Annotated in this window: 42 protein-coding genes, 1 tRNA gene and 2 pseudogenes (2 of these 45 only partly in view); 12 read left to right on the top strand and 33 right to left on the bottom strand. The window is 70.9% G+C overall.

The features are described from left to right. The 4 genes in view from tsaB to mrcB are tightly spaced (at most 36 nt apart) and all read right to left on the bottom strand, a layout consistent with a single transcriptional unit that may run on beyond the window. Positions 1-663, bottom strand: partial view of a tRNA (adenosine(37)-N6)-threonylcarbamoyltransferase complex dimerization subunit type 1 TsaB gene (tsaB, locus tag F0P95_RS08770; RefSeq protein WP_182333709.1) — the 5' portion only. The gene continues 42 nt to the left of window position 1, outside the view; only the first 663 of its 705 coding nucleotides appear in the window; its start codon is at positions 661-663; its stop codon lies beyond the left edge, outside the window. Then, complete coding sequence (gene yoaA / locus F0P95_RS08765; RefSeq protein ID WP_182333707.1) at positions 660-2693, bottom strand: DNA repair helicase YoaA; 2034 nt, start codon at positions 2691-2693, stop codon at positions 660-662. The genes tsaB and yoaA overlap by 4 nt, the downstream gene beginning before the upstream one ends. A 36-nt stretch (positions 2694-2729) precedes the next feature. Continuing rightward, positions 2730-3260, bottom strand: a complete 531-nt coding sequence (locus F0P95_RS08760; RefSeq protein ID WP_182333705.1) for a hypothetical protein — start codon at positions 3258-3260, stop codon at positions 2730-2732. A 7-nt stretch (positions 3261-3267) separates the two neighbouring features. Next, the gene (mrcB, locus tag F0P95_RS08755; RefSeq protein WP_182333704.1) at positions 3268-5673 is read right to left on the bottom strand and encodes a penicillin-binding protein 1B; all 2406 of its coding nucleotides are present in this window, start codon (positions 5671-5673) and stop codon (positions 3268-3270) included. A 96-nt stretch (positions 5674-5769) separates the two neighbouring features. On the opposite strand from mrcB, the gene F0P95_RS08750 reads away from it, so the two are divergent. Then, on the top strand, positions 5770-7869 hold the full coding sequence (locus F0P95_RS08750) for a glycosyltransferase (protein WP_182333702.1): 2100 nt from the start codon (positions 5770-5772) through the stop codon (positions 7867-7869). Here the strand turns inward: F0P95_RS08750 and F0P95_RS08745 are convergent. Continuing rightward, positions 7866-9296 carry a hypothetical protein gene (locus F0P95_RS08745; RefSeq protein ID WP_182336886.1) on the bottom strand — a complete coding sequence of 477 codons (1431 nt, stop codon included), beginning with the start codon at positions 9294-9296 and terminating at the stop codon, positions 7866-7868. The two genes, F0P95_RS08750 and F0P95_RS08745, sit on opposite strands and share 4 nt — an antisense overlap. Positions 9297-9459: 163 nt before the next feature. Further along, entirely contained in the window at positions 9460-11622 is a 2163-nt protein-coding gene (locus tag F0P95_RS08740; RefSeq protein ID WP_182333700.1) for a RelA/SpoT family protein, read from the bottom strand. Between the two features lie 63 nt (positions 11623-11685). On the opposite strand from F0P95_RS08740, the gene F0P95_RS08735 reads away from it, so the two are divergent. Continuing rightward, positions 11686-12198 (top strand): hypothetical protein, encoded by a 513-nt coding sequence (locus F0P95_RS08735; protein WP_182333698.1) that lies wholly within the window; start codon positions 11686-11688, stop codon positions 12196-12198. Positions 12199-12289: 91 nt separating this feature from the next. Then, positions 12290-12814 (top strand): DUF4124 domain-containing protein, encoded by a 525-nt coding sequence (locus F0P95_RS08730; RefSeq protein ID WP_182333696.1) that lies wholly within the window; start codon positions 12290-12292, stop codon positions 12812-12814. 42 nt (positions 12815-12856) lie between these two features. Here the strand turns inward: F0P95_RS08730 and hrpA are convergent, their stop codons facing one another. Beyond that, positions 12857-17020: an ATP-dependent RNA helicase HrpA gene (gene hrpA, locus F0P95_RS08725; RefSeq protein WP_182333694.1), complete on the bottom strand. Its 4164-nt coding sequence runs from the start codon at positions 17018-17020 to the stop codon at positions 12857-12859. 88 nt (positions 17021-17108) lie between these two features. Here hrpA and F0P95_RS08720 point away from each other — a divergent pair, with 88 nt between their 5' ends. Together F0P95_RS08720 and recQ are read left to right on the top strand one after the other, a co-directional pair. After that, on the top strand, positions 17109-17657 hold the full coding sequence (locus F0P95_RS08720; protein WP_182333692.1) for a Dps family protein: 549 nt from the start codon (positions 17109-17111) through the stop codon (positions 17655-17657). Between the two features lie 755 nt (positions 17658-18412). Beyond that, the gene (gene recQ / locus F0P95_RS08715) at positions 18413-20218 is read left to right on the top strand and encodes a DNA helicase RecQ (RefSeq protein WP_182333690.1); all 1806 of its coding nucleotides are present in this window, start codon (positions 18413-18415) and stop codon (positions 20216-20218) included. 7 nt (positions 20219-20225) lie between these two features. Here recQ and F0P95_RS08710 read toward each other — a convergent pair whose 3' ends face one another. From F0P95_RS08710 to F0P95_RS08620, 19 genes are all read right to left on the bottom strand, one after another. Then, a complete protein-coding gene (locus tag F0P95_RS08710) occupies positions 20226-22985 on the bottom strand; it encodes a protein kinase domain-containing protein (RefSeq protein ID WP_182336623.1) in 2760 nt (919 codons plus the stop codon). Beyond that, entirely contained in the window at positions 22985-23536 is a 552-nt protein-coding gene (locus tag F0P95_RS08705) for an ECF-type sigma factor (RefSeq protein ID WP_182336621.1), read from the bottom strand. Before F0P95_RS08705 ends, F0P95_RS08710 begins: the two co-directional genes overlap by 1 nt. Positions 23537-23682: 146 nt before the next feature. Next, positions 23683-23758: transfer RNA gene (locus F0P95_RS08700), tRNA-Lys, on the bottom strand. A gap of 153 nt (positions 23759-23911) precedes the next feature. Next, positions 23912-24577: a 7-cyano-7-deazaguanine synthase QueC gene (gene queC / locus F0P95_RS08695; RefSeq protein ID WP_182336619.1), complete on the bottom strand. Its 666-nt coding sequence runs from the start codon at positions 24575-24577 to the stop codon at positions 23912-23914. A gap of 79 nt (positions 24578-24656) precedes the next feature. Continuing rightward, the gene (queE, locus tag F0P95_RS08690; protein WP_182336617.1) at positions 24657-25358 is read right to left on the bottom strand and encodes a 7-carboxy-7-deazaguanine synthase QueE; all 702 of its coding nucleotides are present in this window, start codon (positions 25356-25358) and stop codon (positions 24657-24659) included. A 95-nt stretch (positions 25359-25453) separates the two neighbouring features. Beyond that, a complete protein-coding gene (gene ybgF, locus F0P95_RS08685; protein ID WP_182336615.1) occupies positions 25454-26248 on the bottom strand; it encodes a tol-pal system protein YbgF in 795 nt (264 codons plus the stop codon). A gap of 3 nt (positions 26249-26251) precedes the next feature. Next, positions 26252-26770 (bottom strand): peptidoglycan-associated lipoprotein Pal, encoded by a 519-nt coding sequence (gene pal / locus F0P95_RS08680; protein ID WP_182336613.1) that lies wholly within the window; start codon positions 26768-26770, stop codon positions 26252-26254. 64 nt (positions 26771-26834) lie between these two features. Then, on the bottom strand, positions 26835-28154 hold the full coding sequence (gene tolB, locus F0P95_RS08675) for a Tol-Pal system beta propeller repeat protein TolB (RefSeq protein WP_182336611.1): 1320 nt from the start codon (positions 28152-28154) through the stop codon (positions 26835-26837). A 175-nt stretch (positions 28155-28329) separates the two neighbouring features. After that, on the bottom strand, positions 28330-29406 hold the full coding sequence (tolA, locus tag F0P95_RS08670; protein WP_182336609.1) for a cell envelope integrity protein TolA: 1077 nt from the start codon (positions 29404-29406) through the stop codon (positions 28330-28332). Next, positions 29396-29824: a protein TolR gene (gene tolR / locus F0P95_RS08665; RefSeq protein WP_054663929.1), complete on the bottom strand. Its 429-nt coding sequence runs from the start codon at positions 29822-29824 to the stop codon at positions 29396-29398. The genes tolA and tolR overlap by 11 nt, the downstream gene beginning before the upstream one ends. Positions 29825-29861: 37 nt before the next feature. After that, positions 29862-30638, bottom strand: a complete 777-nt coding sequence (tolQ, locus tag F0P95_RS08660) for a protein TolQ (protein ID WP_054663926.1) — start codon at positions 30636-30638, stop codon at positions 29862-29864. Between the two features lie 10 nt (positions 30639-30648). Further along, positions 30649-31077 (bottom strand): tol-pal system-associated acyl-CoA thioesterase, encoded by a 429-nt coding sequence (ybgC, locus tag F0P95_RS08655; RefSeq protein ID WP_182336607.1) that lies wholly within the window; start codon positions 31075-31077, stop codon positions 30649-30651. Continuing rightward, entirely contained in the window at positions 31070-32110 is a 1041-nt protein-coding gene (ruvB, locus tag F0P95_RS08650) for a Holliday junction branch migration DNA helicase RuvB (protein WP_182336605.1), read from the bottom strand. The genes ybgC and ruvB overlap by 8 nt, the downstream gene beginning before the upstream one ends. Before the next feature lie 135 nt (positions 32111-32245). Then, positions 32246-34162: a potassium transporter Kup gene (locus F0P95_RS08645; RefSeq protein ID WP_182336603.1), complete on the bottom strand. Its 1917-nt coding sequence runs from the start codon at positions 34160-34162 to the stop codon at positions 32246-32248. Between the two features lie 36 nt (positions 34163-34198). Beyond that, complete coding sequence (ruvA, locus tag F0P95_RS08640) at positions 34199-34786, bottom strand: Holliday junction branch migration protein RuvA (RefSeq protein ID WP_182336601.1); 588 nt, start codon at positions 34784-34786, stop codon at positions 34199-34201. Between the two features lie 73 nt (positions 34787-34859). After that, complete coding sequence (ruvC, locus tag F0P95_RS08635; RefSeq protein WP_182336599.1) at positions 34860-35381, bottom strand: crossover junction endodeoxyribonuclease RuvC; 522 nt, start codon at positions 35379-35381, stop codon at positions 34860-34862. Between the two features lie 75 nt (positions 35382-35456). Beyond that, positions 35457-36203, bottom strand: a complete 747-nt coding sequence (locus tag F0P95_RS08630; RefSeq protein ID WP_056931830.1) for a YebC/PmpR family DNA-binding transcriptional regulator — start codon at positions 36201-36203, stop codon at positions 35457-35459. A 65-nt stretch (positions 36204-36268) separates the two neighbouring features. Continuing rightward, complete coding sequence (locus F0P95_RS08625; RefSeq protein ID WP_056931831.1) at positions 36269-36919, bottom strand: alpha/beta hydrolase family protein; 651 nt, start codon at positions 36917-36919, stop codon at positions 36269-36271. A 102-nt stretch (positions 36920-37021) separates the two neighbouring features. After that, on the bottom strand, positions 37022-40099 hold the full coding sequence (locus F0P95_RS08620; RefSeq protein ID WP_182336597.1) for a TonB-dependent receptor: 3078 nt from the start codon (positions 40097-40099) through the stop codon (positions 37022-37024). 157 nt (positions 40100-40256) lie between these two features. On the opposite strand from F0P95_RS08620, the gene F0P95_RS08615 reads away from it, so the two are divergent. Further along, positions 40257-40781 carry an RNA polymerase sigma factor gene (locus F0P95_RS08615; protein ID WP_182336595.1) on the top strand — a complete coding sequence of 175 codons (525 nt, stop codon included), beginning with the start codon at positions 40257-40259 and terminating at the stop codon, positions 40779-40781. Next, positions 40778-41782, top strand: a complete 1005-nt coding sequence (locus tag F0P95_RS08610) for a FecR family protein (protein ID WP_182336593.1) — start codon at positions 40778-40780, stop codon at positions 41780-41782. Before F0P95_RS08615 ends, F0P95_RS08610 begins: the two co-directional genes overlap by 4 nt. 43 nt (positions 41783-41825) lie before the next feature. Here the strand turns inward: F0P95_RS08610 and F0P95_RS08605 are convergent, their stop codons facing one another. Both F0P95_RS08605 and aspS read right to left on the bottom strand, forming a co-directional pair. Continuing rightward, complete coding sequence (locus F0P95_RS08605; RefSeq protein WP_182336591.1) at positions 41826-42350, bottom strand: GNAT family N-acetyltransferase; 525 nt, start codon at positions 42348-42350, stop codon at positions 41826-41828. A gap of 7 nt (positions 42351-42357) precedes the next feature. Continuing rightward, positions 42358-44115: an aspartate--tRNA ligase gene (aspS, locus tag F0P95_RS08600; protein ID WP_182336589.1), complete on the bottom strand. Its 1758-nt coding sequence runs from the start codon at positions 44113-44115 to the stop codon at positions 42358-42360. 158 nt (positions 44116-44273) lie between these two features. Between aspS and F0P95_RS17815 the strand changes: the two are divergent. Then, a pseudogene (locus F0P95_RS17815) lies at positions 44274-44552 on the top strand (DUF3011 domain-containing protein); the annotation flags it as partial. Positions 44553-44615: 63 nt separating this feature from the next. Continuing rightward, positions 44616-45242: pseudogene (locus tag F0P95_RS17810) on the top strand (DUF3011 domain-containing protein); the annotation flags it as partial. 34 nt (positions 45243-45276) lie between these two features. Here F0P95_RS17810 and F0P95_RS08590 read toward each other — a convergent pair. The 4 genes from F0P95_RS08590 to F0P95_RS08575 all read right to left on the bottom strand — a co-directional run bounded on the left by F0P95_RS08590 (position 45277) and on the right by F0P95_RS08575 (position 50874). Beyond that, the gene (locus F0P95_RS08590) at positions 45277-45918 is read right to left on the bottom strand and encodes a hypothetical protein (RefSeq protein ID WP_182336585.1); all 642 of its coding nucleotides are present in this window, start codon (positions 45916-45918) and stop codon (positions 45277-45279) included. A 49-nt stretch (positions 45919-45967) separates the two neighbouring features. Further along, positions 45968-48667: a serine/threonine-protein kinase gene (locus F0P95_RS08585; protein ID WP_182336583.1), complete on the bottom strand. Its 2700-nt coding sequence runs from the start codon at positions 48665-48667 to the stop codon at positions 45968-45970. 97 nt (positions 48668-48764) lie between these two features. Further along, positions 48765-50000, bottom strand: coding sequence for a cation:proton antiporter (locus F0P95_RS08580; RefSeq protein WP_182336581.1), 1236 nt, complete (start codon positions 49998-50000; stop codon positions 48765-48767). A 70-nt stretch (positions 50001-50070) separates the two neighbouring features. Next, positions 50071-50874, bottom strand: a complete 804-nt coding sequence (locus F0P95_RS08575) for a serine hydrolase (protein ID WP_182336579.1) — start codon at positions 50872-50874, stop codon at positions 50071-50073. Between the two features lie 171 nt (positions 50875-51045). Here F0P95_RS08575 and F0P95_RS08570 point away from each other — a divergent pair, with 171 nt between their 5' ends. Beyond that, complete coding sequence (locus F0P95_RS08570; protein ID WP_182336576.1) at positions 51046-51915, top strand: LysR substrate-binding domain-containing protein; 870 nt, start codon at positions 51046-51048, stop codon at positions 51913-51915. Between the two features lie 28 nt (positions 51916-51943). Here F0P95_RS08570 and F0P95_RS08565 read toward each other — a convergent pair whose 3' ends face one another. Then, complete coding sequence (locus tag F0P95_RS08565; protein WP_182336574.1) at positions 51944-53821, bottom strand: ABC-F family ATP-binding cassette domain-containing protein; 1878 nt, start codon at positions 53819-53821, stop codon at positions 51944-51946. A gap of 310 nt (positions 53822-54131) precedes the next feature. Between F0P95_RS08565 and F0P95_RS08560 the strand changes: the two genes are divergently transcribed. Together F0P95_RS08560 and ybaL are read left to right on the top strand one after the other, a co-directional pair. Then, positions 54132-56522, top strand: a complete 2391-nt coding sequence (locus F0P95_RS08560) for a TonB-dependent receptor plug domain-containing protein (RefSeq protein WP_182336572.1) — start codon at positions 54132-54134, stop codon at positions 56520-56522. A gap of 153 nt (positions 56523-56675) precedes the next feature. Further along, positions 56676-57671: the 5' portion of a YbaL family putative K(+) efflux transporter gene (gene ybaL, locus F0P95_RS08555; RefSeq protein ID WP_182336570.1), read on the top strand. Its footprint extends 702 nt past the window's final position; the window shows 996 of its 1698 coding nt (coding positions 1-996); the start codon lies at positions 56676-56678; its stop codon lies off the right edge, out of view.

Raw genomic sequence — 57671 nt, 5'->3', positions numbered from 1 at the left:
CGCGACGTTGTCGCGCAGGTAGGCGGGCTGCACACGCTCCGGGGCGATGCCCTCGCCGCGGGCGAAGGCCGGCACGGCGATCTTCAGCACGTCCGATGCGCGCGGCAGCGCCTGCGCATCTACCGACGCCAGGCGGGCCTGCAGGCGCGTGGCCAGCAGCCCCTCGGCGGCGGCGAAACCGGTGCCGACACCGGCCCAGCGGCTGCCATCGTCGGGCAGCTGCAGCGCATCCGGGGCAATCACCACTTCCGCGCCCTGTTCATCCCACAGGCCATCGTCGCGGCGCACGCAGCGCGCGGCGTAGACCTCGCCCATGCGCGCATCGATGCTGGCCAGCACGTGGCTGGCGTCGCCGGGCGCCTGCATCGCCAGCACCTGCAACGTGGACACCGGCAGCAGTGGCCGGTCCAGCGCCAGGGCGATGCCCTGGGCGATGGCGATGGCCAGGCGCACGCCGGTGAACGCGCCCGGGCCGCGGCCCAGGGCGATGGCGTCCAGCTGCGCACGGGCGATGCCGGCTTCGGCCAGCAGCTGTTCCGCCCACGGCAGGGTCAGTTCCGCATGCCGGCGCGGCGCGATCTCGAAGCGTTCCAGCACCTGCCCGTCCACATGCAGGGCGACGGAACAGGCTTCGGTGGCGGTTTCCAGGGCGAGCAGCTTCATGGGGTCACATCGGGATCGGGAGGGGACGGCATGGCGGTTTCCATGCCCGGCGCGTCGGCATCGGGCTGCCATTGTCGCGCAAAGAACGCCTGCACATCGGCCAGTTCGCGGGTGCGGCGGAACGGCGGCAGCGAATCCAGGAACACGCGCCCGTAGCCACGGCTGAGCAGGCGCGGGTCGCACAGCACCAGCACGCCGCGGTCGCTCTCGCTGCGGATCAAGCGGCCCACGCCCTGCTTGAGCGCGATCACCGCCTGCGGCAGCTGTTCGTCGCGGAACGGGTTGCCGCCGGCGCGGCGGATCGCGTCCAGCCGCGCCTCGTACACCGGGTCGTCCGGCGCGGCGAACGGCAGCTTGTCGATCACCACCACGCTCAGCGCGTCGCCGGCCACGTCCACGCCTTCGCGGAAACTGGCCGAGCCCAGCAGCACACCGTTGCCCGACTCGCGGAAGCGCTGCAGCAGGCTGGCGCGCGGCGCCTCGCCCTGCACGAACAGCGGCCACGGCCCGCCGCGCAGCGTATCGGCGGCCTCGCGCAGCGCGCGGTGCGAGGCGAACAGCAGGAACGCACGGCCCTGCGAGGCATCCAGCACCGGGCGCAGGGTGGCGATCAACGCGGCGCCGAAGCCGCGCGCGGCCGGGTCTGGCAGCTGCTGCGGCAGGTAGCACAGCGCCTGCACCGGCCAGTCGAACGGGCTGGGCTGGACCAGGGTGTGCGGATCGTCCAGCCCCAGGCGCGCGGCCAGGTGGTCGAAGTCGCCATCGACGGTCAGCGTGGCCGAGGTGAACACCCAGGCCGCGTGCGAGCGCTGGCGGTGTTCGCGCAGCGGCCCGGACACGTCCAGCGGCGTGCGCTGGCAGCGGAAACCGCGCGGCGTCAGCTCGTACCAGAGCACGTCGTTGCCGGCGGCGGCCACGTCGGCGTCATCGCTTTCGAAATCGGGCAGCGGCGCATCCTCGCCCAGCCAGCGCGCCAGCCGCGCCGCGCCTTCGAGCGCGCGTGCGTGGCACGCGTCCAGACCCGGCGACGCCTCGCGCAGCACGGCCAGCGCGTCGCGCAGCTGGGCCAGCGCCGCGGCCAGCACGTCGAAGCCTTCCGCCACGTCGGGCACCGCCAGCGCGCGCCACCGGGTACCGCGCGGCGGCAACGGTTCCATCGCCGCGCGCAGTTGCCGCAATGCCATTTCCAGCGTCGCCACCGGCTGCTGCAGCACCGGCTGCGCACCGGCCACGCCGCGGCACTCGGCCAGGCAGTCGCGTGCCAGTTCCTGCCACGGGCGCATGCCGAATCCCTCGCCGAAGAAGCCGGCCGCCAGTTCCGGCAACTGGTGCGCCTCGTCGATCACGAATGCCTGTGCGCCCGGCAGGATTTCGCCGAAGCCTTCCTGCTTGAGCGCCAGGTCGGCCAGCAGCAGGTGGTGGTTGACCACCACCAGGTCGGCTTCCTGCGCGCGTTGCCGCGCCTGCACCACGAAGCACTCGCTCCAGAACGGGCAGTCGCTGCCCAGGCAGTTGTCGACGGTGGAGGTGACCATCGGCAGCAGCGGCGAGTCGTCGGCCAGCCCGTCGAGCTCGGCGACATCGCCAAAGTGGGTGCGCCCGGCCCAGGCGACGATGCGCTGGAACTGCGCGGCCTGCTCGGGCGAGGCGAAGCGCGGTTCGCCGCGCGCCTGGTCCAGCCGGTAGCGGCACAGGTAGTTGGCGCGGCCCTTGAGCAGTGCGCTGCGGAGGCCGATCCCGAGCGCGGCGCGCACCCGCGGCAGGTCGCGGTGGTAGAGCTGGTCCTGCAGCGCGCGGGTACCGGTGCTGACGATGGTCTTCAGCCCGGACAGCAGCGCCGGCACCAGGTAGGCGAAGGTCTTGCCGGTACCGGTGCCGGCCTCGGCCAGCAGCACGTCGCGCTGCTGGAAGGCGTCGGCGATGGCCTCGGCCAGCCGCAGCTGCGCCGCACGCGGGGTGAAGGCGTCCAGTTGCCGGGCGAGCGCGCCGTCGGCGCTGAGGGCTTCACGGCTGGCGGTGGCTAGCGACATCGGCGTGCGCGCATCGGGGCCGGGGCGGCCCCGCCGTCAATAACGCTTGATTCCCGGCACCGTGCAGCCTTCGATCTGCGCATGCGCCGAGGTGGCGTTTTCCTTCTCGACCCGCGCCAGATGGGTCTGCTCGATGGTGGCCCAGTGGCGCCGGCACAGCGGCCCGGTCCGCGAGCCGAGCGCCACCGCCTTGCGCGCCAGCGTCTCGGCGCGGCCCCAGTCGCCCTGCAGCAGCGCGATCTCGGCGCGTTCCTGCAGGATCGCCGGGTCGTCCTCGACCAGCAGCAACGCCTGCTCCAGCGCGTCGGCGGCGCCGGCCAGGTCGCCGGCCTCGCGGCGTTCGCCGGCGATCTGGCGCAGGTCGTCCACCTGCGGGTCGCGCAGCGGCTGCACCGTCACTTCCTTGTCGTCGGCACCGGCAGCGGCCTGCACCGCGGCCATGCGCTGGGCGGGCGTGGTCGTATCGACCGGCGGTGGCGGCGGCGGCGGCGTGCTGGTGCAGGCGGCCAGGGCCAGGGAAACGGCCAGGACGGCCAGTGCGCGATGGATCGGGAGCGTGTGGTTCATGCCGCCATTATCGCGCAGGTGCGTCTGAAGGCGTGCTTGACGCCGCCGCCGGCTCCTTGCGGTCCAGCCCGAACCAGCTGCGCCAGCCGCCGCTTTCCTGGGTCTCCTCTTCCGGCACCGCCTGCGGCGTACAGGGCGCGTAGGCCGGGGCGAAGCCGGCCACGAACGGCAGCCGGCGTGCGCCCGGGCAGCCTTCGTCGGTGCTGTTGTTGCCCTCGGCGGCCACGTACTGCCAGTCCAGGCCCTTGCTGTTCACCCGCAGCGGCCGGCTCGGCAGGTTGCGGAAGATGCCCGACCACACCCGCATCGCGCCGGTGGCGCCGAACAGGCCGGCCTGCTCGTTCTGGTCGTTGCCCATCCACACCACCGCCAGGTGGTCGCCGGTGTAGCCGGCATACCAGCTGTCGCGGCCGTCGTTGGTGGTACCGGTCTTGCCGGCCGGCTGCAGCCGGCCCAGGCCGTCGGCATTGAGCCCCGACGCGGTACCGCTGGACACCACCTGCTGCAGCGCCACGCTGATCAGGTTGGCGGCGATGGAGTCGCCTTCCTGCGCCGGCGCCGGGGTCTTGTCGTAGCGCTTGAGCAGCGTGCCCTGGGCATCGACCACCCCGCGCACGGCATGCAGCGGCTGGATCTCGCCGCCCGACGCCAGGAACTGGTACAGCTGCGCCATGCCGTAGGGGCTCTGGTCGGTGGAGCCCAGGATCACCGCCGGGTTGGCCTCGGCCTTGAGCCCGGCCAGCACATGGATCAGCTGGGTGATGCGCTCGGGCCCGACCTGCATGCCGACCCGCACCGTGGCCTGGTTGTAGGAGCGGGCCAGCGCGTCGATCAGGCGCACCGTGCCGTGGCTGCGGTTGTCTGCGTTGCCCGGGGTCCAGTTGCGCCCGCGGCTGAGCTGTACGGTGACCGGGGTGTCCTCGACCCAGGTCGCCAGCGACCAGCGGTCCGGCTGTGCCAGCGCCAGCAGGTACACGAACGGCTTGAGCAGCGAACCGACCGGCCGCTGCGCGTCGATGGCGCGGTTGAAGCCCGGTTCGGCGACGTCGCGGCTGCCGACCACCGCCAGCACGTCGCCGTTGTGCACGTCGGTCAGCACCAGCCCGGCCTGCAGCTCGGGGCGGCGCTTGCTCTCCAGCGACTTGACGGTATGCGCCACCGCGCCTTCGGCATAGGCCTGGGCCGAGGGCGACATGCCGGTGAGGACGTTGAGGCCCGCCCCCTGCAGGGTGCTTTCCGGGTAGTCATGGCCGAGCTGGCGGCGGACCAGGTCGATGTAGGCCGGGAAGCGGTTGGCCGCCACCAGCCCCGGCACCTTCGGCACGCCCAGCGGTGCCTTCAGCGCGCGCTGGTATTCGGCCGTGTCGATCAACCCGCTTTCGTGCAGCTTGCCGAGCACGAAGTTGCGCCGGTCCAGCGCGCGCTCGGGGTTGCGCCGCGGGTCGTAATAGGACGGCCCCTTCACCAGCCCGATCAGCAGCGCCACCTGCTCGGTGGTCAGCGCATTGAGGTCGCGCCCGAACCAGAATTCGGCACCCGACGCCACGCCATGGATCGCCTGGCTGCCGCGCTGCCCCAGGTAGACCTGGTTGAGATAGGCCTCCAGGATCACCGGCTTGTCGTAGCGCGCCTCCATGATCAGCGCGTACAGCACCTCGTTGAACTTGCGGGTGAGGGTCTGTTCCTTGCCGATCCCGAGCAGGCCGCTGCGCGCCAGCTGCTGGGTCAGCGTACTGGCGCCCTGGCGCACCTTGCCGCCGGAGCGCACCGTCACCCAGACCGCGCGCACGATGCCGCTCAGGTCGATGCCGTGGTGGCTTTTGAAATCCCTGTCCTCCACCGCCTGCAGGCCGGTGACCAGCAGCTCCGGCGCATCGGCGATGCGCACCAGCCGCCGCTCCTCCTGCTTCTGCCCGTACAGGGTGGCGATGCGCGCCGGGTCCAGGCGCGCGGCCTTGAGCGCCTTGCGCCCGGTGGCGTCGCGCAGCGAGGCGACCTGGCCGCCGGAAACCACCACCTCGATCCGGCGCGGCGCCACGCGCCCGTCCACGTCGACGTAGCCGCGGCTGGAAATGGTGAAGCGGCCATCCTGCAGCCGGTAGGTCCCCGGGCTCTGGCCGATGCCGTCGTCGCGATAGGCCGACGCCGCCAGCTCGGTCTTGAGCGTACCGGCATTCATCGCCCCACCCGGCGCCAGCACCAGCGGCCGGGCATAGACGCGGGTCGGGATCTGCCAGCGCAGCTCGCCGAAGCGCTGGGTCACCTGCGAGTTCAGGTACAGCGTGTACGGGATCAGGAACCCCAGGCCGAGGGCGACGCCCGCCAGGCCCCAGGTGATCAGCCGGTTGCGCCAGGGCGTGCCCGGCGCGTCGGTATCTTCGTCCAGTTCGTCGGTATCGTAGCGTCGCGGCACGGGGATGCGAGAATGTAGGTTCAGGCGAGTCTAACGCAGCCTCGCGCCACCGCACCGCTGCCGGCCCCCACCTGCTTAAGCTGGAGTTGCAACCGAATGTCGATGTCCCCGGCCGATGCGCGCTACCACCTCGCCCGCATCGTCGGCCTGATCCGCCGCGGCCTGGCCAGCCTGCGTACCCGCGGCTGGCGCGCCACCCTGCAGCGCGTCGGCGTGCGCCTGTGGCGGCCGCCGCCGCCACGGCGCGAGCCGCTGTACGCACCTGCCGCTGCCGCCTTCGCGCCGTTCGCCGTGCCCGCCAGCGCGCAACCGGTCGCCAGCATCGTGATCCCGGTCTACAACCATGCGGCGCATACCCTGGCATGCCTGCGCGCCCTGGCCGCGCACCCACCCGCCGCGGCCTGCGAGATCCTGGTGATCGACGATGGCAGCAGCGACGATACCGCGGCCTGGATGGCGGCGATCGACGGCCTGCGCCATCACCGCCGCGCGCACAACGGCGGCTTCATCGCCGCCTGCAACGATGGCCTGCGGCTGGCCCGCGGGCAGTACGTGGTGCTGCTGAACAACGACACCGTGCCACAGCCGGGCTGGCTGGACGCCCTGCTCGACACCTTCGCCCAGGTCCCGGAGGCCGGGCTGGTCGGCGCGCAGCTGCTGTACCCGGACGGCCGCCTGCAGGAGTCGGGCGGTATCGTGTTCGACGACGGCAGCTGCTGGAGTTACGGCCGTTTCGAATCGGCCGAGGACCCGCGCTACGCCAGCCTGCGCGACGCCGACTACTGCTCCGGCGCGGCCCTGACCATTCCGCGCGCGCTGTTCGAGCAGCTCGGCGGGTTGGACGCGCGCTATGCGCCGGCCTACTACGAGGACACCGACCTGGCGTTCAAGGTGCGCGCCGCCGGTCGCCGCGTGCTGGTGCAGCCGGCCAGCCGCGTCGTGCACGACGAAGGCACCAGCAACGGCACCGACACCGGCAGCGGGATCAAGGCCTGGCAGGTCCGCAACCAGCAGGTGTTCGCCGACGCATGGCGCGCTGCGCTGGCGCGGCAGCTGCCGGCCGGCAGCGTGCCCGGCCCCGCGCTCGTGCACCGCGGCCAGCGCCAGGTGCTGATCATCGACGAGTCGGTGCCGCGCCCGGACCGCGATTCGGCCTCGCTGCGCCAGTTCAACCTGATCCGCATGCTGCTGGCCGGCGGCGCGCACGTGGTGTTCCTGCCCACCCGCGGCGAACACGGCGGCGCCGCCACCCAGGCCCTGCAGGTACTGGGCGTGGAGGTGTGGCACGCGCCGTGGCTGCAGGGCGTGGGCTCCTGGCTGCGCACGCATGGCCCGCGCTTCCAGGTGGCGATGCTGGTGCGCCACCACGTCGCCACCGAGTGCCTGCCGCTGCTGCGGCGCCACGCGCCGCAGGCGCGCACCGTGTTCGACACGGTGGACCTGCACTACCTGCGCGAACGCCGCGGTGCCGAGCTCAGCGGCGACCCGCGCCTGGCGCGCGGCGCCGAGCGCACCCGTGCCAGCGAGCTGGCGGTGATGGCCGCGACCGATGTCACCCTGCTGGTCAGCGCCGCCGAGAAACAGCAGTTGGCCGTCGACGCGCCTTCGGTGCGGGTGGAACTGCTGTCCAACCTGCATGAAGTCGCCGGCCGGGGGCTGGACTGGGCACAGCGGCAGGGGCTGGTGTTCGTCGGCGGCTTCAACCACCCGCCGAACCTGGATGCGATGCAGTGGTTCATCGGCGAGGTATTCCCGTTGATCCGGCAACGCCTGCCGGGGATCCGCTTCCACTGCATCGGCGCCGACGTGCCCGACAGCCTGCGGGCGCTGGCGGCCACGCAGCCGGGCGTGCAGGTGCATGGCTACGTGCCCGACGTGGTGCCGTGGATGGCGGGCGGCCGCGTCGCGGTGGCACCGCTGCGCTTCGGCGCCGGGGTGAAGGGCAAGATCAACCTGAGCATGGCCCATGGCCAGCCGGTGGTGGCCACGCACTGCGCCGCCGAGGGCATGCACCTGCACGACGGCGAGGATGTGCTGGTCGCCGACGACGCCAGGGCGTTCGCCGACGCGGTGGTACGGCTGCATGACGATGAAGCCCTGTGGCGGCGACTGTCGGGCAACGGCCTGGACAACATCGCCCGCCACTTCTCGATGGATGCCGCACGCGAGGTGGTGGCGCGGGTGTTCCTGTCCTAGCGCCTGGCGTTACCCAGGCGTTCGGCGAAAGCCGGCAGTTCCGGGGTCGCCGGATCCAGCGCGCGTGCCTGTTCCAGCGCGCGGCTGGCGAACGCCACATCGCCGGCGCCGAGCCGTTCGCTGCCGACCGCCAGCCAGCGCTGCGCCAGCCGCCGCCGCGCCGCCGGCAACAGCGGATCGCCCGGCGCCAGCGCCTGCCACGCATCCAGGCAGGTGCGCGCCGCCTGCAGGCGGTTGCCCTGCAGATGCCGGTCCAGGCAGTCGCGCGCGGCGGGCAGGATGCGGGCGCCAGCCTGCTTCACCCGCGCATCGCCGGGCGCCAGCGCCTGTGCGGCCTTGAAACGGTCATAGGCGCTGGCACCGGGCGGCAACAGCCATTGCCCCTGTGACGCCGCGCTCTCCATCTGCGCCAGCAGCACCCGTACCTGGCGCTCGCGCTCGGCAGCCGGCAGCCGCGTTTCCAGTGCCCGGCGTGCGCCCTGCGCACGTTGCAGCGCCTGTTCGGCGGCGGCCACCTCGGGGCTGCCCGGCGCCAGCGCGCGGGCCTGCTCCAGCGCCTGCCGCGCCTGTTCGAAATGAAAGTCGCCGGCCAGGCGTGCGGCTTCACCGGCCCAGGCCCGCGCCACCTGCCGCAGCCCCTGGCGTGCCACCGGGTCGTCGCCCGCCGCGAGCACCTGCGCATAGCCGTCCGCGGCCTGGCGCAGGCGCCCGCGCGCCAGGTCACGCGCGGCCTGTGCCCGGCGCCGGTCCAGCGCGGCATTCAGCGCGGCGCGGGCCGCGGGCAATTCTGCGTGCCCGGGGTCGTAGCCTTGCACCCGGTGCAACAGGGCGGCCGCCACCTGGGTCTGGTCGCGCTGCGCCGCGGCCACCGCCGCGGCCAGCAGGTCGGACAGGGCATCGTCGCGCCCCTGCAGTGCCTGCAGGTGGTCCGGCCGCACCGCCAGCACCCGCTGGTACAACGGCAGCGCGCTGTCGGCGCCCGCGTCCAGCCGCCCCTGCGCCTGCGCCGCCTCGGCGCGCCGCAGCAGGTCCTCGACGCGCTCCGGCTCCCGCGCCTGGCGGTGCAGGCCCGAGGCGATGGCGTCGAGCTCCGCCTGGGGCACCTGCAGCTGCCGCGCCAGTTCCAGCGCCGCGCGCGTGGCCGGCACGTCGCCGGCGGCCAGCTGCCGCCGCGCCTGCTCCAGCGCCGCGCGGCCGGTGTCGGCCAATGCGTCGCGCGCGTCGCCGCGATCCGGATCCAGTGCCGCCGCCGCCTCGAACAGCTCGCGCGCGCCACTGCCATCGGCCGCGGACAGGTGGCCCTGGCGCAGCGCGCGATGGCCATCGTCGAGCAGGCGCTGGATCTTGGTTTCCGGCCACAGCAGGTTCGCCAGCGGCTGCCGGAACGCGGTCAGCAACAGCGCCAGCAGCACCAGTCCGATGACGATCGAACGCCAGGCGCGCGGGCTGTCCCAGCCACGCGCCACCCACCAGCGCGCGTACAGGTGCACGCGGCCGACGGGCAACGACAGCCATCTGGGCAGGCGGGAATGGGCCTTGTGCATGCGGCCAGCCTAGCAGCCCGCCATGATCTCGCCGGCGACGCCGGCCTCACCCCATGCGCCGCGCTTCGTCCACCCCGGGCAAGGCGTCGAGCTTGCCCAGCAGCGTGGACAACTGGCCGTAGTCGCTCACCTTCAGCCGCAACCGCAGCTGCATGCGGCCGCTGTCGCGCAGCGGGTCGCTGTTGATGTTGAGCACGTAGGCGTCCTCCTGCGCGATCAGGTTGGTGATGTCCTTCAGCAACCAGCGCCGGTCCATGGCGCGGACCATCACGTCCACCTCGTAGCCCGCGCCGGCGCGGCCCCACTCCACCGGCAGCACGCGCTCGGGGTGCGCGGCCGACAGCCGCGCCAGCGCCGGGCAATCGGCGCGGTGCACGGTGACGCCGCGGGTACGGGTGAGGTAGCCGGTGATCGGCTCGCCGGCCACCGGCTGGCAGCAGCGCGCCAGCTGCACCAGCAGGTTGCCCACGCCCTGCACGGTGAAATCGGAACGGCCGATGCCCTCGCGGCGCGCGGTCGGCCGCGGCAGCGGCGGCGCGGCCGCGGCCGGCTGGTGCTTCTCCTTCTCCGCTTCCAGCAACGCGCGGCTGACCTGGCTGGGCCCGGTGTCGCCAAGCGCGACCTGGATGTACAGGTCATCGACGCTGTCGGCATGGAAGCGCCTGGCCGCCAGCATCAGGTCGGCCTGCTGCAGGCCCAGCCGCTTGAGCTCGCGGTCCAGCAGTTCGCGCCCGGCCTGCACGTTGCGCGCGCGGTCGAGCTTGTGGAACCAGGTACGGACCTTCTCGCGCGAACGGCTGCTGGCGAGGAAGCCGTTGGCCGGCAGCAGCCAGTCACGGCGCGGGTCGGCGTCGCGGGCGGTCATGATCTCGACCCGGTCGCCGCTGCGCAGGCGGTAGGTCAGCGGCACGATGCGGCCGTTGACCTTGGCGCCGCGGCAACGGTGCCCGACCATGGTATGGACGTGGTAAGCGAAATCCAGCGGCGTGGCGCCGGCCGGCAGGTCCATCACCTCGCCCTTGGGACTGAGCGCGTAGACCCGGTCCTCGATCAGCTCGGCATCCAGCGCACCGGCCAGGTCCTCGGGATTGGCCGCGTCCTGCGCCTGCTCCAGCAACTGCCGCATCCAGGTGATCTTGCGGTCGAAGGCCTTCTCCGCGCCCTTGCCGCCCTCCTTGTACTTCCAGTGCGCGGCCACGCCCAGTTCGGCCTGCGCGTGCATCTCGTGGGTGCGGATCTGCACCTCCACGGTGCGCCCTTCCGGGCCGATCACCGCGGTATGCAGCGAGCGGTAGTCGTTGGCCTTGGGCCGGGCGATGTAGTCGTCGAATTCGCTGGGGATCGGCGTCCACAGCGCGTGCACCACGCCCAGCGCGGCATAGCAGGCGGCCACGTCGTCCACCATCACCCGCACCGCGCGCAGGTCGTAGAGCTGCTCGAAGGCCAGCTTCTTCTTCTGCATCTTCCGCCAGATGCTGTAGATGTGCTTGGGCCGGCCGCTGACCTCGGCGCGGATGCCGTGCTCGCCCAGTGCCGCCGACAGGCGCCGCTTGACCGCTTCGACGTAGCGCTCGCGCGCCAGCCGGGTTTCGTCCACTTCGCGTGCGATGTGGCGGTAGGTATCCGGTTCCAGGAAGCGGAACGCCAGGTCCTCCAGCTCCCACTTCAACTGCCAGATGCCCAGCCGGTTGGCCAGCGGCGCGTGGATGTCGCGGGTCAGCTGCGCCAGCGCGCGGCGCTGTTCCTCGGGGCTGCGGTCGGCCGCGCGCATGCAGGCCAGTTGCCGCGCCAGCAGCACCGGCACCACGCGCAGGTCGTGGACGATGGACAGCAGCAGCCGGCGCAGGCCTTCGCTGTTGCGCCCGGCCTCGCGCCCGGCGTGCAGCGCCCACACCTGGTCGGCGGCGTCCTGCCCGTCGAGCAACCCGCGCACCGCGGCCGCGGCGTTGCCCAGCGGCAGTTCCACCAGGCGTGCGCGCAGGCCGGGCAGATCGAACAGCAGCGCGGCGGCGATCACCGCCTCGTCGGCGGACAGCAGGGCCAGCGCATCGAGCGTGTCGGCCAGTACCGGCCACGGCAGCCGCGGCTGGGTGTCGGTCCCGGGTTGCCGCCAGGCAGCCAGCAGCGCCTCCCGCAGCGGATCGGAAAGGGCGCCACAGGACGGGCGTTGCAGCAGGGCATCCAGGCCGGAGAGGGAAGAACGGTTCACAGCGGTTGATGGCGGGCGGATGCCCCTACACTAGCGCCCAACCATCCACGGGAACAATCGCCCATGCAGCCGTCGCGCCTTTCCCTCCTGCTCACCGCCACCCTGCTGCTCGCGCCGGCCTTCGCCGCCCAGGCGCAACGCGTCGTCGAAGGCGACCTGCAGCAGCAGATGTCCACCGCCGAGTTCAAGGCCGCCGGCCTGGACAAGCTCTCGCCCGACGAGCTGGCCACGCTCAACGCCTGGCTGCAGGGCAAGGTGCGCAATGCCACCGCCACCGCGCTGGAACAGGCGCGCGAGGAAGGCCGACAGGAAGTGATCGTGAAGAACCGCGGCTTCTTCGATTTCGGCTCCAGCGAGCCGATCAAGGCCACGCTGGTCGGCGAATTCAACGGTTTCGGCAAGGGCCGGCAGTACACCCTGGACAACGGCCAGGTATGGGAACAGACCGACGACGCCCGCGCCTCCGGCATCCGCAAGCAGGCGCCGGGGGTACAGATCAGCCCCGGGCTGATGGGGGTGTGGTACCTGCAGGTCGACGGGCTCAATACCCGCGCCAAGGTACGCCGCACCAAGTAACCTGCGTCCATCCATGCGCCCGCCCTGGCGGGCGCCCCCTGGCGCCGCGAACCGCGGCGCCCGCACCCTGCCCCGGTCCGCCATGCCTGCCATGCCTGCCCTGCTGTTGCTCATGCTGCTGTTCCTGCTGCCGGCAGGAGCATCGGCCCAGGTCTACAAATGCAAGGGAAAGTCCGGGGAAACCGCCTATTCCGAGCACCCCTGCGACGCCAACGCGCAGCCCATGAAGCTGCGCAGCGAGCGCCTGCCGGCAGCGCCACCGCCGGCGCCGCCCATGGAAGCCGGCGAGCCGGAACCGTCGCCGCTGCGCGAGAGCGGCAGCCCGCCGCCGCCGGCACCGGCGGAACTGGATCGCAGCGCCGAGCGCGCGTGCATCGCCAACGCGACCGCATCGATCTATGGGCCCTCCAACGACCGCGTGGCGACCTACCAGCAGCAGATGGCGATGCTCGGCGAGCAGCTCGACAACGCGTCCGACGCCAAGCGCACCCAGGCGCTGGAGGCGCGCATGGACAACCTGCGCCGCGCCATCGGCCGCGAGCATGCCTATGCCCACGACCAGGTCAACGCCGCACGCAGGCGCTGCGTCGAGCAGCACCGCGCGGCGACACCGTAGAGGCCGATGCGGCCCGCCGCCGGGCGGGCCCGGCCGAGGGGGTCAACCACGCAGTGAAGCGACCCGCTGCGCCAGCTTCTTCGGCGAGATGCCGGAGCGGAAGCCCAGTTCCTGCGCGAACAGCGATACCCGCAGTTCCTCGATGTCCCAGCGCAGCGCCGACCATTGCGGGTGCGCGGCCTGACCCTGCAGCCGCGCCTCCTCCAGCGCATCGACGAAGGGCTTGAGCTCAAGCATGCGCGCCTGGTCGCGCGGCGGGTCGCGCTTGGCGCGTTCGCTGCGCAGGATCATCGCCTTCAGGTAGCGCGGGAACTGCGCCAGCGCGTCGGCGGGGGTCTGTCGCAGGAAGCCGGCGTGGACCAGCGACGCCAGCTGCCGTTCCATGTCGTCGAGGTTGCCGCGCGCCCAGCCCATCAACGGCGCTTCCAGCAGCGGCTTGAGCTCGCCCACCAGGCCGAGGATGGTCTCGGCCAGGCGCAGCCGCTCCATCGCTTCGCCGAACAGGCGCTTGCCGGCATCGGCACGGCGCAGCTCGAAAGCCTCCGCCGAGCGGATCTCGCCCAGGCCATCGGCCAGCACCGCGTTCATGGCCGCATCGACCAGGTCGCCGCGCAGCCTTTCCTGCGATTCGATGGCCGCATACAGCAACCCGGTCTTGGGCGATACCGGCAACTGCTTGCGGGCCTGCTTGACCTTGTCGGCCAGGGCGATTTCCAGCAGGCGCCGCACCCCGCCCGGATGCGCCAGCAGCGCCGCGTTGCGGTCGGCGAAGATGCGCAGCGCCGCCGTCTCGCCGGTATCGACCAGCGCCGGATACGCCGGCACGCCGGCTTCGCCGGGCACCTGCCCGGGAATGGCGCCGGCCGGGAATTCGCGCAGCCCCTCGGCAGCCAGCGCCTTGCCGGCACGCGCCGCGAACGCCTGCCCGGCGCGCTCGCCGAAGCGTGCGCGCAGCGCATCGAGATCGCGCGACATCGCCAGCAGCCGGCCCTCGGCATCGGCCAGGCGCAGGTTCATGCGCAGGTGCGGCTCCAGCGCCGCCTCGTCGAAATCGGTGGCGGCCACCGCCGCGCCGGTGGCTTTCGACAGGAACCGCGCAAGTTCACCGCGGATGTCGTCGGCCGAGGGCTGCGGCCATGCCTCGAAGAAGGCGTGGGCGAAGTCCGGCGCCGGCACGTAGTTGCGGCGCATCGCCTTGGGCAGGCTGCGGATCATTGCCGCGGCCTTGTCGGCGACGAAGCCCGGCGCCAGCCATGACAGCCGCGCCGGGTCCAGCGCATTGAGCAGGTGCAGCGGCACGTCGAGGGTGACGCCGTCGTCCGCCGCGCCGGGCTCGAAGCGGTAATGCATCGCCAGCCGCGCATCGCCCAGCGCGAAATATTTCGGATACCGCTCCTGCTCGCTGCCTTCGCCCGGCAGCAGGTCGGTCAGCGACCAGCGCAGCGTGCGCTGCTGCCCGGGCGGCAACGCCTTCCACCAGGCATCCAGCCCACTGGCCGAATGGATATCGGCCGGAATGCGGTCCAGGTACCAGCGCGCCTGCCAGTCCTCGTCGGCGACGATGCCGGCGCGGCGCAGCTTGGCTTCCTCCTCGCGCGCCTGCTCCAGCACCTTGAGGTTGTCGGCGACGAAGCCGGCACGGGTGTTGATCTCACCGGTGACCAGCGCCTGCCGCACGAAGATGTCGTGCGCTTCGCACGGGTTGATGCGGCCGTAATGCACCGGCTTGCGCGGCGCCAGCACCAGCCCGAACAGGCTGATCTGCTCGGCCGCCAGCACCTGGCCCTGGGCATGCGACCAGTGCGGGTCGAAATGCTTGCGCGCCAGCAGGTGCGGCAGCTCGGCGATCGCCCAGTCCGGCTCGATGGCGGCGTTGGTCAGGCCCCATACGCGCTGGGTATCGAGCAGGGTCGCGCTCAGCACCCACGGCGGCGGCCGCCTGGCCAGCGCCGAGCCCGGGAACAGGTGGAAGCGGCGCTGGCGCGGCGCCTGGAAGTCGCCCTTCTCGGTACGGTGGCCGATCTGCGTCGGCAGCCCGGCGAGGATCGCCCGGTGCAGCGCCTGGTAGGCCGCCACCCGCACCTTCTCCGGTACCGCGGCGGAACCGGGGGCGGAGTCGGTCTTTGCCTTGCCTGGCCGGGCGGCTGCGCCGGACCCCGGGACATCCGGCCCGGCCACCGATTGCGCCGGTTTCGCGCCTTCGCGTGCGAGCCGCGCCGCCTTGTGCAGTTCGCCGCGCGTGGCCTTGCGCCTGGCTTCGCCATCGCCGCCTGCCGGCAGCGCGGCCGGCGCGGCAAGCAGCGCCGTGCCGAAGGCGCCATCGCTGCTGCTGTCCCAGCCCAGCTCCTCGCACAGCAGGCGCAGCTGGCGGTGCAGTTCGCGCCATTCGCGCATGCGCAGGAAGCCGAGGAAATGCCGGCCGCACCAGTCGCGCAGTTTGGATTGGGTCAGGTCTTCGTGCGCGGCCCGGTAGCCCTCCCACAGGCGCAGGATGCCGAGGAATTCCGAACGCGGGTCGGCGAAGGCCGCATGCGCGTTGTCGGCGGCCTCGCGCGCCTCGGGCGGCCGTTCGCGCGGGTCCTGGATGCCCAGGAAGGAAGCGATCACCAGCATCTCGTGCAGGCAGCCGGCCTTCTGCGCGGCCACCAGCATGCGCGCCAGCTTCACGTCCACCGGCAACCGCGCCATCTGCCGGCCGATGGCGGTGAGCTTGCGCTCGCCGTCGATCGCGCCCAGCTCGGCCAGCTGCTGCCAGCCGTCGGCGACCGCGCGTTCGTCCGGCGGCTCCAGGAACGGGAAATCCTCGATCCGCCCCAGGCCCAGCTGCAGCATGCGCAGGATCACCCCGGCCAGCGAGGAACGGCGGATCTCCGGATCGGTGAATTCCGGGCGCGCCTGGAAATCAGCCTCGGCGTACAGGCGGTAGCACACGCCCTCGGCGATGCGCCCGCAGCGGCCCTTGCGCTGGTTGGCGCTGGCCTGCGACACCGGTTCGATGTGCAGCCGGTCCAGCTTCTGCCGCGGGCTGTAGCGCTTGACCCGGGCGTAGCCCGGATCGACCACGTACCGGATGCGCGGCACCGTCAGCGAGGTCTCGGCGACGTTGGTGGTCAGCACCAGGCGCCGCTTCGGCCCCGGGTTGAACACCCGGTCCTGGTCCTTGGCCGAGAGCCGCGCGTACAGCGGCAGCACCTCGGTCTCGCGGTACTTGCGCCGTTCCAGCGCCTGGTGCGCGTCGCGGATCTCGCGCTCGCCGGGCAGGAACACCAGCACGTCGCCGCGCGGATCCAGGCGGGTGATCTCGTCGACCGCGGCGACGATGGCGTCATTGACCGACACCGGGTCCGAGTCGGCATCGTCGCCGCGCCCGCGTCCACCGCCCCTGCCCTCTGCCACCGGCGCCGGCCGCGCCTCGTCCAGCGGCCGGTAGCGCACTTCCACCGGGTAGGTGCGGCCCTCGACGCTGACCACCGGCGCATCGTCGAAATGACGCGAGAAACGCTCGGTGTCGATGGTCGCCGAGGTCACCACCAGCTTCAGGTCCGGGCGCCGGCGCAGCAGCTGCTTGAGATAGCCGAGCAGGAAATCGATGTTGAGGCTGCGTTCGTGCGCCTCGTCGATGATCAGCGTGTCGTAACGCGACAGCCAGCGGTCGGACGCGATCTCGGCCAGCAGGATGCCGTCGGTCATGAACTTGATGCGGCTGTCCTCGCCGACCTTGTCGGTGAAGCGCACCTGGTAGCCGACCACCGTGCCCAGTTCGCTGCCCAGTTCCTCGGCCACGCGGGTGGCCACCGCGCGCGCGGCGATGCGCCGCGGCTGGGTGCAGCCGATCATGCCGGCCTCGCCGCGCCCGGCGGCCAGGCACAGCTTGGGCAGCTGGGTGGTCTTGCCCGAACCGGTCTCGCCGGCGATCACCACCACCTGGTGGTCGCGGATCAGCGCGGTGATCCGCTCGGCTTCACGCGCGATCGGCAGCGCGTCGTCCATGCTGATCGCGACCGGCTGCGCCGCACGCCGCCGGCGCTGGCCCCGGGACTGTTCCAGCAGGCCGCGGAACGCCGCTTCGGCGGCGGCATCGGCCGGCAGGCCCTGCCAGCGCGACCACAGCCCGAGCAGTCGCCCGCGGTCGCGGCTCATCGCCCCGTCGATGGCCGTGCGGGCTTCGCGCAGGCGCGCGGCAGTGTCCTTTTCGATAGCGCTCATCAATCGTTCAACGAGAAAACTTGAAATACCGGTATGGTCCCGATGGCGCTATTGTGAAGCCATTCAACCCGACAAGGAGTAAAGCGTCATGGCCAAGGCCAAGAACAGCAGCAAACCCGAAGCCGGCAAGAAGAAGCTGGCCGCCTCCGCGCCGTCGGCGCCGGGCATCGATATCGGGATCAAGGACGCCGATCGCAAGAAGGTCGCCGACGGTCTGTCGCACTTCCTCGCCGACGCCTACACGCTGTATCTGAAGACCCACAACTTCCACTGGAACGTCACCGGGTCGATGTTCAATTCCCTGCACACCATGTTCGAGGCGCAGTACACCGAACAATGGACCGCGCTGGACGAGATCGCCGAACGCATCCGCGCACTGGGCTTCAACGCCCCCGGCTCGTACCGCGAGTTCGTCGCGCTGACCTCCATCGCCGAGGAACCGGGGCTGACCGACAGCGCCGACTGGCGCGAGATGGTGCGGCAGCTGGTACAGGGCAATGAAGCGGTGTGCCGGACCGCGCGCAGGGTCCTGGAACAGGCCGGGAAGGCGGGCGACGCTCCCAGCGAGGACCTGCTGACCCAGCGCCTGCAGACCCACGAAAAGTACGCCTGGATGCTGCGCTCGCTGCTGCAGTAAACCTTCGGGCGTTCGCCCTGCGGTTTTCCAGGGTTGCGCACGGCGCACCCCTGGACCCTGCTTCATCCGCCTGCCAGATCCCCCCGCCTCCGGCGCGCCCCCTTTACTCAAGGGGGCTGTTCTCCAGCGGGATCATGTGCGTGGTCGCAGTAGACCTTCGGGCGTTCGCCCTGCGGTTTTCCAGGGTTGCGCGCGGCGCACCCTTGGACCCTGCTTCATCCGCCTGCCAGATCCCCCCGCCTCCGGCGCGCCCCCTTTACTCAAGGGGGCTGTTCTCCAGAGGGATCATGTGCGTGGTCGCAGTAAACCTTCGGGCGTTCGCCCTGCGGTTTTCCAGGGTTGCGCGCGGCGCCCCCCTGGACCCTGCTTCATCCGCCTGCCAGATCCCCCCGCCTCCGGCGCGCCCCCTTTACTCAAGGGGGCTGTTCTCCAGCGGGATCATGGGCGTGATCGCAGTAAACCTTCGGGCGTTCGCCCTGCGGTTTTGCAGGGTTGCGCACGGCGCACCCCCGGACCCTGCTTCATCCGCCTGCCAGATCCCCCCGCCGTCGGCGCGCCCCCTGTACTGAAGCGGGCGCTTGTCCGGATGGGCCGGCGGGTGCGCAGGATGGCCGATGTTCCGGTCCGGTGCGGTAACGCGTGCAGGCGCGCCGCCTCGTGCCCTGCGCCGAACATGAACATGCCCCGGTTTTCCCGACGCGGACACGGGGTGCGAGCGGGCGGCCGGGCTTGACCGGGCAGTTATCCTAGGCGGCATGTCTTCCCCCGCCCACGAACTGCTGAAGCGCGTCTTCGGCTACGACGCCTTCCGCGGCAACCAGCAGGCCATCGTCGAACACGTCACCGCCGGCAACGACGCGCTGGTACTGATGCCCACCGGCGGCGGCAAGTCGCTGTGCTACCAGGTGCCGGCCCTGCTGCGCGAGGGCTGCGGCATTGTCGTCTCACCGCTGATCGCGCTGATGCAGGACCAGGTCGAGGCATTGCGCCAGGTCGGCGTACGTGCCGAGTTCCTCAATTCCACGCTGGACGCCGAGACCGCCGGCCGGGTCGAGCGCGAGCTGCTGGACGGCAGCCTGGACCTGCTCTACGTCGCGCCCGAGCGCCTGCTGACCGGGCGCTTCCTGTCGCTGCTCGAGCGCAGCCGCATCGCCCTGTTCGCGATCGACGAGGCCCACTGCGTATCGCAGTGGGGCCACGATTTCCGCCCCGAATACCGGCAGCTGACGGTGCTGCACGAGCGCTGGCCGCAGGTGCCGCGCATCGCCCTGACCGCCACCGCCGATCCGCCCACCCAGCGCGAGATCGCCGAGCGCCTGGACCTGGCGCAGGCCGAGCACTTCATCAGTTCCTTCGACCGGCCCAACATCCGCTACATGGTGGTGCAGAAGGACAACGCCCGGCGCCAGCTGCTGGATTTCCTGCGCGGCCACCGCGGCGAGGCCGGCATCGTCTACTGCATGTCGCGGCGCAAGGTCGAGGAGACCGCCGACATGCTGCGCGGCGAAGGCCTGGACGCCCTGCCCTACCACGCCGGCCTGCCGGCCGAGGTGCGCGCGGCCAACCAGCGCCGCTTCCTGCGCGAGGACGGCGTGGTGATGTGCGCCACCATCGCTTTCGGCATGGGCATCGACAAACCGGACGTGCGCTTCGTCGCGCATACCGACCTGCCCAAGTCGATGGAAGGCTACTACCAGGAAACCGGCCGCGCCGGCCGCGACGGCGAGCCGGCCGAAGCATGGCTGTGCTACGGGCTGGGCGACGTGGTGCTGCTCAAGCAGATGATCGAGCAGGGCGAAGCCGGCGAGGAGCGCAAGCACCTGGAACGCGCCAAGCTCGACCACCTGCTCGGCTATTGCGAGTCGATGCAGTGCCGCCGCCAGGTGCTGCTGGCCGGCTTCGGCGAGACCTATCCGCGGCCCTGCGGCAACTGCGACAACTGCCTGACCCCGCCGGCCGCCTGGGACGCCACCATCCCCGCGCAGAAGGCCCTGAGCTGCGTCTACCGCAGCGGCCAGCGCTTCGGCGTCGGCCACCTGATCGACATCCTGCGCGGCAGCGAAAGCGAACGCATCCGCCAGCTGGGGCACGACACGCTCAGCACCTTCGGCATCGGCAAGGAGCTGGACTCACGCAACTGGCGCGGCGTGTTCCGGCAACTGGTCGCCGCCAGCCTGCTGCAGGTGGACCCCGAAGCGCACGGCGGCCTGCGCCTGACCGACGCCAGCCGCGACGTGCTCAAGGGCCGCCGCCAGGTGATGATGCGCCGCGAACCGCCTGCCACCCGCGGCGAGCGCGACCGCAGCAGCACGCCGCGCACCGGCGTGGCGGTGCAGCCGCAGGACCTGGCGCTGTTCAACGCGCTGCGCGACCTGCGCGCCGAACTGGCACGCGAACAGAACGTGCCGGCGTTCGTCATCTTCCACGACAGCACCCTGCGCAACATCGCCGAACAGCGCCCGACCAGCCTCGACGCGCTGGGCCGGGTCGGCGGCATCGGCGGCAGCAAGCTGTCGCGCTACGGGCAGCGGCTGGTGGAGATCGTGCGCGAGCAGGGCTAGGCCGCGCTCACCCCTGCCCGCCGCGGGCCAGCAGCCGCAGGCCATCGAGCCTGCGCCGCGCGGGTGCACCCGCGAGCAGGCGGCTCTCGAGCGCGGGCGCCGCCTGCCGCAGGGCGTCCAGCGCCGGCTGGCGATGGCCCAGCCGCAGCAGCGTTTCGGCCAGGTCGAGGTGGCAGGTCGCGGTTTCGACCCGGTCGTTGCCGTGCAGCGAACGCGCGTATTCCAGCGCGGTACGGCGCAGCGCCAGCGTTGCCGCGCCTTCGCCGCGGCGTTCGGCCAGGTCCGCGCGGGCGCGCAGCAGGCGCAGCTGCAGGCGCGCCGGCACCTGCCCGCCCAGTTGCCGCAGCAACACCTGCGCCTGCGCGGTATCGCCGCGCAGGATGTGCCAGTCGATGCGGTTCAGCCGCGCCTCGATGCGTCCGGGCGCGTCCGCCGGCAGCACCGCGTCCAGGCCGGCGTCGGCATGCACCAGCAGCGTGCCCGCCTCGTCCATGCGCGCCTGGCGCATCAACAATGCGCCCAGCCCGGACTCGGCGCGCAGGCTGGTGGGCGATTGCCCGCCGAGCCGCTCGCGGCGGATCGCCCAGGCCTGCCGGTAGAGCCGTTCGGCCTGGGCGAGGTCGCCGCGCAGCTCCTGCAGTTCGCCATAGTTGAACAGCCCCATCGAGTATTCCACCGACCCGGTGCCGTCGATGATCCCGCTCAGGCGCAGGCGCTGCTGGTACTGCTGTTCGGCAGCGGCGTAATCGCCCCAGTCGCGGTACAGGTCGGCAAGCCCGTCGTGCTGCATCAGCACGAAGCTGCTCTCCGGCCCGTACAGTTCCTCGGCATGGCGCAGGCCGGCCTGCAGCAGCGGCAATGCCTGCGCGAAACGTCCCTGCTCGCGCAGGATCTGCGCCAGGCGCATTTCCGCGGCCAGGGCCATGCTGGTGCCGCGGCCCTGGCTCCCGCCCAGCACGTGGCGCAGTTCGCGCTCGGCCGACGCCAGCCGCCCCCAGCGCAGGTACATCAGTCCCTTGTTGTAGGACAGCGCCAGCTTCTCGCTGGCCACGCTGTAGTGCGGCAGTTTCGCGTACAGGCCCATCGCCGTGTCGAAGGCGGCCTCGCCGCGGTCGAACTGCTGCTGGTTCACCAGCGCCAGCCCGCGCGCGCCGTGCAGCCGCGCCCGGGTGGGCGTGGCCGCGGTCGCCGGCAGCAGCGCGAGGCCGCGCTCGGCCAACGCCTGGCCCAGCGCACCGTTGCCGCCCTGGGTCTTCTGCAGCGACAGCTCCACCAGCACCGCCGCCGCATCCGCCGGACGATTCACCCGCGCGTCCATGAAACCGTCGTAAGCCTGCTGCAGCAGTGCGTCGGCCTGGCGCGGCACGCCGGAATTGCGGTACGCCGTCCCCAGCACCGCGCGCATCCGGGCCAACTGTGCCGGCGCATCGGCCAGGTCCTGGGAGACGCGCAGCGCCGCCTTGTCCAGCAGCTGCCGCGAGGACAGCTCCTGCTGTCCACGCTCGGTACGCAGGAACGGATCGGCGGTCTCGAACACGCCGACCATGAAATCGCCGACCTGGTGGGCGATGGCGGCCTCCTCCTCGGCCTGCCGGCGCGCCTGCACCAGGCCGGCCACGAAGATCACCGCAAGCGACAGCGCGCCCGCCGCGACCGCCAGGCCACGTCCATTGCGTTGCACGCCGCGCACCAGCCGGTACAGGCGCCCGGACTGCCGCGCGGCCACCGGCCGCCGCTCCAGATAGCGCGTCACGTCGGCCATCAGCGTCTCCACCGAACGGTAGCGGGCGGCGACGTCGCGGGCGCACGCCCGGGCGGCGATGGCATCGAGGTCGCCGCGCAGCGCCCTGCGCCAGCGCAGGCCCTGCGGCGCGTTGGCCGAAGGCAGGACCACCGGGGCCTCGCTGTCCTGCAGCGTACGTACGCAGCGGCGCGTGGACAGCAGTTCCACCAGCAGCACGCCGAGGCTGTACACATCGCTGGCCACGCCCACCGGCCCGCCGTTCACCAGCTCCGGGCTGGCATAGCCGGGCGTGCAGTAGCCCGCATCGCCACGCTCGCGCGCATCGTTGAGCAGGCGCGCCAGGCCGAAATCGAGCAGCACCGGCCTGCCATCGGGGCGGACCAGCACATTGCCCGGCTTGAGGTCGCAGTGCAGCACCAGGCGCTCATGCGCCGAGCGCACGATCGCGCAGATGTCCAGGAACAGTCGCAACCGCGCCGCCAGGCCCAGCGCATGGCTGGCGCAATGGCGGTCCAGTGGCAGGCCCTCGACGTACTCCATCACCAGGTACGGATAGCCATCGGGCGTGGTGCCGCCATCGTAGAGCTGGGCCACGTCGGGCAGGTTGAGCCCGGCCAGCACCTGCCGTTCGGCCTGCAGCCGCTCCACCTCGCCCGCGCCCGGCATGCCATGCAGCAACTTGATCGCCACCGTGCGGCGGTAGACGCCGTCGTCGCGCTCGGCCTTGAACACGGTGCCCATGCCGCCGCCGGCGATGCGCGCGGTCAGCCGCCACGGCCCCAGCCGCTGGCCCACCGCCAGTTCCGGGGTGAGCGCGCGCGCCAGCGCGGTGTCCAGCCGGCTGCTGATCCGGCTCAGCCCCTGGGTCTGCGCATGCAGCAGCTGCAGCACTTCCTCGGCCAGCGCCGGGTCGCCACAGTACTCCTGCACCTGCTGCCGCCACTGCGTGCGTGGCAGGTCGCAGACGGCATCGAACAGATCGCGGGTCTGGCGCCAACGCGCCGCCTCCTCCGCGTTCGCCATCAGGCCAGCTGTCGGTTGAGCCAGGCCCTGGCGAAACGCAGGTCGCGGTCCACGGTGGGTGCCGAAACCCCCATCACCATGGCGATCTCATCGCGGCTCATGCCGCCGAAATAGGTCAGCTCGACCATGCTCGCCGCGCGCGGCTCGAGTTCGGCCAGCTGGCTCAGTGCCTGGTGCAGCGCCATCACGTCGTAGGCATCGCCGTCGTCGTCGGGAACGTCGCTGGCGTGGGACAGGGTCAACTGGACGAGGTTGCCGCCGCGCTTGTCCGCGGCCCGCGCGCGCAGGTGGTCCACCAGGACCGAGCGCATCTTCAGCGCCGCCACCGCAATGAAATGGGCGCGGTCCTTGAAATCCACTTCCGAACCCAGCAGGCGCAGCAGCGATTCGTTGACCAGCGCCGCCGGCTGCAGGGTGCCGCCGGTATCGTTGAACAGGCGGTTGCGGGCGACCAGCATCAGGTCCGAATACAGGGCTTCGAACAACTGCTCCCGCGCCTGCGCGTCGCCTCCCTGCCAGCGATGCAGGAGTTGCGTGATCTGGGTACCCAAGCGTCCCCCAATGCTGCCGTGAAACCTGACGAACTCCATGGTAGGGCCGGCCCGTGCCGCTGCGAGCTGCCGCAGTTCACAGAAACCGTGCACCGCCCATTGCAAGAAAACACAGGCCCCGGAGGTGCGGGACCTCTGCCTGATCATGGTGGGCCGTGAAGGATTCGAACCTTCGACCAAAAGATTAAAAGTCTTCTGCTCTACCGACTGAGCTAACGGCCCAAACAAAGACCCGGCATGGCGCCGGGGTGGGCATTCTAGCGCAAGATGCCTGAAAACAGAATTCGGAACGGCGCGCGTTCTACCCGGCGAATCGGCCACAACGGCATCGCGGGCGGCCCGCCATCCGGCACCCGTGTCGCGGTGCGGCCTCGCTCAGGCGTAGTGGGTCGGGTCGGGCAGGCCGGCGGCGGCGAACCCATCGGCGCGCAGGCGGCAGGCATCGCAATGGCCGCAGGCACGCCCCTGCGCGTCGGCGCGGTAGCACGACACGGTCAGCCCGAAATCCACCCCCAGCCGCGCACCTTCGCTGGCGATCTGCGCCTTGCTCAGGTACTGCAGCGGCGCATGGACGCGGATGCCCGCGCCTTCCACGCCGGCCTTGGTCGCCAGGTTGGCCAGCGCCTGGAAGGCGGCGACGAACGCGGGGCGGCAATCCGGGTAGCCGGAATAGTCCACCGCGTTGACGCCGCAGAAGATGTCATTGGCGCCCAGCACCTCGGCCCAGCCCAGCGCGAGCGAGAGCATGATGGTGTTGCGCGCAGGCACGTAGGTGACCGGGATGCCATCGCCACCGGCGTCGGGCACGTCGATGTTGTCGGTCAGTGCCGAGCCGCCGATGCTGCGCAGGTCGACATCCACCACCTTGTGCGCGGCCACGCCCAGCGCCTGCGCCACCCGTGCGGCGGCATCCAGCTCGGAGGTATGGCGCTGGCCATAGCGCACGCTGAGCGCGTGCACGGTGAAGCCCTGTTCCTGGGCCATGGCGACGACGGCGGCCGAATCCATGCCGCCGGAAAGAAGCACGACTGCCTTCTTCATGGAGTGATATTCCGGTTGGGGGAGGAACGCCAGCACGCTGTCCCGCGCCGGTATGGAAGGGGCACCGCGGTACCCGTGGTCACCTGCCCGGCTCGTCGTTCCAGAGCAGCTTGTGCAACTGCATCTGGAAGCGCACCGACAGGCGGTCGGCGACGATCCAGTCGGCCAGGACCCGCGCATCGAGCCGGTCCTTGCACGGCGAGAACAGCACCATGCAGCGCTCGTGCAGGCGCTGCGCGGCCACCATGTCCCTGGCCCAGTCGTAGTCGGCGCGGTCGCACAGCACGAACTTGAGCTGGTCGCGCGCGGTCAGCAGCGGCAGGTTGTCCAGCCGGTTGCGGGCCAGTTCGCCGGAGCCGGGAGTTTTCAGGTCGACCACGCGCGACACGCGCGGATCGACGCCGCCGATGTCCAGCGCGCCGGACGTCTCCAGCGAGACCTCCAGCCCCGCGTCGCACAGCGCGCGCAGCAGCACCAGGCAGCGCTTCTGCGCCAACGGCTCGCCGCCGGTCACGCAGACGTGGCGCACGCCATGGCCGAGCACCTCGGCGACGATGTCGTCGATATCGCGCCACTGCCCGCCATGGAAGGCGTACTCGGTGTCGCAGTAGCTGCAGCGCAGCGGGCAACCGGTCAGGCGCACGAACACGGTCGGCCAGCCGGCGGTGTCGGCCTCGCCCTGCAGGGACAGGAAGATCTCGGTGATCTTCAGCCGCGGCAGCGGCGACTGCACGATCTCGCTGGGCGTGGCGGCGGCGCTGGAAAGGGAAACGGCGGTCATGGCGGGAACTTCTGGAGGGGCGGACGGCATCGGCCATGCCGTAAACGACGGCAGCCGGGCATGGCCCGGCTCCCTGGAAACACTGCCGCCCGGACTCAGCGGATCTGTTGGCCGAGCCGGATCGACTGCAGGCGGTCCTGCGCGGTCCGCGCGGCATCGCTGCCCGGGAAGCGGCTCACGACCTGCGACAGCGTCTGCTCGGCCTTGGCCGCATCGCCCTGGCCGAACTGGGACAGGCCCAGCTTCAACAGGCCGCCAGCGGCCTTGTCGTGGGTCGGATAGCGCGCGACCAGGTCACGGAACTGCGCCTCGGCCAGCTGGAAATTGCGGGTGGCGTAATAGCTCTCGCCCAGCCAGTACAGTGCGTTGGGGGCGTAGACACCGCTGGGATACTGCTCCAGGAACCCCTGGAAAAGACGCGCCGATTCGTCGTACTTGCCGGCCTTGAGCGCATCGAAGGCCACGTTGTAGGCGCTGCGCTCGTCGCCGGCCGCGGCAACCGCGCCGGCATCGCCACGCACGGTGGGCGGCTTTTCCGCCGCCGCCGGGCTGGCCGCCGAAGGGGCCGGCACGGCCGGCGCTGGTGCCGGTTCCGCGCCGCCTTCCAGGCGGTTCAGGCGCCCGTCCAGGTCCAGGTACTGGTCCCGGCTGCGCTGCTTGAGCTGTTCATTCTCGTGCTGGAGCTGCTCGACCGTTGCCTGCAGCGCCTGCATCCCGCTGCGCAGTTGCTGCAGCTGGTTGAGCATGTCGGTGTTGGCCTGGTTGTTCTGGACCTGCTGCTCGAGTGCGCCGACGCGGTCGGCCAGGCTCTGCCGCTGGGCATGAGCGGGTGCGGCAGCCACGAGGGCTGCCGCAACCACGAGCATCATCGCCTTGATGCCGGTACGCATCGATTACTGCGCGGTGTAGACGATTTCGACGCGACGGTTCTGCGACCAGCAGGACTCGGTCGACTCGGTGCAGACCGGACGCTCTTCGCCGTAGGACACGACGGTCAGCTGCGAAGCCGAACCACCGTTGGCCTGCAGGGCCGAGTTCACGGCATTGCCACGACGCTCGCCCAGGGCCTGGTTGTAGGCGCGGCTGCCGCGCTCGTCGGTGTGGCCCTGCAGGGTGATGCGCGAGGACGGACGGTCACGCAGGTACTTGGCATGGCAGGCCATGATGGCCTGGAACTCGGACTTCACTTCTTCCTTGTCGAAGTCGAAGTAGACCACGCGCTGGCGCAGGCAGGCGTCGGTGTCCAGGTCGCCCGGGCCGTACAGGCCGGAGGTCGACGGACCAGTCGACGGAGTGGTCGGGGTGGTGTCGACCGCCGGCTGGGCCGGCTGTTCCTTCACCTTCTTCGAGCAGCCGGCCAGCGCGGCAACCGACAGAAGCGAAACAAGCAGAACGCGAGTGGACTTGTTCATGGCGATACCTAGAGGCTCCTGAGCCAATGATGGGGTTTAATGCGGATCGGATATTAACATTTTATCAACGCGCGGTGCGGTACGGGCCCCACGCGGGCTCGCGCACATCACCGTCTGCCAGGACCAGGCGCTGGCGGACCCGCGCGTCGGCCGAAACGGCATACAGCACTCCACGACCACCCTCGCGGGCGGCATACAACACCATGCTCGCATTGGGGGCGAAGCTGGGCGATTCGTCCAGCGAACCCGGCGACAGCGTGCTCCAGCGCGGCGAACCCAGGCTGCTGTCCATCAGCGCGATCCGGTAGCTGTTGCCGCTGCCCTGCGCCATGGCCAGCTTCTTGCCGTCATAGGAGACGGTCACCTTGGCGTTGTAGTTGCCCTGGAAGGTCACGCGGCTGGCGCTGCCGCCGGAGGCCGGCACCTGGTAGATCTGCGGGCGGCCGCCACGGTCGGAGGTGAAATAGATGGTGTTGCCGTCGGCGCTCCAGGTCGGCTCGGTATCGATGGCGAAGTGGTTGGTCAGCTGGGTCAGCTGCTTGCTGCCCAGGTCCATCACGTAGATCTCCGGATTGCCGCTGCGCGACAGGGTCAGCGCCAGGCGGCGGCCGTCCGGCGAGAATGCCGGGGCGCTGTTGATGCCGCGGAAGCTGGCGACCAGGTCGCGCGAACCGGTGGAGATGTTCTGGACGTAGATCGCCGAATTGCCGCGCTCGAAGCTGACATAGGCCAGGCGGTTGCCGTCCGGGCTCCACGACGGCGACAGCAGCGGCTCGGCGGAACGCACGATGGTCTGCGGGTTGTAGCCGTCGGCATCGGCCACCATCAACGCATAGCGCATCGCGTCGCCGCGGCCGCTGGCGGTGACGTAGGCGATGCGGGTCCAGAACGCGCCGCGCACGCCGGTGATCTTCTCGTAGATGGCATCGGCCATCTGGTGGGCGACATCGCGCATCGCGTTGGAGCGGGCGGTCATCGCCAGGCCGAGCATGCGCTCACCCTTGGCCACGTCGAACAGCTCGTACTCGACGCGGTAGGCGCCGGCACCGGCGTCGAGCACGCGGCCGACGACCAGGTAGTCCTGCTTGAGCGCGCGCCAGGCCGGGTACTGCACCTCGCTGCCGCGGGTCGGGCGCTGCACGATCTGCGCCTCGGGCAGGGTCCGGAACTGGCCGGAACGGTCCAGGTCCGAGCGCACCACCGCGGCGACGTCGGTGGCCGGCGCACCGGCGCTGCCCTGGTAGGGCATGGGCACCACGGTGATCGGCAGGGCCGACGCGTTGCCACCGATGATGTCGATCTCCAGCCCCCGTTGCTGCGCCATCGCCACCAGGGGCAACAGCAGAACGGTCAGGGCGGCCAGCCAGCGAAGCGGTTTCTTCATGGGGTGCTCAACGATCGGATGAACAGGGGGTAAGGGATAGCAGCAGGCGGATGAACATTTTCGCAATCGTGAACGAAAATCCCGTGAAATCCAGCCCCGGCCGCTGCAATGCACGCGAAAAGCCCGTTGCAGCGCGCGGCCAAGGGTGCCGGGAATGGCGTGAAGCCGCCGCGATTCAGCGGTCCTGCGCCTCGAATGTGAAGTTCAGCGTGCGCTGGAACACCGACTCGAAACCCCGGTACGGCAGCGGCTGGGCGCGCAGCACCGCGGCCTCGACCGAACGCCGGCCGGCGTCATCGTAGGGGCAGCCGGCGGCGAACTGTACGTCGACCACCTCGCCGCCGGGCAGCTGGCGGATGGTCAGCCGGCAGCGCTGGCCGCGCGGGATCGTGTCCGGGCGCACCCACTGGTTGAGTACCGCCTGCTGGATCGCGGCGGCGTACTTGGCGGTCAGGTCATTGCTGGTGCCGCCCTGCCCCGGCGACGCCTGCGGCGCGCCGCTGGCTGGCGAGGCACTGGACGCGGCGGCCTGGGCGCGTGCGCGGGCATCGGCCACCTGGCGCTGGCGCTGCTCGGCCAGCTTGAGCTCGCGCTCGGCCTGCTCGCGCTTGCGGCGGATCTCGGCGATCTTCTGCTGGCGCTCCTGCTCGGCCTTGGCCTCGTTGGCCTTGCGCTGCTCGTCGGCCAGTTTCTTCTGGCGGTCGGCCTCTTCCTGCTGTTTTGCCAGCCGCAGCTTCTGCTCGGCCTCTTCCACCCGCTTGCGTTCGGTCAGGTCGATCTGCTCCTGGCGGCGCTTGGCTTCCTGCTCCTGCCTGGCCTTTTCCTCGGAGATGGCCAGCGCGCTGACCCGCTCCTGGTCGACCGTATCCGGCTGGGCGATGCGCTCCTGGGCATTGTGCTGCTGCGGCGTGGGCGCGTCCTGCGGCCGCGGCTCGGGAATCGGCTGCGGCGGCGGCAGGGTGTCTTCCGGAACCGGCTCGGGCTGCACGTCCGGCACCGGCTCGGGCAACGGCGGCAGTTTTTCCGAGGCACGCAGCGCACTGCGTGCGGCGGCGGCTTCGGCCGCCGACAGCTGCAGGCTCGCCTCCACCACCGGGTCGCCCACGGCAGCCTCGGTGCTGCGCGACGGCGACCACACCCAGGCGATGATGAACACCAGCGCGACCAGCACGTGCACCAGCAACGCCAGTACGACGGGCATGCCCCATTCGTTGCCGGGGTCGCGCGGCGGCGGCAGAGCGTCAGCGTGCATCGGTCGCCAGGCCCACCTTCTCGATCTTCGCGGCCTTGATCACGTCCATCGCCGCCACGACCTTTTCATAGGCCACCGCGCGGTCGGCGGCCACGATCACGCGCAGGCCCTTGTCCTGCGCGGCCATCGCGCCCAGCTGCGCCTGCAGCGTGGACGCGTCGATGCGCTCGGGGTTCTTGGCATCGGGCAGCTTCAGGCTCAACTGGCCATCGGCCAGCACCGAGACGATGACCGGGTCCTGCTTGCCCTCCAGCGCCTTGGCGTGCGAGGTGGGCAGGTCGACCTCGAAGCTGAGCGTCAACAGCGGCGCGGTCACCATGAAGATGATCAGCAGCACCAGCATCACGTCGATGTACGGCACGACGTTGATCTCTGATTTGAGCTTGCGGCGCTTGCGCCGGGAAATGCCGGAAATCATGGGCGGTTCCTGTGCGGGCTCGTGCGCGTGGCGCGCATCATTCGTCGGCGCCGGACTGGCGCTGCAGGATCGAGCTGAACTCCTCGGCGAAGGTCTCGTAGCGCACCGACAGCCGTTCCACGCGGGTGGTGAAGCGGTTGTAGGCCCAGGTCGCCGGGATCGCCACGAACAGGCCGATGGCGGTGGCGAACAGCGCCTCGGAAATGCCCGGCGCGACCGAGGCGATGCCGGCCTGCTCGCCGCTGCTGATCATGTCGTGCATGGTCACCATGATGCCGAACACGGTACCGACCAGGCCCACGTACGGGGCGTTGGAGCCGATGTTGGCCAGCAGTTCCAGGTTCCGCTCCAGGCCGTCGACCTCGCGGGCGAAGGTGGTGCGCATGGCGCGCTGGGTGCCTTCCAGCTGGGTGCGGCTGTCCAGCCCGCGGCGGCCGTTCAGGCGACTGTACTCGCGGAAGCCGGATTCGAAGATCGCCTCCAGCCCGTCCACCGAGCGGTTGCGGTCGGCGGCAGAGGCATACAGCTTGGCGAGGTCGGCGCCGGACCAGAAACGGTTCTCGAAGTCGTCGGCGGCACGGTCGGCGGCCTTGAACACGCGCGCCTTGCGGAAAATGATCACCCAGCTGATGAACGAGCCGGCCAGCAGCAGCAGCACGATCAGCTTGACCGGGATACTGGCCTTGAGCATCAGGTCCAGGTAGTTGATGCCGCCATGGCTGGCGCCGGCCACGGTCTGCGCCGCGGCGGCGCTGACGTCCGCCGGCAGCGCCTCGGTCACGGTGGCCTGCAGGGCCAGAAGCAAAGCGATCATCCGATGTTCCTCAGTCTTGCGCGTGTTGGGTTTCGAATTGTTTGAGCGTGGCGTACAGCGTGTCGTCCATGGCCTGCGGGCGGAAGTCGCGGGCACCGACCGCGGCCAACCGTACCTGCGCGGTCACCAGCGGCTGCTCGCCGCGCAGCACCGCCTGGCGGATCACCAGGCTGGCACGGCGGCACTGCAGCAGTTCCACCGTGGTCAGCAGCGCGTCGTCCAGCCGCGCCGGCCGGAGGAAATCCAGCGTCATCGCGCGGACCACGAACACCTGCCCGTCGCCGCTGCGCATGGCTTCCTGGCCATAGCCCATCGCCCGCATCCACTCGGTGCGCGCGCGTTCCATGAAGGCCACGTAGCGTGCGTGGTAGACCACGCCGCCGGCGTCGGTATCTTCCCAGTAGATGCGTGTCGGCCAACTGAACCGGAGCTCACTCATGGTCCGGCTGCTCCACGAACAGATCGGCCGGTGCCGCCCGCGGCTTCAGGCCCATGTGCCGGTACGCCTTGTGGGTGGCCATGCGGCCGCGCGCGGTGCGCACCAGGAAGCCCTGCTGGATCAGGTAGGGCTCGACCACGTCCTCGAGCGTGCCACGCTCCTCGGACAGCGCCGCGGCCAGCGATTCGATGCCGACCGGGCCGCCGTCGAAGTACTCCACGAGGGTCCGCAGCAGGCGCCGGTCCAGCTCGTCGAAACCTTCCGGGTCGACCTTGAGCATCTGCATCGCCGCCTGCGCCACGGCCTGGTCGATATGGCCACCGGCCCTGACCTGGGCATAGTCGCGCACGCGCCGCAGCAGGCGGTTGGCGATGCGCGGGGTGCCGCGCGAGCGGCGCGCGATCTCGCCGGCGCCTTCGGCGCTGCAGTCGATGCCGAGGATCGTCGCCGAGCGGCGCACGATGCGGGTCAGTTCATCGGCCGAATAGAACTCCAGCCGCTGCACGATGCCGAAGCGGTCGCGCAGCGGCGCGGTCAGCAGGCCGGCACGGGTGGTGGCGCCGATCAGGGTGAACGGCGGCAGGTCGAGCTTGATCGAGCGCGCGGCAGGGCCCTCGCCGATCATGATGTCGATCTGGAAGTCCTCCATCGCCGGGTACAGCACTTCCTCGACCACCGGCGACAGGCGGTGGATCTCGTCCACGAACAGCACGTCGTACGGCTGCAGGTTGGTCAGCAGCGCGGCCAGGTCGCCGCCCTTCTCGATCACCGGCCCGGAGGTCACCCGCAGGCCCACCCCCAGCTCGTTGGCGATCACGTGGCTGAGCGTGGTCTTGCCCAGCCCGGGGGGACCGAAGATCAGCACGTGGTCCAGCGCCTCGCTGCGCGACTTGGCCGCCTGGATGTAGATGTCCAGCTGTTCGCGCACCGGCGCCTGGCCGAGGTAGTCGGCCAGGCGGCGCGGGCGGATGCTGGCGTCGGCGGCGTCGTCCTCGCGGGTGGCGCCGGCGGCAATGATGCGGTTGTCGGTCATGGGGACCAGGGGCCGGAGGCCGGAGGCCGGGAAAAGGCGGACAAGCGTTCGGGCATGTTCATCAGCGGCGATTGTAGGCACAAGCGGCCAGGACTGCCCGTATTTTCCGGGCCCTGGCCGCAGCCCGCGACCCCATCAGATCTCCACCTGCGCGCCCAGTTCCACCAGCCGGTTGCCGGGGATGCGGAAGAAGTTGCTGGCCGGGGCGGCATTGCGGTGCATGAAGGCGAACAGCTTGTCGCGCCAGACCGGCATGCCGCGGTTGGCGGTAGCGACGATGGTCTCGCGGCTGGCGAAGAAGGTGGTGTCCATCGGATCGAAGTAGACCCCGCCGTGGTCGCACGAGCGCATCAGCGCCAACGGCACGTCCGGCGTCTCCATGAAGCCGAAGCGGACGTGGATGCGGTAGAACTCGTCGCCGACCGGCTCGATCTTCAGCCGCTGGCCCGCCGCCGCGTACGGCACCGGCAGGGTTTCCACGTGCAGGAACACGTTGCGCTCGTGCAGCACCTTGTTGTGCTTGAGGTTGTGCATCAGCGCGTGCGGCACCACCGTCGGGTCGGCGGTCAGGAACACCGCCGTGCCCGGCACCCGTACCGGCGGCGCCAGCATCAGCCCGGGCAGGAAGGTGTCGATGCGGATGCCGTCCTTGCGCACCTCGTCGCGCAGCAGCTCGCGGCCGCGGCGCCAGGTGCGCATCATCGTGAACAGCGCGATGCCCAGCACCACCGGGAACCAGGCGCCCTGCATCAGCTTGGCGCCGTTGGCGACGACGAAGCCCAGGTCGATGACGAAGAACACCGCGCACAGCGCGACGATGCCATGGCGGGCACGCGGCCACAGCGTGCGCGCCACCAGCGCCAGCAGCAGGGTGTCGATCAGCATCGTTCCCGATACCGAGATGCCATAGGCCACGGCCAGGTTGCTGGAGCTGCGGAACGCCAGCACCAGCCCGAACACCATCAGCGCCAGCCCCCAGTTGATGCCGGGGATGTAGATCTGGCCGATGGTGTCGTGCGAGGTATGCAGGATGCGCATGCGCGGGATGTAGCCCAACTGCATGGCCTGGCGCGCGACCGAGAACGCGCCGGTGATCACCGACTGGCTGGCGATCACCGCGGCCATGGTCGCCAGGATGATCATCGGGTACAGCCCCCAGTCCGGCACCGCCTCGAAGAACGGGTTGGCCACCGCATCGGGCCGCTGCAGCACCAGCGCGCCCTGCCCCAGGTAGTTCAGCATCAGGCACGGCAGCACGAAGAAGTACCAGGCGTGGCGGATCGGCGGCGCGCCGAAGTGGCCCATGTCCGCGTACAGCGCCTCGCCGCCGGTCACCGCCAGCACCACCGCGCCGAGGATGAACACGCCGTGCCAGCCGTGCTCCAGGAAGAAGCGCACCGCCCACCATGGATTGAAGGCCTTGAGCACCTCGGGCGCGGCGATCACGTTCCAGATGCCGACCGCCGCCAGCGCCAGGAACCAGGTCAGCATCACCGGCCCGAACACCTTGCCCACCTTCTCGGTGCCGAAACGCTGGGCGGCGAACAGGATGGCGAGCACCACCAGGGTGATCGGCACCACGAACCGGCCGAGCCCGGGCGCGGCGACCTCCAGGCCCTCGACCGCGCCCAGCACCGAGATCGCCGGGGTGATCACGCCGTCGCCGAAGAACAGCGAGGCCCCGAAAATGCCGAGGATGCCGACCACGTAGGCCGAGCGCGAGCCGTTGCGCAGGGTGCGCTGGGCCAGCGCCATCAGCGCCATGATGCCGCCCTCGCCATCGTTGTCGGCGCGCATGATGATGGTCACGTACTTGAGCGTGACCACCATGATCAGCGCCCAGAACGCCAGCGACAGCACGCCCAGCACCGTGTCGTGGTCGCTGGTGAGCCCGTAATGCGGCGAGAACGCCTCCTTGAGCGTGTACAGCGGGCTGGTGCCGATGTCGCCGAACACCACGCCGATGGCGCCGACGATCAGCGCCAGGCCGGCGGCGGCGCCGGGCTTGCCGTGGTGGCCCGGGGTTGCAGGCGGGGAAGCAGCGTGGGACATGGTTTCGGTCGCCCGGAATGAAGGGGGGGTATCAGGTCAGCGCAGCGCCGATTGCAGCGCCCTGCGGATCACCATGGCGACGTCGTCGCCATCGGTCGCCGCATCGCGCGCCATCTTCGCCGCCTCGGCCGGCTTGTAGCCCAGCTGCTGCAGGGCCACCGTCGCCTCGGACACCGGGTCGGCGGCCAGCGGCCCGGCCAGCGGCGCGCCGCCACCGGCAAAGTCGGCCGCCTTGTCGCGCAGCTCCACGATCATGCGCTCGGCGGTCTTCTTGCCGATGCCCGGGATACGGGTCAGCGCGGTGATGTCGCCGGCCTGGATCAGGCGGCCGAACTCGTCCACGCTGGCGCCCGACAACACCGCCAGCGCGATCTTCGCGCCGATGCCGGTGACCTTCTGCACGTCGCGGAACAGGCGCCGCTCGCCCTCGCGCAGGAAGCCGTACAGCGACACGCTGTCTTCCTTCTGCGCATAGTGGGTGAACAGCACCACCTCGCGGCCGATGTCGGGCAGGTCGTAGAAGGTGCTCATCGGCGCCTCCAGCTCATAGCCGACGCCGCCCACGTCGATCACCAGCCACGGCGGGGCCTTGTGGGCCAGGATGCCACGCAGGCGACCGATCACGGGAACGCCCTCCGCGAACCGGGGACCCCGGGCCGGAGCCCGCGGCATGCACAGGCGTGGCCAACAAAAACCGTCATTTGCGACTCCAGGCAGAACGCACGTCCACGCCCAGCCGTCCGGCCGTGGCGCGCACGTGCGCATGGGTGATGGCCACGGCCAGCGCATCGGCGGCGTCGGCCTGCAACCTGCCCTGCAGGCCCAGCATCAACCCCACCATGTGCTGCACCTGCTGTTTCTCGGCACCGCCGCGGCCCACTACCGCCAGCTTGATCTCGGTGGCAGCGTACTCGCTGACCGGCAGGTCGCGCAGCACCACCGCGCACAGCGCCGCGCCGCGCGCCTGGCCGAGCTTGAGCGCCGAATCGGGGTTCTTGGCCATGAACACCTTCTCGATGGCCACTTCCTGCGGCCGGTACTCGTCGATCAGCGCGTGCACCCCATGCACCAGCCGCTTCAGGCGCTGGGCGAAATCCGCCGCGCCCAGCAGCACCAGCGGCTGGTGGTGGACATGGCGGGCACGCCCGGCGGCATCGATCTCGATGATGCCGATGCCGGTGCGCTGCGAGCCGGGGTCGATGCCGAGGATGCGGGTCATTGCCATGGCGGCCGGAAGGAAACGGCGGCCATCATCGCCGGCCGCCGTCTCACGTGACGGGACGCAGGCGCGCCGTCAGGCCTGCTCCAGCCCGGCCTGGTCGACGTTGGAATACACGTCCTGCACGTCGTCCAGGTCCTCGAGCATGTCCAGCAGCTTCTTCACCTGCAGCGCGGTGTCGCCGGCGACGGCGATGTCGTTGTCGGCGCGGAAGGTGATCTCGGCGTGGTCCGGCGCCAGCCCGGCCGCCTCCATCGCGTCCTTCACCGACGGGAAGTTCTCCGGCGCGGTGACCACGTCGATCGAGCCGTCGTCCGGGTACACGACGATGTCGTCGGCACCGGCCTCGATGGCCGCCTCGGTGATCCGGCTTTCAAACGAGGAGGCCTCGTCCGCGCCCGGGGCGTACGTCAGCACGCCCAGCCGCTTGAACATGAAGGCCACCGAGCCTTCGGTGCCCATGTTGCCGCCGCACTTGGAAAAGGCATGGCGCACGTCGGCCACGGTCCGCACGCGGTTGTCGGTGAGGCAGTCGACGATCACCGCCACGCCGCCCGGGGCGTAGCCTTCATAGCGCACTTCCTCGTACTCGACGCCTTCCAGCTCGCCGGTAGCCTTCTTGATGGCGCGCTCGATCACGTCCTTGGACATGTTCGCGGCCAGGCCCTTGTCCATGGCCACGCGCAGCCGCGGGTTGTTGTTGGGGTCGCCTCCACCGCCGCGGGCGGCCACGCCGATCTCGCGGATGATCTTGGTGAAAATCTTGCCACGCTTCGCGTCCGACGCGTTCTTGCGGGCTTCGATGGAAGGACCTCTACCCATGGGGATCTACCGTACATCTGTAGGGAACAAGGGGCGGATTCTACCCGATCCCGCACCCCGCCCCGTCAGGCCGCCCGCTGCGCGGCAGCCGCGCCGAAGCGTCCGTCGCGCAGGAACGCCGCGACCAGGGCCGCCACCTCGGGCGACAGCACCAGCCCGCTGTGGCTCGCCGGCACCACGCAGTGGTCGGCCAGGCCCGGCAGGCGGGTTTCGGCCAGCGCCACGGTACCGTCGGAATCGCCATGCAGCGCGCCCATCAGCGCCCCCAGGCCATGCGGCACGCTGCCGGCCACCAGCCCGACCTGCGCCCGCCCGCGCCAGGCCGGCAGGCCGTGCTGCAACAGGCCGCCGCTGCGTCCCAGCGCCGCCGCCCAGCCGTGCCCGGCCAGCGCCCGCGCGGTTTCGCTGCCGCACAGCGGCGAGCCCAGGCAGACCACCCGCGGCACGTCCAGGTCCGGTGCCTGGCGCAGCGCCTCCAGCGCGACCAGCCCTCCCAGGCTGTGCCCGACCAGCGAGACCGGGCCCTGCCCGCGCAACCGCCCGATCAGCGACGGCACCGCCACGTCGGGCCCGCCGAACACGCTGGGATAACCGAACACGCCGACCTGGAAACCCCGCGCGCGCAGGCGCCATGCCAGCGGCCCGACCCATGCCCGCGCGTTCCAGATGCCGTGCAGCACGATCACGCGGGGCTTGTCTGCAGACACGGTGTTCATGGCGCCAGTGTCCCGCATCGGGATGGCGGACGTCATCACCCGGCATCCACGCCCCCGCGCGCGGAACACCCCGGCGCGGGGTGTTCCGCACACCTCGCCGCCTCAGTGCAGGCGGTACTCGAACTGCACGGCCACTTCCCGGCCCACCGGGCTGTAGACGTCGTAGAAGTACGGGAAGCTGCTGTTGGTCTCGTCGTGCGGGTGCAGGCTGTTGAACACGTTGTTGACGTACAGCTTCAACGCCGCCTTGTCGGTGATCTGCCGGCCGAGGTTGGCATTCCACAGGAAGTGCACGCCGGTGCGGCCGACGCCGCCGTACTTGGGCAGGCTGCCGTAGCGGGTGCCGAACACGCCGGCCGACCAGTCGCCCAGCCGCCAGTCCACGCCGGTGGTGATGCGGCTGCGGAAATCCAGGTTGTCCGGGTCGTCGCGCCAGTCCTTCTGCACCGCGTCGGTGGCCTGCACCTGGCGTTCGGAGGCCAGCGTGTGCGACCAGTTCAGGCGCAGGTTGTAGCGCCCCAGCCGCGCCGTCTGCAGCCGCCAGTTGAGCCCGGCGTCGATGCCGGCCACGCGACGGTACGACTGGTTGATCGGCAGCGAACGGATCTCGGTGACGCGGCCGATGCCCTGGCCCTCCTCGGGGGTACGCGTGACCAGGCTGGTGACCAGCTGGCAGTAGCCCGAACCGGCGGCGAACTCGAACGGCTGGCCGTTGAGCTTCACGCCGGTGCGGCAGCCGGCCTCGCCCTCCAGGATCTCGGCATTGGCCATGCGCTCGAGCGCGCCGTTGAGCTCGATGTTCCAGTAGTCGGCATTGACCGCCAGCCCGTCGGCGATGTCCCACACCACGCCGGCGCTCCACGATTTGCCGGTCTCCTCTTCCAGTGCCGGATCGCCACGGGTGACCGAGAACATCGAATAGCTGTAGCCCGAACACCCCGGGTTGGCGCCGCCGTCGATGCAGCGCCACGGGTCGACGCTGGTGCCGTAGCTGCCGCTGCCCTCGCTGAACACCCAGTGCATGTCCGGCGCCTTGAAGCTGGTGGCGTAGCTGGCGCGCGCCAGCAGCGATTCGAACGGGCGCCATTCCAGGCCGGCATTCCAGGTCTTGGCGTCATTGACGTCGGTCACGTCGTCGTACTTGTCGAAGCGGCCGGCCAGGCTCGCCCTCAGCGTATCCACGATGGGAATGCTGAACTCGATGCCGGCTGCGTAACGGTCGCGCTCGCCGCCGCCGTTGGTACCGGTCAGGTTGTACAGCTGCACCACGCCCGGCTGCACCCGCGGGTCGCTGTCCAGCGCGTAGCCCTGGCGGCTGGCTTCCATCACCACCGCCATTCCCAGCGGCCCGGCCGGCAGCTCGAACAGGTCACCGGTGAGCACGAAGCTGCCGGTGGTCACCCACGACTCGGCCTCGTAACGGGCCAGGGTGGAGATCGAGGCGTACTCCTGCGGCGTCAGCGGCCGCAGCCAGCGATCGAGGTTCAGCTGGTGGATCGGCACGCCCTTGGACGTGCTGCCCAGCTGGGGGCCGAAGAAGAAATCGTTGACCAGGTTGCCGACCATGCGCCGGCGGGTGCGCTCGAAGTCGTATTCGGCGCGGCTCAGGGTCGCATCCCAGTCGAAGCGCTCGGCCAGGCGCCCGCGCAGGCCCACGGCCAGGTCCACCGAGCGCTCCTTGTAGTGCTGGTTCATCTCCGCCACGCCGCCCAGGTCCACCGGCGACAGATAGCGGGTCGGGGCGATCACCGCGCCGAACTGCGGGTCGTAGAAGTCGCCGCGGCGTCCCACGCCATCGGTATGCGGGCCGGTGATGCTCTCGAAGCCGCCCAGCGATTCGGCCTTTGAATCCCACACCTGCAGCGATGCCCAGGCCTGCAGCGCGTCGTTGAAGTCGTAGGTGCCGAACACATAGGCGGCGGCCTCCTCCTTGCCCTTGCTCAGGTGCACGTAGCGCTCGTCGTTCCAGCTGCCACAGGCATCGCCCAGGGTCTGCACGTTGCCGCCGCTGATGCGACGGTAGGTCCAGTCGATGAACTCACCGCCCCACTTCTGGCAGGTGCCTTCCGGCAGCGCGATCAGCGGATTGCTGCTGGTGCCGCCGCGGCGGATGCGCAGCATGGCGGTGGGCTCGGCGCCGATGCGCGGGTCCGCCGCCGGATTCCGTCGCCGGTCCCAGTCGCTGCGCTGGAAACCATAGAGCAGTTCCTGTTCGTAGTACTGCAATGCGTAGGTCACGCTCCAGTCTTCGCCGCGGCGGCCACCGGTCCACTGCAGGTCGGCGCGGTCGCGCCCGCCCATCGTGCTGGTGCCGCCACGCAGCTTGAAGACGTCGCCCTCGTAGTTGCGCTTGAGCACCACATTGACCACGCCGGACACGGCATCGGCGCCGTAGATGGCCGACGCGCCGCCGGCCAGCACCTCGATGCGCTCGACCGCGCCGGAGGGGATGTTGCCGAAGTTCTGGAAGTTGCTGCGGCCACCGTAGGGAAACGGATAATCCGCCGCGCGGCGGCCGTCGATCAGCAGCAGCGAGCGTCCCGGTCCGAGGCCGCGCAGATTGAGCGGATGCGCATTGGCGGAAAAGCCCCCTGACAATTCCGTCTCCACCGCACCACCGGCCATGACCAGCGACTCCAGCGCCTCGAACACGGTGGCATGGCCTTCGTTCTCGATCTGCTGGGCCGAGATCACCATCACCGGCGACGGCCCCTCCACCTCGGCGCGCTTGATGCGCGAACCGGTGACCTGCACGGTCGACAGCTCCTGGGTTTCGGCGGGCTGGGCCGCCGCGGCCGGCGGCGACGGCCGCGACGACGGTGCGGGCGCAGCCGCGCGCGCGATGGTGATCACGCCACCGCGGGTGCTGCGATGGACCAGCCCGGTGCCGGCCAGCAGCCGGTCCAGCGCCTGCTGCACGGTGTACTGCCCGGCAAGCGCCGGCGCGGTGTGGCCGCGGACCAGGTCCGGCGGCACCATGATCTGCACGCCCGCGGTCTCGGCCAGGCGGTTGAGCGCTTCGCCCAGCGGCTGGCTGGCGACGGCGAACTGGTGGGTGGCCGCCGGTTGGGCGAAGGACGCCGGCGCCATGCCCAGCAGCGAGAGGCCCAGCGCCGTGGCCAGCGCGCTGGCGACGACGGTGCGGCCGGGACGGTTCGACGCCCGTGTGGTGTTTCTCATCTGGTTCCCCTAAGCGATGTCGGATGGCGGCCTTTGGCAGGCTCCCCTCTTCGCAGACGCAGCGCGATGCGCATCCCTCACCCCGCCGCCGCACGGTTGCGCGGGTGCCACGCCAGCGCTTACCGTCGGCGGGTCATCCGCCTTGGATTCCTTCGCGATGCCGTTCACCGCAGACCAGGTCCTGGCCATGCGATGGGAGCCGGACCACGTCCGCCACTTCCGTCCCATGCTGCTGCGCTACTTCCGCCGCCATCTGCAGCACGACGCCGACGCCGAGGACCTGGCGCAGGAGGCGCTCATCCGCCTGGCGCGCTCGCCGACACGCGTGGACAACGCCGAGGCCTACGTGCTGCGCATCGCCTCCAACCTGCTGCGCGACCGTTTCCGCCGCGACCGCAGCCACCACGCCGGACAGCACGAGCCGCTCGATGCCAGCGTGCATGAACTGCCCAGTGAGGAACCGGCCGGCTATCACGTCTACGCGGGCAGGGAGCGGCTGCAGCAGTTGCTGGCGGCATTGGACGAACTCCCACCACGCTGCCGGGAGGTATTCCTGCTGCAGCGCTACGAAGGCATGACCTATGCCGCCATCGCGCTGCAGCTCCAGGTGAGCGTGAGCGCGGTGGAAAAACACATGATGCGCGCACTGCTGCACCTGCAGTCGCGACTGGCGGAAACATGAGCAGACCGGACACTCCCGCCCACGACGGCGGCAACCCCGTGGAGCAGCAGGCGACCGCCTGGTTCGTCCGCCTGCGCGCCGACGACGCCAGCGAGCGCGACCGCCAGGCCTGGCAGCAATGGCTGCATGCCGATCCGGTGCACCGCACCGCCTATGGCCGCATCGAGGCGCTGTGGTCGTCGCTGGGCGAGTTCGCCAGCGCGCCCGAACTTGCGGCGCGGGTGCCGCGCCCGCGCGTGGCGGCGCGGCGTGCGCCGCGACGGCGACGCTGGATGGGCGCCGCGGCGGCCGCGGTGGTGCTGGCCTGCGCCGGCGGCATGGCGCTGCTGCTGCCGCCACGGGCGGTCGAGAGCACCTACCGCACCGCCATCGGCGAGCGCCGTTCGCTGCAGCTCGAGGACGGTACCCGCGTGGACCTGGACGCGGACACGCGGGTGCAGGTGCGCTACGACCCGCGCGGTCGTTCGGTGCGGCTGGACGGTGGCCGCGCGTTCTTCCGCGTGGCACGCGACAGCGAACGCCCGTTCGTGGTCCAGACCGCCGCCGGCAGCGTGCGTGCGCTGGGCACCCAGTTCGAGGTCTCGCAGCTCGGCCAGGCCGCCGACGTGACCTTGTACGAGGGCAGCGTGGAACTGCGTGGAGGCAACGACGCCGCGCGGCCCGCCGCACGCCTGGGCGTGCTGGTCCCCGGACAGCGCGCGCGCATGGCCGCGCAGCGCATGCAGGTGACGGATGCGGCGGTGGCGGCCGGCTCGGCACCGGGCTGGCTGTCCGGGCGGCTGGTGTTCAACGACACGCCACTGCCGGAAGCGGTGGCCGAGTTCGGCCGCTACAGCTTCAAGCCGGTGCTGCTGGCCGATCCGGGGCTGGCGTCCTACCGCGTCAGCGGCGTGTTCCGCGGCGAGGACGTGGACGGCTTCATCCAGGCGCTGGGCGAGGTCTACGGGATTCCCGAGCACCACACCGCCAACGGCTCGCACGTGCTCGGCAAGGCGCGCTGAGCGGACACGCCCGCGCCCATGGCACGGCGTGCGGCGGCGCCCGTCAGGCGCCGCGCGCGGGGCGGCGCAGGATGAACTCGCGGTCGCGCGTGCGCCCGACCGGAAACGCGTATTCGCCGACCGTGTCGAAACCGTGGCGGGCATAGAAGCGCTGGGCGCCGACGTTCTCCGACCAGACGCCGATCCACAGCGTGCGCGGGCCGCCTTCCAGCAGCCATTGCTCGGCCTGCGCGAACAGCGCGCCGCCCCAGCCACCGCCCTGGTGGCCGCGCAGCACGTACAGGCGCTTCAACTCACCATCGCCCGGGCGGGCGTCGGCATGCGGAAGCCCGCAGGGACCGGCGAAGGCGAAGCCGACCGGCTCGCCGCCGACCTCCAGCAGCCAGGCGGCGTAGTCGCCCGACTGCAACTGGCTGCGCTGCAGCTCCGGCGGATAGGCGGTGGCCAGGTAATCGGCCAGGTCCTGCGGCGGGTACAGGTGGCCGAACGTCTCCACGAAGGTACGCTCGGCCAGCGCGCACAGCACGCCGGCGTCGTCGGGCGATGCGCGACGGATGACGCCGGCCATCGGCCGCTCAGCCCTTGGCCGGCTGCGGACGCACCTGCACGTGCACTTCGGCCAGCTGCGCGTCGGCGATCGGCGACGGCGCGTCGGTCATCAGGCACTGCGCACCGGTGGTCTTCGGGAACGGGATCACGTCGCGGATCGACTCGGTGCCGGCCATCAGCGCGGCGATGCGGTCGATGCCGAAGGCGATGCCGCCGTGCGGCGGCGCGCCGTAGTTGAGCGCGTCCAGCAGGAAGCCGAACTTGGCGCGCGCCTCCTCGGCACCGATGCCGAGCAGTTCGAACACCGCGCTCTGCATCTCCGGGCGGTGGATGCGGATCGAACCGCCGCCGATCTCGTTGCCGTTGAGCACCATGTCGTAACCGCGCGACACCGCGGTCCGGGCATTGGCGCGCAGGTCGGCCACGTCGTCCACCGCCGGCGCGGTGAAGGGGTGATGCAGGGCCACGTAGCGCTGCTCCTCGTCGTCCCACTCGAACATCGGGAAGTCGGTGACCCACAGCGGACGCCAGCCTTCAGTGACCAGGCCGAAGTCCCTGCCGGCCTTCAGCCGCAGCGCGCCCATGAAGTCGGAGACCTTGTTGTAGCCGCCGGCGCCGAAGAACACGATGTCGCCGTTGCCGGCGCCGACGTGGGCGACCAGCGCGGCGAATGCCGCTTCGCTGAAGAACTTCTGGATCGGCGAGCTGACCTCGCCGTTGTCGGCGATCTTGATGTAGGCCAACCCCTTGGCGCCGTACTTGGCGGCATGGGCGGCGTACTCGTCGATCTGCTTGCGGCTCAGCGACGCGCCACCGGGGATGCGCAGCGCGGCCACGCGGCCATCGGCGTCATTGGCCGGGCCGGTGAACACGGCGAACCCGCTGTCCTTGACCAGCGCGGCGACGTCCACCAGCTCCAGGCCGATGCGCAGGTCCGGCTTGTCCGAGCCGTAGCGGCGCATGGCTTCGGCCCAGGTCATGCGCGGGAACTGCGCGTCGAGTTCGACGTCGACCACTTCCTTGAAGATCGAACGGATCATGTCCTCGACGAAGTCCTGCACGTCGCGCTCGCGCACGAAGGCGAACTCCATGTCCAGCTGGGTGAACTCGAGCTGGCGGTCGGCCCGCAGGGCCTCGTCGCGGAAGCAGCGCGCGATCTGGTAGTAGCGGTCGAAGCCGGCCACCATCAGGATCTGCTTGAACAGCTGCGGGCTCTGCGGCAGCGCGTAGAACTCGCCCGGGTGCATGCGCGCCGGCACCAGGAAGTCGCGCGCGCCTTCCGGGGTGGCCTTGGTCAGGATCGGGGTCTCGATGTCCTGGAAGCCGCGCGCGTCCAGGTGGCGGCGCAGCGCCTGCACCAGCTTGATGCGGGTGCGCTGCATGCGCTGCATCTCCGGACGGCGCAGGTCCAGGTAACGGTACTTCAGGCGGGTGTCCTCGCCCGGGTTCTCGTGGGCGTGGAACGGCAGCGGCGCGGCCTTGTTGAGCACGGTGATGCGGCTGGCGATCACTTCCACCCTGCCGGTGCGCATCTTGTCGTTGACCGCGTGGCGGGCACGCACCACGCCTTCGACCTGGAGCACGTCCTCGTAGCCCAGCGACGCGGCCACCGCGAACACCTCGGCGTTGTCGATCTCCACCGTTACTTGCACGATGCCTTCATGATCGCGCAGATCGATGAAGCAGACGCCGCCCTGGTTGCGGGCAACGTCGGTCCAGCCGGCAAGGGTCACGGTTTGGCCGATCAGGGTCTCGTCGACCAGGCCGCAGAAGTGGGTACGCATGGAAAGCTCCGCAGGGGAATACCGGCACGGGAGGGTGCCGGCGAGCCGGCTATTTTGCGGCCGGCCGGCGAGCGGAGCAAATCCGCGGCGCAGTCACGCCCGCTTAAGCCAGACTCTTCCTATAGTTCGCCCATCCAAACCTGAACAGGGACGCTGCCATGAACCGCCCGCTTCTGCTCGCCGGACTCACCGCCCTCCTGCCCGGCGCCCTGCTCGCCACCAGCGCCGCCGCGCAGTCGCCCTATGGCAACGGCCCCGGCACCGTGGCGGCGGTGCGCTGCGAGAGCGTCAACAACCGCCAGCAGGTCTGCAATACCGGCTGGCGCGACGCCATCATCGTCCGCCAGCTGTCCAGCACCCGCTGCATCGAGGGACAGAACTGGGGCAGCCGCGACGGCACGGTGTGGGTCGGCAACGGCTGCCGCGCCGACTTCGGCCCGGGCCGCGGCGGCTGGAGCAACGGCGGCGGCAACGGCAACTGGGGCGGCAACGGCGACACCATCCGCTGCGAGAGCAACGACAACCGCCAGCGCGTGTGCAACACCGGCTGGCGCGGCGCGGTGCTGGTGCGCCAGCTGTCCAACACCCAGTGCGTGGAAGGCCGCAACTGGGGCAGCGGCAACGGCAGCGTGTGGGTCGACAATGGCTGCCGCGCCGAGTTCGCCGAAGGCCGCGGCGGCGGCGGCTGGGGCGGTGGCAATGCCGGCAACGGCCAGACCATCCGCTGCGAGAGCAACGACAACCGCCAGCGCGTGTGCCGCACCGACTGGCGCCGCGCCACGCTGGTGCGGCAGCTGTCCAAGTCGCAATGCATCGAAGGCCGCAGCTGGGGCAGCAGCAACGGCGCGGTCTGGGTCAGCGACGGCTGCCGCGCCGAGTTCGCCGAAGGCCGCGGAGGCGGCTGGGGCGGCGGTGGCAATGGCAACTGGGGCGGCTCCAACTACAGCATCGAATGCAGCAGCGACGACAACCGCATGCGCTCCTGCGCCTGGGAACGCCGCCAGGGCCGCCCGGTACTGATCCAGCAGTTGTCCCGGACCCAGTGCGTGGAAGGCCGCAACTGGGGCTACAACGGCAACAGCGTATGGGTGAACGGCGGCTGCCGCGCGCGCTTCGGCGCACGCTGAGGGCCGCTGTCGGGCTGGAACCGAAGGGCGCCGGTCAGGCGCCCTTTTCCGTGGTGGCGGCGTCGGCGCCCCACGGCGGCGGCGGTGCGTCCACCGGGCGGGTGAGGTCGAACTCGACCTGGAACAGGCGCCCGTCCGGTCGCGACAGCTCGTACAGGAAGCGCCGCCCCGGCTCGACTTCCATCGCCCAGGTGTTGCGCACCGACCCGGCCAGGCCCTCGCGCTCGAACATCGCCACGGACTCGGCGTCCACCGGGAACGCCTGCCGCAGCGCGGTACCCGCCTCACGGGTATCGCCGCCATAGAGGGTGACCTTGTCCGGGCTGCCATCGGCATGGCGGTGATCGTGCTTGAGCCGCAGGCGATCGCCGACGCGGGTCAGCACCCAGGTCCGCGAACGGTCCTCGCCGACATGGAACGGCACGCGCAGCTCCTGCGCCGGCGCATCGCACCCGCGCACGTGCATCACCAGCGCCTGGCCTTCGAAGGGATCGGGCGTGGCGCTCACCGGCTGGTTGGCGACCACGCGGCCGGCGAAGGCCTGCCCGCAATGCTGGGCCAGGGCCGCCAGGAACCCGGCAGCGCCGGTATCGGCGGCGGAGGGCGCCGGTGCCGCGATGGACACCGAAGGAGCGAGCAACAGCGGCAGGAGACCTGCGAGGAAAGAGCGCTTCATGCCCCGACCCTAACCGCTGCATCCGGTGGCGGCAAGCCGCGCCGGCCCGTCACCGCGGCGGCGGCAGCTCGCGCAGCAGCGGGCTGCTGGCGGCCAGTTGCGCGCGCAGCACCGGCGCCGCCCGCGCCGATTCCTGCTCGCCACGCCCGCCGGCCGCGGCCAGCGCCCTGGCCAGGGCCAGCCGCCAGCGCGCCGTCCGCGCCGAATCGGCACCGGACAGGCGCGCGCTCGCGGCCACCACCTCGCGCCATGCAGCGACGGCCGCCGCATCGCCTTCGCGCTGCAGCACCATGGCCTGCAGCACCTGCTGGCGCAGTGCGGTCTCCGGACTGGCCGCCGCGGCCCCGGCGGCTACCGCCGCCAGCGCCGCGCGGGCGTCGTCGCGGCGGTCCTTCAACAGCAGCCATTCCGCCCAGCCCTGGCGCACGCGCAGGCCATTGGCGCTGCCGGCGGGGATCCGCGGCAACCACGCCGCATGCGCATGCCGCACCAGCGCATCGCCTTCGGCGTGGCCGTGGCGGGCCAGCAACAACCCCAGCTGCAATTCCAGGTCGAGCGTGTCCGGGTGCCCGTCGCCGATCGCCGCGCGGCGTACCGCCAGCGCCTCGCGCCACGCCGCCTCGGCGGCTGCCGGGTCGTCACGGGCCTCGGCCAGCTGCGCGGCCGTTTCCAGCATCGCCGAGTAGTTGAAACTGTCCTTGCCCATCACCTCGGCCGACAGCCGCAGCGCGGTACGCACATGCCCGTCGGCCCGCAGGTAGTCGCCCTTGCGGATCAGCGCACCGGCCAGGCGGTTGTTTTCGCTGACGTAGTACACGCTGCGCTCGCCGAAGATGCGCGGCGCGCGCACCAGATTGGCCTCGAACGCGGCGATGGCCTCGTCCAGCCGCCCCTGGTCGAGCAGCACCAGGCTGCGCTCGCTGTGGCTGGACCAGTAGTCGAACGACGTCGGCCCGAACATGCGCAGGAAGATCGGCGTCGAACGCTCGAACATCGCCGCCGCCGCGGCCAGTTCGCCCTTGCGCCGGTACATCATGCCGAGGTTGTCCAGGGTCACGCCGATGAACTGCTCGCGGCGCGCCAGTTCATGCCGCTGCAATGCCTGCCTGAAGGCCGCCTCCGCTTCGTCGTAGCGCTGCTCGGACAGCAGCGACAGCCCCAGCGAGTTGTAGGACTGGGCGACCCGGAAGCTGTCCGCCGGCTGCTGCCCGAGCAGGGCCAGGGCGCGCCGCGCCAGCGCCTCGCCCTCGCGGCCGTCGCGGTTGTTGGCATGGCTGCCGGCCAGCAGGTTGAACTGGCGTGCGGCCTCGTCGATGTTGCGCGCGCCACCGCGCGCGGCCAGCGCCTCGGCAGAGGCGCGCATCATCGGGTTGGCGCGCTTCAGGTCGCCCATGTTGCGGTAGGCCAGCCCGATCACGCCCTTGAGCCGGGCCTGCACCTCGGGCGATGCCTCCAGTTCGGCGTCCACCCGCGCCGCGGCGCGGTCGAGCACCTCGCGTGCGCTGATGTCGTCGCCGGCACGCGCGCCCTTTTCGCGCGGGTCGGCGGCTTCGAACATCGACACCAGGAACGCGCTCACCTGTTCGGCGACCTGCGCCTGGCGCTCGGCCTCGGCGCGGGCCTCGGCCAGCCAGCAGACGAAAGCGGCCACCAGCAGCAGGACACCGGCCAGCGCCGCGGCGCCCTTCCAGCTGCGCCGCAGCCAGCGCCCGCCGCGGTAGAACCCGCCGCCGCCGCGGGCCAGCACCGGCCGGTGCTCGAGGTAGCGGCGGACATCGGCCGCGAGCGCCTCGACCGAGGCGTAGCGCGCCGGCGCCGCGGCGGCCACGGCGCGCATGGCGATCGCGTCCAGGTCGCCGCGCAACGCGCCGCGCCAGGCGCAGCGCGCATCGGCCAGGCGGCTCGGCGGCAATGGCGCCTGCCCCGCCGCCGGGCCGCGCGCGGCATCCTGCGCGGCCAGCAGCCCGGCCAGCACGATGCCCAGGCTGTAGACGTCGCTGGCCATGCCCTCGGGTTCGCCCGCGCGCAGCTCGGGCGCCGCATAGCCGGGGGTGAAGAACGGCTGGCGGCCCGGGCTGCCGTCGTTCTCGATCAGCCGCGCGATGCCGAAGTCCAGCAGTACCGGCTCGCCATCGGCACGCACCAGGATGTTGGCCGGCTTGAGGTCGCAGTGCAGCACCAGCCGCGCATGCGCGGCCTGCACCGCCGCGCACACCTTCAGGAACAGCGCCAGCCGCTGGCGCAGGTCGAGGCGATGTTGCCGGCAATGGACGTCCAGCGCCTGGCCGCGGACGTACTCCATCACCAGATAGGGCTGGCCACCGGGCGTGGTGCCGCCGTCGTACAGGCGCGCGATGTTGGGGTGCTGCAGCCCGGCGAGGATGCGCCGCTCCGCGGCGAGGCGCTCGGCGATGCGCGGATCGGGCGCGGCATGCAGGACCTTGATCGCCACCTCCTGCGCGTACAGGCCGTCGGCGCGCTCGGCGCGGAACACCACGCCCATGCCGCCGCTGGCCAGGCGCTCGCACAGCCGCCACGGCCCCAGCCGCTCGCCTTCGCCCTGTTCGACCTGCGCGCCGGCCGCACGCAGGCCGCGCAGCGGCGACTGTGCGCGGGACAGGTCCACGGTCTGCGCCTGCAGCAGTTCCAGGGTTTCGGCGACCACCAACGGGTCGGCGCTCATGCGCGCCAGTTCGGTCCGCCACTGCGAGGGATGCAGGTCGCAGACCGCATCGAAAAGTTCACGCACGCGCTGCCAGTTGTCGCTATCCACTCACCCGCCCCGGTCGACATGCCGCCCATGGTGCGGCGGCTCCCCGGAGCGGATCATAGCCGCAGCGCGCGGCCTAGCCGGAAGGCGGCCGGGCGGCGTCGATCACCGCCGGCTCGGCGCTGCGTGGCGGCACCGGCGCCGGCCCGGCCACCGCCACGTCGTGCGCGGCGTCCTTGCCCAGCGGATCCACGCTCAGCGGCGCGCGCAGCACCAGCGACGGCAGCAGCGTGTTCAACGCCGCATACAGCAGCAGCGCGCCGTACAGCACCGCCGGGGCGTCGAAGCGTTCGCGCATGATGCCGGCCAGCACCAGGGTGAAGATCAGGGTCGGCGACAGCGCCAGCGACACCCGCAGGCTGGACATGAAACTCTCGCCGAACAGCACCCGCCGCTGCAGCCAGACCACCGCGATGCGCAGCGGCAGCACCACCAGGGTGATCACCACGCCCAGCCCCAGCGCCTCGAAGCTGAGCGCGTCGCCGGGCACCTTGGTGCCGGCGTTGAAGAAATAGAACGGAACGAAGAACGAGGCGAACAGGCGCAGCGCGTGCAGGTTCTCGTGCGAGGCCAGCAGCGGCATGCGCTGCTGCAGCAGGCGCGCGACCAGCCCGGCGATGAAGGCGCCCACCAGGTAGTACACGCCCAGCGAATAGGTGATGTAGGCCGCGAGCAGGCCGACCATCACCAGCAGCGAGAACTCCGAGCCCGGCGCATGCGGCGCCACCCAGCGGCCAAGGCCGACGAACAGCAGCGGCAGGCCCACCATCATCGCCAGCAGCACCAGGCTGGACAGCGCCATGTGCGCGGGATCGCCGGCCTGCAGCACCACGAACAGCGCCGCCAGCGCCAGCAGTTCGCCGGCGATGGCCTTGCTGCTCACCCAGAACCGTTCCGCCTCGTCCAGGCCCAGGCGCGCGAGCGAATCCATGATGAAGCCGGTCGACGGGGTCAGCAGCGCCAGCGCCAGCAGGCCCGCCGCCTGCCACTGCAGGCCGCCATAGCGCCACCCCAGCCAGGCCACGCCGGCCAGGGTCAGGCTGCGGATCAGCAGGTGCACCAGCAATGGCCACATGCCGCGCCGCAGGTCCTTCAGGTCCACCTCGAGGCCGGCGAACAGGAACAACGAGGAAATGCCCAGCGTGGCCAGCAGCCCCACCACCGGGTCGTGCGCGCCATCGCCCAGCCACAGCATCACGCCGATGCCGAACACCAGGCAGGTCAGCGGCGCCGGTACGCAGAAGCGCTGCAGTGCGCGCGGAATCACCAGCAGCGCGAAGATCAACAACAGGTAGACCAGCTCGCGGCTCATGCGCCCGGTTTCCTTTCCCCAACTGGCGCACAGGGTACACGTGCCGCTGCCGCCGACGCACCGCCGCGGCTCAGCCCAGGTGCGCGGCCGCCCGTTCGCCGACCCGGCGCAGGATGCCATCGCGGCCCGCGTCGTCCAGCGTGGACCCCTGCAGGAAAGCAGCCAGCACCCACGGCGTACCGCCGCGCCGCGGCCACAGCACGGCAATGTCGTTGCTGGTGTCGCGGCCGTTGCTGCCGGTCTTGTCGGCCAGTTGCCGGCGCGCGGCCAGCGCCAGCGCATCGCCAAGCACGAAGCGCTGCAGGTTGCCGGCCATCGCCGCCGGGCTGGTGGTGTCGCGCGGATCGTCCGCCGCGAAGCGGTTGGCGTCCGGCTCGTAGCGCGCCGCCAGGGTGACCGCATCGCCCTGCGCGCGCAGGAAGGCGGTAAGCCCGGCCGGCCCGCCGACCAGCGGCAGCAGCAGGTTGGCCGCGGCGTTGTCGCTGGTGGTCAGGGTCGCCCGGCACAGGTCGCGCACGCCCAGGTCCTTGCCGACATGGCGCGCGCTCACCGGCGAATGGGCGAGCAGGTCTGCCGCCCGCACCGGTACCCGCTGGTCCAGCGACAGCGCGCCGCGCCCGGCCCGCTCCAGGACCGCGGCCGCCAGCAGGAACTTGAAGGTGCTGCACATCGGGAAACGTTCGTCCATGCGCTGGCCGAAACGCGCGCCGCTGGCCGGATGCCACAGGCACACGCCCAGGCGCCCCCCGCTTTCGGCCTCCAGTGCGGCAAAACCGGCCGCAGGCGCGGGCACGGCGCGGGCCAGCAGGGGCACGGCGGCAATGCCGGCACACGCGGCACCGCCGAGGGCGAGAAACTGGCGGCGGTCGATCATGCTGGCGCGCTCCGTGGGTGTGGATGAGCGCGATTATCGGAAGCGGCGACCGCGCTCGACCAGCGCGAAAAACCAGCGGAAGCCATTATATAAACAAGGGTCAAAGCCCCGATTTCCGTACCCAGACCGGGAATAATGCGACCACCCATCACCGGTCGTTATGGCTCTGGCATGATCCGCCCCCAGCTTCCGCTCAACGCCCTGCGCGCCTTCGAGGCCGCCGCACGCCACCTCAATTTCACCCGCGCGGCGCTGGAGCTGTGCGTCAGCCAGGCCGCGCTGAGCCACCAGATCCGCAGCCTGGAAGAGCGCCTGCAGGTCACGCTGTTCCATCGCCTGCCGCGCGGGGTGGCGCTCACCGACGAAGGCGCGGCGCTGCACCCGGTGCTCACCGAGGCCTTCGACCGTATCGCCATCGCCCTGGACCGCTTCGCCGGCGGCCGCTTCCGCGAGGTGCTGACGGTGGGCGTGGTCGGGACCTTCGCCACCGGCTGGCTGCTGCCGCGGCTGGGCGATTTCGAGGCTGCGCATCCGGATATCGAGCTGCGCCTGCAGACCCACAACAACCGCATCGACCTGGCCGGTGAGGGCCTGGACCTGGCGATCCGCTTCGGCGAAGGCGACTGGCAGGGCCAGGACTGCACGCCGATCGTCGACGCGCCGTTCGCGCCGGTATGCGCGCCATTGCTGGCGCGACGCCTGCGGCAGCCCCGCGACCTGGCCGCGGTGCCGCTGCTGCGCTCCTACCGCAACGACGAATGGCCGCGCTGGCTGCAGGCGGCCGGGGTGGCCGGGGTGGAGCCACGCGGCCCGGTGTTCGACTCCTCGCTGGCACTGGCCAGCGCCGCCGCCGCGGGCGCCGGGGTGGCGCTGCTGCCGCTGCGCATGTTCGAGCAGGACCTGGCCGACGGCCGCCTGCTGCAGCCCTTCGCGCAGACCCTGGTGCTGGGACGCTACTGGCTCACCCGGCTGCGCTCGCGCGCCGAACGCGAGCCGCTCAGGCGTTTCCGCCTGTGGCTGCAGGCGCAGGGCCAGGCGTAGCCGCCGGCCCGCGCCCACGCGGCACGCCCTAGTCGAGCAGCTCCATCCACGCCGCTTCGGCCTGCTCCAGCTGCTGCGCGAGCACGTCGCGCTCGCCGCCGAGCCGGGTCATCTTTGCCGCATCGGCGTAGTTGGCCGGATCGGCCAGATGGCGGTCGATATCGGCCAGCGCCACGCCCAGCTGCTCGACCTTCTTCTCGGCTGCTTCCAGCTTGTGCGGGTTGACCGGCTTCTTCGCCGGCGCCGACTGCGCGGCCACCGGCGCAGGCGCCGGTTCGGCCGGCTTTGCGCCCTTGTCGGCGCGGTCGGCCTTGCTGCGCGCGCCCTGCGCGCTGGCGCGGGTGCGCAGCCACGCGGCGTACTCGTCGAGGTCGCCGGCGAACGGCTCGACCACGCCGTCGGCCACGCGCCAGAAGGTGTCGCAGACCAGGCCGATCAGGTGGCGGTCGTGCGACACCATGACGATGGCGCCCTCGAACACGCTCAGGGCCTCGGCCAGCGCCTCGCGCATTTCAAGATCGAGGTGGTTGGTCGGTTCGTCGAGCAGCAGCACGTTGGGCTGCTGCCAGGCGATCAGCGCCAGCGCCAGGCGCGCGCGCTCGCCGCCGGAGAAGCCGTCCACCGGCTCGAACGCGCGGTCGCCGGGGAAGTTCCACTTGCCGAGGAAGTCGCGGAAATTCTGGTTGACGCCGTCCGGGTCGATCTCGCGGAAGTGGTCCATCGGCGTGGCGCCCTCGCGCAGCGACTCCACCGTGTGCTGGGCGAAATACCCGATCTTCATGTCCGGGTGCGCGCTGCGCTCGCCGGCCAGCGGCGGCAGGTCGCCCACCAGGGTCTTGACCAGGGTGGTCTTGCCGGCGCCGTTCGGGCCGAGCAGGCCCACGCGCTGGCCGGCCTCCAGGCCGAAGCCGACGTCCTTCAGGATCACCGCGTCCTGGCCATAGCCGGCCTCGACGTGGTTCAGGCGGATCAGCGAGAACGGCAGCTTGGCCGGCTCGGAGAACTCGATGCGGAACTCGCGCTCGGCGCGCACCGCCTCGGTGCCGGTCATCTTGGCCAGGCGCTTCATGCGGCTCTGCGCCTGGGTGGCCTTGCTGGCCTGCGCCTTGAAGCGGTCGATGAAGCTCTGCAGGTGGGCGCGTTCGGCCTGCTCCTTCTCGTGCGCGATCTGCTGCTGGCGCAGGTGTTCGGCACGCTGGCGCTCGAAGTCGGTATAGCCGCCGGTGTACAGCCGCGCGGTGCCGCCGTGCAGGTGCAGGGTGTGGGTGGCGACGTTGTCCAGGAACTCGCGGTCGTGCGAGATCAGCAGCAGCGTGCCCGGGTATTTGAGCAGCCACTGTTCAAGCCAGTACACCGCGTCCAGGTCGAGGTGGTTGGTCGGTTCGTCGAGCAGCAGCAGGTCGCTGGGCATCATCAGCGCGCGCGCCAGGTTCAGGCGCGCACGCCAGCCACCGGAGAACGCGGCCACCGGGCGGCCGTGGGTCTCGGCCGGGAAGCCCAGGCCATGCAGCAGCTTGCCGGCCCGCGCCTCGGCGTCATAGGCGCCCAGTTCGGCCATCTTCTGGTGCGCGTCGGCGACGGCTTCCCAGTCCTCGCGCGCGGTCGCGGCGGCTTCCTCGGCCAGCACCGCGGCCACCACATCGTCGCCGCCCAGCACGAAATCGATGGCGCGGTCGGGCAGCGCCGGGGTTTCCTGGGCCACGTCGGCGATGCGGATCCTGCCCGGCAGCGACACATCCCCCTTGTCGGCTTCCAGTTCGCCGCGCACGGCGGCGAACAGGCTGGACTTGCCGGCGCCGTTGCGCCCGACCACGCCCACGCGGTAGCCGGCATGCAGGGTGAGGTCGACGTTGGACAACAGCAGGCGCTCGCCCCGGCGCAGGGCGAAATTACGAAGGGAAATCATGAGGGGGTCCGTTATAACGAAAAGGAATGTACACCTGAGCAACATTCCTGCGACGCGATTCTAGCGTTAACGAATACTTGACTGACGCTTCCCTCGCATCGGTTTCGTGCCGGGATGCCCTCCCCCGAACCCCGCCGGGTGCCACGTCTTTTCGGTCGAAATGCTTTCAGCAGCAACGACATAGGCGGGCCAAACGGCATTTGACACCGCGTAAAAATTCCATTAATCCATGATGACGCACCGTACGCCCCCTCGTGACGGACATCCCGTCGCCGCCGGTGCCGCTCATTCATACCGGAGCTGCAAACAGATGAACCGCAAGTCCAGTACGCTCGCCGTTGCCGTCGCCATCGCCCTCGGCCTCCCGGTTGCCCCTGCCTTCGCCCAGTCCGGCGCCCAGACGCTCGACACCGTGATCGTCACCGGCACCCGCGTGGCCGACCGCACCGTGGCCGAATCGCAGTCGCCCATCGACATCATCACCCCCGAGGTCCTGCAGGCCACCGGCTCGACCGAGCTGGCCACCGCGCTGTCGCGCGCCCTGCCCTCGCTCAACTTCCCGCGCCCGGCGCTGACCGACGGCACCAGCGGCGTGCGCCCGGCGCAGTTGCGCGGGCTGTCGCCGGACCAGGTGCTGATCCTGATCAACGGCAAGCGCCGGCACCTGTCCGGCCAGCTCAACGTCAACGGCAGCATGGGCCGCGGCTCCTCGGCCGTGGACCTGAACACCATCCCGGTGGCGGCGATCGAACGCGTGGAAGTGCTGCGCGACGGCGCCTCGGCCCAGTACGGCTCGGACGCCATCGCCGGCGTGGTCAACATCGTGCTCAAGGGCGCCGGCAAGGGCGGCAGCCTGGCGCTGGACCTGGGCCAGTATTCGGCCGGTGACGGCAGGCAGTACCAGCTCTCCGGCGATACCGGCGTCAGCTTCGCCGATGGCCGCGGCACGGTGCATTTCGCCGGCCAGCTCTCGCACCAGGACCGCACCAACCGCGCCGGCCCGTTCAACGCCTACGGCCTGCCGGGCAACCCGACGCCGAACACCGGCAACTACCCGGGCGTGGGCGTGAAGGCGTTCGTGGTCGGCGACCCGGAAGTCGATACCCGCGCCGTGTCGGCCAATGCCGGCTTCGATTTCAGCGACACCCTGCATGGCTACGCCACCGCCATCGCCAGCAACCGCGACATCACCTCGTTCGCGTTCTACCGTTCGCGCAACCACAACGCCGCGACCAAGCTGCTCTACCCCGACGGTTTCGTGCCGGAGATCAACCAGTACCTGAAGGACCGTTCGCTGGTCGCCGGCCTGAAGGGCAGCACCGAAGGCGGCTTCAACTGGGACGTGAGCTACAACTACGGCTACAGCCGCATCGACTTCGCCACCCGCAACACCATGAACTACGCGCTGGGCGCCAACAGCCCCACCCGCTTCCGCGACGGCGCGCTGGAGTACACCCACAACATCGTCAATGCCGATTTCTCGCAGGCGCTGGACTGGGGCCTGGCCTACCCGGTGACGCTGTCCTTCGGCGCCGAGTACCGCCAGGAGAAGTGGAACCAGTCGCCGGGCGAGCCGAACTCCTATTTCGGCAGCGGCGCGCAGGGCTTCGGCGGCTTCACCCCGATCAACGCGGTGCACGCCGACCGCCACAACTACGCCCTCTATGCCGGCCTCGAGGCCGACCTGACCGACAAGCTGTCGACCGGCGCCACCGTGCGCTACGAGGACTACTCGGACTTCGGCAGCAAGACCTCGGGCAAGCTCTCGGCCCGCTATGCGTTCACCGACACGGTGGCGCTGCGCGCCACCGTCTCCAACGGCTTCCGCGCGCCGTCGCTGGCCCAGCAGAGCTACCAGGTCATCACCAGCAACTACTCCAACGGCGTGTTCGTCGAGTCGGGCACCTTCCCCGCGACCAGCATCGTGGCGCAGGCGCTGGGTTCCAGGCCGCTGCAGGCGGAAACCTCCACCTCCTACAGCCTGGGCCTGGTGCTGCAGCCGGTCGAGCGCCTGTACCTGACCGTCGATGCGTTCCAGATCGACATCGACGACCGCATCCTGCTGTCGTCCACCATCAACACCAATCCGGCGACCAACGCGCTGCTGACCTCGCTGGGGATCAACAACGTCACCGCCTTCCGCTACTTCAACAACGCCGCCAACACCCGCACCCGCGGCGTGGACGTGGTCGGCAGCTACAACATCCCGCTGGCCGCCAGCGCCCTGGACCTGACCGCCAGCTACAGCTACAACAAGACCGATGTGAAGCGGCTGGCGCCGTCGCCGGGCGTGCTGACCAGCCTGGGCCTGACCACGCCGCTGGTGGCGCGCGACGAGATCGGCCGCCTGGAAGACGCCTTCCCGCGCGACAAGGCCATCGTCGGCGGCACCTGGACCCTGGAGCGCTGGGTGCTGGGCCTGAACGCCACCCGCTACGGCCGGTTCACCGTGCGCCAGACCAACCCGGCGTTCGACCAGAGCTACGACCCGCAGTGGGTGCTGGACGTGTCGGCCAGCTTCAAGCCGAGCGCGCAGTGGACGCTGACCGTGGGTGCGGACAACGTGCTCGATTCGCACCCGGACAAGGTCAACCCCGCGTTCACCAGCGTCAACGCCTGGGGCCAGATGCCCTACAGCAACTATGCGCCGGCCGGTTTCAACGGCGCCTATGTCTACGGCCGCATCGGCTACAAGTGGTAAGCGGCGCCTGACGCGCCGGATGTGCCGCGCAATGCCCCGGGAAACCGGGGCATTGCTTTTTGCGTGCGCCACGTCCGCATCCGGTGCGGTGTTTCCTTGTCTGCGGCGGGCGCGCCCGTAGAATCGTCACATCCCCCACCCCTGCGAGTTCCGATGCACCATGACACCGCCCTGATCAACATGATCGCCATCGGCCTGGGCCTGGCCTTCGTGCTTGGCGCCCTGGCCAACCGGCTGCGGCTGTCGCCGCTGGTGGGCTATCTGGTCGCGGGGGTGGTGGTCGGGCCGTTCACGCCGGGCTTCGTCGCCGACCAGGCGCTGGCCAACCAGTTGGCCGAGATCGGCGTGATGCTGCTGATGTTCGGCGTCGGCCTGCATTTCTCGCTCAAGGACCTGATGGCGGTGAAGGCCATCGCCATTCCCGGGGCCATCGGCCAGATCGCGGTGGCCACGGTGCTGGGTTGGGGGGTGGCCACGCTGATGGGCTGGCCGCCGCTGCACGGGGTGATCTTCGGTTTCTCGCTGGCCACCGCCTCGACCGTGGTGCTGCTGCGGGCGATGGAGGAACGCCGCCTGCTGGAGACCACCCGCGGCAAGATCGCGGTCGGCTGGCTGATCGTCGAGGACCTGGCCTGCGTACTGGCGCTGGTGATGATGCCGGTGATCGCCGGCGTGTTCGGCCCGGAGGCCCAGGGCCGCAGCCACAGCCTCGGCAGCGTGCTGGCGTCGATCGGCTGGACCTTCGTGCAGCTGGGCCTGTTCGTGGCGGTGATGCTGCTGGTCGGGCGCCGGGTGATCCCGTGGATCCTGGAACGCATCGCCGGCACCGGTTCGCGCGAACTGTTCACCCTGGCGGTGCTGGCCATCGCCCTGGGCGTGGCGTTCGGCGCGGCCGCGCTGTTCGGGGTGTCGTTCGCGCTGGGCGCGTTCTTCGCCGGCATGATGCTCAACGAGTCGGAGCTGAGCCACAAGGCGGCGCACGATTCGCTGCCGCTGCGCGATGCGTTCGCGGTGCTGTTCTTCATCTCGGTGGGCATGCTGTTCGACCCGATGATCGTGGTCGAGCACCCGTGGCAGGTGCTGGCCACGGTGGCGATCATCATGTTCGGCAAGTCGGCCGCGGCGTTCTTCATCGTGCGCGCCTTCGGC

Source organism: Stenotrophomonas acidaminiphila, assembly GCF_014109845.1.
GTDB lineage: Bacteria > Pseudomonadota > Gammaproteobacteria > Xanthomonadales > Xanthomonadaceae > Stenotrophomonas > Stenotrophomonas acidaminiphila.
The sequence above is the reverse complement of the archived record's forward strand: the minus strand, read 5'-3'. Positions and strand labels throughout refer to the sequence as shown.

Bases quoted from the DNA above. Each gene is read 5' to 3' on its own strand.
- F0P95_RS08590 (WP_182336585.1), bottom strand. From the start codon at position 45,918: ATGAAGCGCTCTTTCCTCGCAGGTCTCCTGCCGCTGTTGCTCGCTCCT.
- queE (WP_182336617.1), bottom strand. From the start codon at position 25,358: ATGACCGCCGTTTCCCTTTCCAGCGCCGCCGCCACGCCCAGCGAGATC.
- ybgC (WP_182336607.1), bottom strand. From the start codon at position 31,077: ATGAGTGAGCTCCGGTTCAGTTGGCCGACACGCATCTACTGGGAAGAT.
- F0P95_RS08735 (WP_182333698.1), top strand. From the start codon at position 11,686: ATGCAGCCGTCGCGCCTTTCCCTCCTGCTCACCGCCACCCTGCTGCTC.
- queC (WP_182336619.1), bottom strand. From the start codon at position 24,577: ATGAAGAAGGCAGTCGTGCTTCTTTCCGGCGGCATGGATTCGGCCGCC.
- F0P95_RS08605 (WP_182336591.1), bottom strand. From the start codon at position 42,350: ATGGCCGGCGTCATCCGTCGCGCATCGCCCGACGACGCCGGCGTGCTG.
- F0P95_RS08760 (WP_182333705.1), bottom strand. From the start codon at position 3,260: ATGAACCACACGCTCCCGATCCATCGCGCACTGGCCGTCCTGGCCGTT.
- yoaA (WP_182333707.1), bottom strand. From the start codon at position 2,693: ATGTCGCTAGCCACCGCCAGCCGTGAAGCCCTCAGCGCCGACGGCGCG.
- F0P95_RS08575 (WP_182336579.1), bottom strand. From the start codon at position 50,874: ATGATCGACCGCCGCCAGTTTCTCGCCCTCGGCGGTGCCGCGTGTGCC.
- F0P95_RS08625 (WP_056931831.1), bottom strand. From the start codon at position 36,919: ATGAACACCGTGTCTGCAGACAAGCCCCGCGTGATCGTGCTGCACGGC.
- pal (WP_182336613.1), bottom strand. From the start codon at position 26,770: ATGAACAAGTCCACTCGCGTTCTGCTTGTTTCGCTTCTGTCGGTTGCC.
- aspS (WP_182336589.1), bottom strand. From the start codon at position 44,115: ATGCGTACCCACTTCTGCGGCCTGGTCGACGAGACCCTGATCGGCCAA.
- ruvB (WP_182336605.1), bottom strand. From the start codon at position 32,110: ATGACCGACAACCGCATCATTGCCGCCGGCGCCACCCGCGAGGACGAC.
- F0P95_RS08630 (WP_056931830.1), bottom strand. From the start codon at position 36,203: ATGGGTAGAGGTCCTTCCATCGAAGCCCGCAAGAACGCGTCGGACGCG.
- F0P95_RS08610 (WP_182336593.1), top strand. From the start codon at position 40,778: ATGAGCAGACCGGACACTCCCGCCCACGACGGCGGCAACCCCGTGGAG.
- ybgF (WP_182336615.1), bottom strand. From the start codon at position 26,248: ATGCGTACCGGCATCAAGGCGATGATGCTCGTGGTTGCGGCAGCCCTC.
- F0P95_RS08615 (WP_182336595.1), top strand. From the start codon at position 40,257: ATGCCGTTCACCGCAGACCAGGTCCTGGCCATGCGATGGGAGCCGGAC.
- tolR (WP_054663929.1), bottom strand. From the start codon at position 29,824: ATGATTTCCGGCATTTCCCGGCGCAAGCGCCGCAAGCTCAAATCAGAG.
- F0P95_RS08720 (WP_182333692.1), top strand. From the start codon at position 17,109: ATGGCCAAGGCCAAGAACAGCAGCAAACCCGAAGCCGGCAAGAAGAAG.
- tolA (WP_182336609.1), bottom strand. From the start codon at position 29,406: ATGCACGCTGACGCTCTGCCGCCGCCGCGCGACCCCGGCAACGAATGG.
- F0P95_RS08710 (WP_182336623.1), bottom strand. From the start codon at position 22,985: ATGGCGAACGCGGAGGAGGCGGCGCGTTGGCGCCAGACCCGCGATCTG.
- F0P95_RS08580 (WP_182336581.1), bottom strand. From the start codon at position 50,000: ATGAGCCGCGAGCTGGTCTACCTGTTGTTGATCTTCGCGCTGCTGGTG.
- tolQ (WP_054663926.1), bottom strand. From the start codon at position 30,638: ATGATCGCTTTGCTTCTGGCCCTGCAGGCCACCGTGACCGAGGCGCTG.
- F0P95_RS08730 (WP_182333696.1), top strand. From the start codon at position 12,290: ATGCCTGCCCTGCTGTTGCTCATGCTGCTGTTCCTGCTGCCGGCAGGA.
- F0P95_RS08645 (WP_182336603.1), bottom strand. From the start codon at position 34,162: ATGTCCCACGCTGCTTCCCCGCCTGCAACCCCGGGCCACCACGGCAAG.
- F0P95_RS08750 (WP_182333702.1), top strand. From the start codon at position 5,770: ATGTCGATGTCCCCGGCCGATGCGCGCTACCACCTCGCCCGCATCGTC.
- F0P95_RS08620 (WP_182336597.1), bottom strand. From the start codon at position 40,099: ATGAGAAACACCACACGGGCGTCGAACCGTCCCGGCCGCACCGTCGTC.
- ruvC (WP_182336599.1), bottom strand. From the start codon at position 35,381: ATGACCCGCATCCTCGGCATCGACCCCGGCTCGCAGCGCACCGGCATC.
- recQ (WP_182333690.1), top strand. From the start codon at position 18,413: ATGTCTTCCCCCGCCCACGAACTGCTGAAGCGCGTCTTCGGCTACGAC.
- F0P95_RS08560 (WP_182336572.1), top strand. From the start codon at position 54,132: ATGAACCGCAAGTCCAGTACGCTCGCCGTTGCCGTCGCCATCGCCCTC.
- F0P95_RS08570 (WP_182336576.1), top strand. From the start codon at position 51,046: ATGATCCGCCCCCAGCTTCCGCTCAACGCCCTGCGCGCCTTCGAGGCC.
- tolB (WP_182336611.1), bottom strand. From the start codon at position 28,154: ATGAAGAAACCGCTTCGCTGGCTGGCCGCCCTGACCGTTCTGCTGTTG.
- hrpA (WP_182333694.1), bottom strand. From the start codon at position 17,020: ATGAGCGCTATCGAAAAGGACACTGCCGCGCGCCTGCGCGAAGCCCGC.
- F0P95_RS08565 (WP_182336574.1), bottom strand. From the start codon at position 53,821: ATGATTTCCCTTCGTAATTTCGCCCTGCGCCGGGGCGAGCGCCTGCTG.